The following is a 57,671-nucleotide window of genomic DNA, read 5'->3' on the forward strand; positions in this document are numbered from 1 at the left end:
GTTTTTATTGATTTTGACTTTGTGATAACAATCGAACTCAGGTTTATAAGAAGTGGTATGGAAATGTTTCTGACGAATACGTTTGCGATCACGTCGAAATTAATATTCCTGATTCCGAGTCAATTTATGGAGCTATCCTTAGACGTAAAGATTTTTCCCATGTCAATCTTCTGAAAACAGAATTAATCGATCGTGTAGAAGGCATAATGATGGAAAAATTTGGACATTAAACCTGCTATTTCCCTTCCACTATTTTCCATTACATTTAAATTATTATCCGCTACTTTGCCAGTAAGGAAATAAGTAAGGCATAATGTTGCGGATAATCGTCAACCGTCAACAGACTACGGTCAACAAGTTGGGTATAACAGTTGTTGCGGATATTTTATAGACCTACTGGCAAGAAAGCGTATATACATATAAATTATTAACTATTTATAGGAAAGTTTGAGCGTTTGAAAGAAGGACACGAATGTAATTACCCTACACCGAACCTCTGTCAATAAAATTGAACACATTTCTGACAACATCTGACTTTTTCCTTTTGATCATGTAGGCAGCCGTTTCGCCCATAGCTTGGAAGTTGGTGGACATCACCGTGATTCTCAATAGCTTTTTCAATGGGGATTCATTGTAGGAAATGATTCCGATATCTTTTCCCAGTTCGAGGTTATGTTCCCTAACCTGTTCTATCAGGCTCACCAAATCATTTTCTTCAATGGTGATGTATGCATCAGAGCATCCAAATTCCATTTCCGGGTAGATGGTGGAGATTACCTCAAACTCAAAATCATTGGATCTACAAAATTGCACAAATCCTTGCTTTAACTCCTGGGGATATGGGTATACCGCATTTTCGGGATAGACAAGGATGATTTTCTCATATTTTCTCAGCTTTTCTATTCCCTCTTCCAACGAATCATAGATGTCGGATTTGAAATCCTGGTAGATTGCAGCCACTTCCTCTCCCAAAGCAGGGATGAGGTTGTCCATTAGGATCAATTTATCCTTCGGTATTTCATTCAATGCGGAGATCACCCGTTCATTCCCATTCTGATGTTGGTTGTTTTCATCTTTGAAGTGTGGCATTACTATATAATAATCGTAGGCTGCCTTATTCTCCTGCAATAGATTGTACAATATATTGGCATCGCAGTGATAGAGCTTCAGTTCTATACTCGCATCACTTCCCAAACTTGCGATAAATGAATTGTAGATTTGGAGCTTGTAATTGCTCAATTTATTGATCAAAAAAAGTACTTTCAATTGTTTGTGCGAAACGTTCTGAGCTACATAATAACCTTTGCCTTTTACCGAAACGATGATCTTTTTCTTTTTGAGCAGGTTGTATGCTTTTTCTACGGTATCACGCGACAGGTACAAGTCTTCGCTGATTTCATTGATTGAGGGAATTTTTTCTCCTATAATATAATAGTCCTTCTCAATATTTTCTGTTATTGAGTTCACGATTTGCTGGTATTTTGGTACCCGTGAATCTGGATCGATTCTGATTATATTTGAGGTCAATATCATTTTGGGTTCTTGTTAGATTGTGCAATCGATTACAATTTATGGTATTTCTATTTCTTATAAAAAGATTAATATTTTTTTTATGTGAACGGAATCTGTTTTATAGCGTATATTGGTTTATAAAGCAAATTAATGTTTGTTTCTGTTTATTTATTGAAAATATTGGTGTTTGTTTTGATATAAAACTCGGTACAGTTTTATTTTTACCCTCAATTGTTGTGGTTTTTTAAATTTGCTTTAAATCTACTTCTATATTTTTTTGAACCAACAATTTGTGCAATCGATTGTACATGTTTTTACCAACAAAAATCCAAGAATCTGCATTCACGGGGAGGTACAGGATAGCATCAAAACATGTACTTTATAACTTGAAATCCCTTAGAATAATATTTTAGATGAATTTAAGATTAAAATACATTATGTCAAAGTCTTTCAATGTAGCAATTTTGTTTTTGGGCATCATGGTCTTGTTTGGATGTCAAGATGATTCAGAGGTAGATTGGAGGTCTGGCATCTTGGCAGATGAGTTTATATATGATGAAGCTCCTTTTCCTTCCTGTCATTCAGCTACCATTATAGAAACACCCAATGGCCTTGTCTCTGCATGGTTTGGAGGTACACATGAAAGGCATCCAGATGTAGGGATTTGGGTAAGCCGTCATGAAAACGAAAGCTGGACTACTCCTGTGGAAGTTGCCAATGGTATGATCAATGATACTTTACGCTATCCAACTTGGAATCCTGTACTTTTTCAAGTCCCAAATGGTGAACTATTGCTTTTTTATAAAATAGGTCCCAAACCTTCCGAATGGTGGGGCATGTTGATGTCATCCTCAGACCATGGAAAGACTTGGTCTAATCCGGAAAAACTACCCGATGGTTACATTGGACCAGTCAAAAACAAGCCTGTTTTGTTGGAAAACGGGAATTTGGTAAATGCCAGTAGTACTGAAGGGAATGGTTGGAAAATACATTTTGAAGTGACTGATGACTTTGGCAAAACATGGAGGAAGATAGGGCCGCTTAATAAAGGAGCTGAAGATATCAATGCTATCCAACCAAGTGTACTCAACCATGGAAATGGAAAATTACAAATCCTTTGCAGGACAAAAAGTAGAAGAATCGCTACTGCCTGGTCGGAAGATTACGGGGAAACTTGGACAGCGCTTGAATTGACCTCCCTGCCAAACAACAACTCGGGAACTGATGCTGTGACTTTGAAGGATGGAAGACATCTGTTGATATACAATCATGTATTGCCTCCGGGAGAGGAAGCCAAAGGACCAAGAACCCCTCTGAATATCTCCCAATCTTCGGATGGTGTACATTGGGAAGCATCCCTGATATTGGAAGACTCGGACATCAGCCAATATTCCTATCCATCCATTATCCAAAGTTCCGATGGACTGGTCCATGCAGTATATACATGGAGAAGGGAAAAAATAAAATATGTGAAAATTGATCCTAGCAAGTTGAACAAGGAGAAAATAGAATCCCTTGATTGGCCTGGTATCGAAAAGAAAGAATCAGACAAACCACTTATCCATGAAGAAGATTAAAGCATTGAACCCAGAAGAACTGATCAGTAACCTGTCACCAAAAAATCCAAGAAGGGATTTTTTGAGACGTTTTTTTCTCATCGGGATGGCAGGTTACTTTTCTCCCATTTTGATTACAAAAGCTCGTTCTGTTGTTGCTATTGATCATCGGTACAAGATAGCAGTATGTGATTGGATGATCCTCAAGAGGCAAAAGCTTGGCGCATTTGCTTTGGCAAAAGAAATCGGGGCAGATGGAATCCAGTTGGATATGGGTGGATTGGGGGCTAGGGATACATTTGATTCCAAATTGAATGACCCTGAAAATGTCAGACAGTTTTTGGAGGAATCCAAATCCCAAAACATAGCAATCTCCTCCATTGCTATGTCAGGATTTTATGGGCAGTCATTTGCCAATAGACCGACCGTTCCCCTGATGGTTGATGATACTTTGACGACCATGGAACGAATGGATATTGAGATTGCCTATCTGCCACTTGGTGTGGATTCGGATTTTTCGAAAGAACCCGGATTACGGGAAAGGGTCATCCAAAGACTCAAAGAAGCGGGTGAAAAAGCCAAAAAAATAAACAAAGTGATCGCTGTGGAAACATCCCTTGATGCAAAGGAAGAGCGAGCTTTTCTCAAAGAAATTGGCAGTCCAGCTATAAAAAGCAGTTTCAATTTTGCCAATGCCATCAAAAATGAAAGGGATATCATTAAGGAACTGAGAATATTGGGTAAAGAAAACATCGCTCAGATCCATTGCTCTGACACAGATGGGGTTTGGATAGAAAATAATCCCAAGCTGGACATGCCAAAAATCAAGCGTGCTTTGGATAAAATGGGCTGGTCAGGCTGGTTGATCATTGAGCGCTCCCGTGATGTCAATGATGTCAGAAATGTAAAAGGAAATTACGGTGCCAATGCCCGATACATGAAGTCGGTATTCCAACAAGAATCTGTTTAGAATCTTCTCCCCCTTGGTCTGTGTCCTCACAGACCAAGGGGTCTGAAAATTTCATAATTAAACCAATTTACTAAAGACCTCTACCCAAAATAACCAAATCATGAAAAACTATTGTACTTTCTTGGTCCTTATCCTGTTGCTTTTATCCTGTGGAGGCAAGAAGGATATCGTTTTGGTATATTCAAAAGATGCCGATGTGAAAGTGTTGTACGGTATCGAAAGGTTGACGAGCGCACTTTCAGAAGGTGGATTTCATGTCAGTCAAGCAAACGAATTTGATCCATCATTGAACAGGCCACAGGTTGTGGTAGGTAACCATAATGATCCTTTGGTTATCGATTTTTTGAATACGACAGCCAGTACCATAAATGACCAAGCTGAAGAAATTGGCAAGGAGGGTTTTATGCTTTCTGGGAATGGAAAACAGCTACTTGTCAGTGGAAAAGATGGTTCGGGGATTTTGTATGGAATGATGGAGCTTGTCGATCAATTGCATGAACAAGGTGAAATTGATTTTTCCTCCGATTACACCGACCAACCGGAGATGGTACTTCGCGGAAGTGTGATTGGTGTTCAGAAAATGGAGTATTTGCCGGGAAGGAAGGTTTATGAATATCCTTATACAGAGGAGAATTTCCCATGGTTTTATGACAAGCAGCATTGGATTGACTACTTGGACATGTTGGTTGAAAACAGGATGAACTCCCTTTATCTGTGGAACGGACATCCTTTTGCCTCTTTGGTCAAATTGGAAGATTACCCTTATGCAATGGAAGTGGATGAGGAAACTTTCAAAAAGAATGAGGAAATATTCAAATTTATCACCGAAGAAGCTGAAAAAAGAGGGGTTTGGGTAATCCAGATGTTCTACAACATCATTGTTTCCAAACCTTTTGCGGAGCACCATGATATTGTTACGCAAGATAGAAACAGACCGATTACCCCATTGGTGTCAGATTATACGAGAAAGTCAATAGCAGCATTTATCGAGAAGTACCCAAATGTCGGGCTTTTGGTTGCTTTGGGCGAAGCCATGCAAGGGGAGGAGAATGATATCAAATGGTTTACGGAAACAGTTATCCCCGGTGTTCAGGATGGTTTGGAAGCATTAGGCATGACTGAGGAGCCTCCGATTATTTTGCGGGCGCATGATACAAATGCACCTTTGGTGATGCAACATGCCTTGCCAATCTACAAAAACCTCTACACCATGCATAAGTACAATGGAGAATCCCTCACTACTTATGAACCACGAGGACCATGGTCACAGATCCATAAAGATCTCAGTGAATCGGGATCTATCCATATTTCCAACGTCCACATTTTGGCAAACCTAGAGCCTTTTAGATATGGATCTCCTGATTTTATCCAAAAAAGCGTCAAAGCCATGCATGAAGTCCATGGAGCCAATGCCTTACATCTCTATCCTCAGGCATCTTATTGGGATTGGCCCTATACCGCTGATAAGGTAGATGGAAGGCTCAAGCAAATAGACAGGGATTGGATTTGGTACAAGGCCTGGGCAAGATATGCTTGGAAGCATCAGCGGGAAAGAACGGATGAAATTGACTATTGGTCTATACAATTGGGTGAGAAATATGGCAGCAAGGAAGCAGGTAGGTTTATCCTTGAAGCTTATGAACAAACTGGTGAGATTTCCCCAAAATTGCTTCGAAGGTTTGGTATCACCGAGGGAAATCGGCAAACGCTTTTGTTAGGTATGTTTGCAAGCCAACTGGTGAATCCCTATAAATGGAGGGTATATCCGGGCTTTTACGAATCATGCGGTCCGGAAGGAGAAATTTTGATAGAATATGCCAGAAAGGAGTGGGAGAATGAAGCGCATGTAGGCGAAACCCCAACCCAGATCATCGAAGAAGTAAAATCCCATGGGCAAAAAGCCTTCGATGCGATCAATGAAGCAGCACCTTTGGTTTCCAAGGACAATGCAGAATTCGAGAGGTTGAAGAACGATATTTATTCTTACAAGGCATTTGCAGACTTTTTCCATGATAAAGTCCAGGCTTCATTGCAAGTCTTAAAATACAGTTATTCCCAGGATTTGAGAGATTTAAAAGAAGCTGTTCCTTATTTGGAGAGCAGTGTAGATCATTTTTCAGATTTGGTGGAAATGACCAAGGGTACTTACCTCTACGCCAACAGCATGCAAACAGCCCAGCGAAGAATTCCCATAGGTGGTGATGAAGGTAAACATATTACTTGGGAAGAAATGTTGCCGCACTACCAATCAGAGTTGGGGAATTTGAAAAGAAACATAGAATTACTGGAGAGAACTGGTTCTGTGGAAGTGGATGAAAAGGATATTACACCATGGGTAAAAGTTGCAGTGGAATGGGAAGAAGAATTGGGAAAAACAGTCCGAATAAATTCTGGTCAAAATCTATCCAGAAATGAAAAGATGGTTGTTTCCAGAGTGGCTGATGAATTAAAGGATTTTGAAGCATTTGTATTGGATCCTGCGCAACAAAAAGAACATGGAACCAGCTTGAAATTCCAAACAGAAAAACCTGTGAAATTGGTAGTGGGCTATTTCAATACCGATAGCAAAGGGTTTTTATCACCACCGAAATTGGAAACAGATGCAGCAGGAAATGACCGGGGCCAAGCCGAACCTGTGGTGATGAATGCCATTGAATTGGAAAATCTACCCAGGGTAAATCTCCATACTTACAATTTCGAAGCAGGAAAGCATGAATTGAATTTGGGAAAAGGAATGGTGCTAGTATTCGGGTTTATAGATGCAGCAACTGTCATTGAACCAAGAGATGCAGGACTTATCGATGCTTCTGAAAAAGTATCCATTGATTGGGTTTTCTATTGAAAGGGGAAAAGTGATTGGATAATTGGGAGAAAGTGATTAGGTGATTAAGTTGATTGGTTGATTCGAGATTAAATAAGTTGGGAGAAATTCAGGGGCGTAGCCCATATATCTTCGTAGAAAAATGTAGGTATGCTGATTTTAAGGGGCGTAGCCCTGACATCTTGAAATATTGGGTTAGGTGTATCGATCTTGGCGAATATCTTAAATACAAACAAAATGTAAACCACCAAGGCACAAAGGTTTTCACAAGAGGCACAAGAAATAAAAAAATAAACAAAAACACCTCGTGTCCTCCGTGTAACCTTGGTGTCCTCCGTGGTTATTACAATGCTGAATTAACAAATAACTCAGTAACCGATAACTTAACCACAAGGGACACAAAGGTTTTCACAAGGGGCACAAGAAACAAAAAAAATAAACAAAAACACCTTGTGTCCACCATGTAACCTTGGTGCCCTCTGTGGTAAAATCAGCTAAGTGCCTTTTGGACATCGAAATAAGAGATCAGAGTTGACGCCCCTAAGGGAAGAGTTCGAATGTAGGGTTAATTGGATATTGGTCATCAGTTATATTGGTTGTTTGGGGGCGTAGCCCACCTTTCTTCGTATGATGAAGCGGGATTCGCAGGGTTTAAGGGGCGTAGCCCTGACATCTTGAATTATTGGGAGTTGAATAGGTTGTTGATTTAGGAATGGTTAATTAGGAGAAAGTGATTAGGTGATTAAGTTATTGGTCGAATAGGAAAAAGTAGGTTGGTATTTGGGATGTAGCTTTACAATTTGAAAAACTAGAAAATTAACCACAAGGAACACAAAGGTTTTCACAAGGGACACAAAGAATTTAAACTATAGCACCTCTTTTCCTCCGTGCTGCCTTGGTGCCCTCCGAGGAATTTACAATGCTGAATTCCTCAATTAACAAATAACTCAGTAACTGATAACTTAACCACAAGTGGCACAAAGAATACAAGGAACTAAATATATTAAACTAGCCCCCTCGTGTCCTCCGTGCCTCCTTTGTGATCGTAGTGGTTAAATCGATTTTAAAAAGCATACAATCATGCAAAATCTAAAATTTTAGATTAATTCAACATAAAAATATCATGTTAAAATTCTCTGGTAAAACTTTTCTTCAAACCCTCCTTTTAGCTTTTGCCTTGCTAAGTCCAACCTATGGTCAGCAAGTAAGAAAAATGGTGGACTTCAATCAAGATTGGAAAACTAGCTCTACAGGGCTTGTCGATCTAAAAGATGATGGTTTCGAGAATGTTGATTTTGAAGATGGAGAATGGAAGCAAGTAAACGTACCCCATAATTGGGATCAATACGAAGGCTACCGCCGGATGAAGCATGGCAACAAGCATGGCTTTGCTTGGTATCGCAAAACATTCACGCTTGAAAACAAAGACAAAGGGAAGCGGTATTTTTTGTTTTTTGAAGGTGTTGGTTCTTACGCCACAGTGTGGGTGAATGACATCAAAGTCGGTGAACATGCAGGAGGCAGAACAACTTTTACAGTAGATATAACCGAAGCAGCTACGTTTGGAAAGGAAAATACACTGGCGGTGAAAGCTGACCATCCAGCCATGATTGCCGATCTTCCGTGGGTTTGTGGTGGTTGCTCGGGAGAATGGGGATTTTCTGAAGGTTCACAACCATTAGGGATTTTCAGACCTGTGACCTTGGTCATTACTGACCCGGTTAGGATTGAGCCTTTTGGTGTTCACATTTGGAATGATACCGAAACCAATAGAGAAAAGGCAAAACTCCATGTCACCACGGAACTAAAAAACTATGGCGAAAAACCGGTGAGTTACACGGTAATGAATAGTTTTTTAGATACGAATGGAAAGTTAGTGAAAAGGGTGGAATCTAAAGTGAGTTTGCAGCAAGGCGAGTTGGTTACAATCAAACAAGAATTGCCTGAATTTCAAAATCCAGAGTTATGGTCTCCAGAAAACCCATACTTATACAAAATGGTCACTGAGATCAAGGATAAAAACAAAATCATTGATTTGTTGGAAACACCTTATGGTATCAGGTGGATAAGTTGGCCAATCGGCAGGGAAGGGGATGACAATAGATTTTACCTGAACGATGAACCTGTTTTTATCAATGGAACTTGTGAGTATGAGCATTTGATTGGCAACAGCCATGCTTTTTCGGAGAAGCAGGTGATTTCGAGGGTTGAGCAAATTGTTGCAGCAGGATTCAATGCTTTCAGGGATGCGCATCAGCCACATCACATGCAATACCATGAAGAATGGGACAAGCGGGGGATTCTTTTTTGGACACAGTTTTCAGCACATATTTGGTATGACACGCCCGCTTTCAGGGAGAATTTCAAGAAGCTTCTCCGGGAATGGGTCAAAGAAAGAAGGAACAGTCCTTCCGTAGTGCTTTGGGGATTGCAGAATGAAAGTACCATACCCAAATCATTTGCAGAAGAATGCACAGCGATCATCAGGGAAATGGATCCGACGACTTCCTCCCAAAGACTTGTAACCACGTGCAATGGTGGCGAAGGAACTGATTGGAATGTGGTGCAAAACTGGTCTGGAACTTATGGGGGAGACCCAGAAAAGTATGGCGAGGAGCTCAGTAGGCAAATTCTCAATGGTGAATATGGAGCTTGGAGAACTTTGGATTTACATACAAGTGGACCATTTGACCAAAACGGTATTTACAGCGAAGATCGCTTTTACCAATTGATGCAATCCAAGATCCGCTTGGCAGAATCACACCAAGAGAATTTGGCAGGACAATTCCAATGGTTGTATAATTCACATGAAAACCCTGGAAGGATCCAAAATGGAGAAGGATTCAGGGATATAGATCGGGTTGGACCGATCAATTACAAAGGGTTGGTGACTCCTTGGGAAGAGCCTTTGGATGCCTATTTTATGTACAGGGCATCCTATGCTCCGAAAGACACAGAACCGATGGTTTACATCGTATCCCATACTTGGCCTGACAGATGGGACTCTCCAGGAATGAAGGACAGCTTGGTCGTTTTCTCCAACTGCGATCAAGTGGAGCTATTCAATGATATAGATGGAGCAAGCCTTGGCAAACTAGAACATCCTGGATTGGGGAAAAACTTCCAATGGAATCAGGTCAATATTGAGTACAATGTATTACTAGCCAAAGGTTATGTAGATGGAAAAGTCGTGGCAGAGGATGTGATTGTACTTCATCATTTACCCAAATCGCCGAATTTTGATAAGCTATTTCCGGAAAATGGAGACTTGTTAAAAGGAGATTCCAACCAAAATTATCTGTACAGGGTCAATAGTGGCGGACCAGAGTACACAGATGTTTTTGGGCAAGTTTGGCAAGCAGACGTAGCATTGAATGGAGATAATACTTGGGGTTCAATATCTTGGACGGATGATTTTGAAGGTTTGCCTTCATTTTACGCAAGTCAAAGAAGGACTTTTGACCCTATCCAAGGAACAAAAGATTGGGATTTGTTTCAGAGCTTTAGGTTTGGGAGAGATAAGTTGAAATACCAGTTTCCTGTCGAAAATGGCACTTATTGGATTGAATTGTATTTTGTAGAACCTTGGTATGGAACTGGGGGTAGTACGGAAGCTAGAGATTGGAGGGTTTTTGATGTGGCGGTCAATGGAGAAACAGTTTTGGATGATTTGGACATTTGGTCAGAAGTAGGCCATGACCATGCATTGAAAAAAACTGTCAAGGTAGAAGTCAATTCTGGAGAAATAGTGATTGATTTTCCCGAAGTTCTGGCTGGTCAGGCCGTAATCTCAGGCATTGCCATCGCAACTGATGACCCCAATCAAAAGCCAGCTAAGGCTTCAACCCGCACCATGCATTCATTGCAAGTAAGTTCCAATGCAGAGAATTTGTTGAAAATCAATTCATGGCTAGACACTGGACAGCCACAATTCTTGGATCAAGAATTTACATTTTCAGGCTTGCCTTATGAACTCTATGGAGCGGATTGGCTCCAAACTTCCCAAAGCTTGCTCAATGAAAAGTTTGAAGGGAGTTTTGAAACTCTGAAAGATAGTAAGGTATATGTGTTGATTGATTCAATGTGTACAAATCTACCGGTATGGTTGCAAGGCTATGAAAAGGAGGAAAGCTCAGCCACGAATGGAAAAGGCGGTGTTTTCAAAGTTTTGGTGAAAAAATTCAAAGCAGGAGAAGCAGTGCCGTTTGGCTCTCTGATAGGGTCAGGTGCGGGATATATGTACAATATGGTGACTGTTCCGGAATATCAGATGGGAGAGGGGGAAGAGTCCCGACCGATTATTTTAGTCGAAGCCCAAGAAGCAATCCTTGATGGAGATGGCTATTCAAAAGGCAATTTTAGAAAGGAAGACCATATTGAAATCATTGATGATTCGGAATTCAGCATTGCGGTAAATGTTTATCCCGGACTTGCTGGCACTTATTTGATCCGCTACCGCTACATGAATGTGACGGATAAGCCGATTTCGGTCAATTTCAGGATAGAGGCTGCAAATGGCACCATCATGCGTGATGACACCCTGACTTTTCCTGTTGCAGACGAGAAATGGCGGATTCTGAATACCACATCAGGGACAAGTATCAATGCCGGAGATTATAAAATAATCCTGTCGGGAGAAGGTCTCAAAGGTCTAAAATTATCTACAATTGAGTTTCAATAAGAAATATAATTAAATGAAGTTTTGCCTCTTATTACAGTTAGATAAATAAAATATGGATACTGATATTGATTGATATTAAGATATTTATCGATATACATCTATTAGCATATCATTATTTGAAATGTAATTAATGTTAAGGTTTCAACTATCAAAATAAAATGTATTCAAAAAAGCGATTTCTATGAAAAAGTTTGCCTATCAATTTTTATTCGCCCTTGTGGTATTCAATTATATTTTACTGACAGCATGCAGTTCAGAAGAGAATCCAAGGGAAGTCACTGATTTCAACTTGGATTGGAAATTCAGTTTGGGAGATTTTCCTGAGGCTTCGGAAATTGGGTTTGATGATGCTGGCTGGAGGGGGTTGGAATTGCCGCATGATTGGAGTATTGAAGGTTCATTCAGTGAGGATCATCCCACTACACCTCAGGGGGGGGCATTGCCAGCTGGAAAAGGCTGGTACAGAAAAGCTTTTTCAGTTCCTGAAAACTATGAACAAAAAGAAGTTTGGATAGAATTTGATGGGGTCTATAGAAACAGTGAAGTTTGGATCAACGGCCACTATTTGGGAAAAAGACCCAATGGCTATATTGGATTCAAATACGATTTGTCACCTTATTTGGTCTATGGAGATAGCCAGAATCTGATTGCTGTGAAAGTTGACAATGAAGCTCAGCCAAATTCAAGATGGTACACTGGTTCGGGGATTTACAGAAATGTAAGGTTGGTGGCTACCGGCAAGTTGCATGTAGATCATTGGGGGACTTTCGTGACTACACCGGAGATAGATGATCGGCAGGCGATGGTTTCCTTGGCTGTACAGTTGAAGAATTCCTCCAAGGAAGAAGGTGAATTTTCACTTGTTTCGAGGATTTTGGATAAAGATCACAAAGAAGTTGCAAAACACGAATCTACAGGGAATCTCAAAGCTGGACAAAATGAAAAAATTGAACATAGTTTTCAGATTGAAAACATAAAACTATGGAAGGTAGAAGATCCTTATCTGTACGAAGTGATTTCCGAGGTATATCAAAATGGCCAGAAAGTGGATGTTTACAGCACACCATTGGGAATCAGGTATTTTGAGTTTGATGCACAAAAAGGGTTTTCCTTGAATGGGGTTTCGATGAAAATCCAGGGGGTCTGCATGCATCATGATTTAGGTGCATTGGGTGCAGCGGTAAATACCCGCGCAATTCAAAGGCAGTTGGAGATTTTGAAAGAAATGGGTGTAAATGCCATCAGAACTGCCCATAATCCTCCGGCACCAGAAGTGCTGAGGCTATGTGACCAGATGGGGTTCATTGTCCAAGATGAGGCATTTGATGCCTGGAAGAAGAGAAAAGCAAAAGAAGACTACCACAAAGATTGGGATGAATGGTATCAAAGGGATTTGGAGGATTTGATCAAAAGAGATAGGAATCATCCGTCCATTATGATGTGGAGTATAGGAAATGAAATCAGGGAACAGTTTGACAGTACAGGTTTGGTGATTACCAAAGAATTGGCTGACATTGTCAAAGCCTTGGATACAACCAGGCCAGTGACAGCTGCACTGACTGAAAATGAACCAGAGAAAAATTTCATCTATCAATCCGGAGCATTGGATCTTTTGGGGTTCAATTACAAGCATGAGGCGTACGCTGATTTTTCTAAAACCTTTCCCGGAGAGGCTATTATTGCAAGTGAAAACATGTCCGCATTGGCAACAAGGGGATTTTATCAGATGCCTTCAGACTCAACCATGAGGTGGCCCGAAGCACATGATATTCCCTTGGAAACTGGGAATGATGCATATGCCGTCTCAGCCTACGATCATGTTTCTGCCTATTGGGGAAGTACGCATGAGGAGACATGGAAGACGATCAAGGCATTGGACTACATGGCAGGCTTGTTTGTTTGGACAGGATTTGACTATTTGGGCGAACCTATTCCATACCCTTATCCAGCCAGAAGTTCTTATTTTGGGATTGTCGATCTGGCGGGATTTCCGAAGGATGCCTATTACATGTACCAAAGTGAATGGACAAAAGATCCTGTTTTGCACATTTTTCCACATTGGAACTGGAAGGAAGGAGAGTTGGTGGATGTTTGGGCGTATTACAACCAAGCCGATGAAGTGGAGTTGTTTTTGAATGGCAAATCAGTTGGTGTGCAGAAAAAACAGGGAGATGATCTCCATGTGATGTGGAGGATCCCTTTTGAAAAAGGAACATTTAAAGCTGTCAGTAAAAAAGATGGTGAAGTTGTCTTGGAAAAAGAAATCCATACAGCTGGTGCAGCACATCAAATCGAAGCGATTGCAGACCGAACAGAGATTGATGCAGATGGCAAGGATTTGTCATTTATCAAGATCAAGGTTTTGGATGAACAGGGAAATCTCGTTCCTGATGCAGCCAATCTGATCAACTTTGAAATTTCCGGTCCGGGAAAAATCGTAGGGGTGGACAATGGTTACCAAGCCAGCCTCGAATCTTTCAAATCACCTTTTAGAAAAGCATTCAATGGAATGTGCTTGGTGATCGTCCAATCTGAAAGGGCCAAAGGCACTGTTACCCTTTTGGCAAGAAGCGAAGGACTTGAAGAAGATAAAGTGTCGATACGAGTAAAGTGAAAATTTGAGATGTGCAATATAGGATTTGAGACAAGATACAAGAAGCGAGAGGCAAGAAGCGAGAGAGACAACATGCCTGAAATGCCTCTCGGAAATATAGAGAAATCAATACAAAAAGTGTCAACTATTTTCAGGACATGACAGATAAAAACCACGAAGTGCCTGCCTGCTGCAGGCAGGGTTAAACTTCCTTAATTTATAAAGAAAAAGTGTCAAATAAAATCAGGACGTGACAGTGTGGCAATTTCTGTAATTAACAACGTTAGAATAAGATTAAACTTCCTTTATTTGAAATCTATGAGAAAAACGATAAATTTTGTATCACTGATATTCTTTTTGACATATGGAATTTACTTAATGCTGTTTTCCAATGGTACATTTGAGGATATGAAATGGTATGGATTGATTATTATCGTCTTAGTTCCAATTCTTTATGTTATTAATAAAGGGAAAAAATCTTCCTTTTAAAATTGGTCATTTTAAAAGGAATTGTTACTGACAAAAAAAAATAGAAATTTTCATTACTCTTAATAAATCTTTAAGATTAGCCTATCATCTTTTTAGAGGCTGTTTCTACTTATGAGACAGCCTATTTTTTTCAGGATATTTGATTTTTAGCACTTTCCAAAAATACCCCCATAAAAGAATCATAGAAGAAGTAGATGTTCCAAATTGACCAAGACCATTGGTGTTTCCAAAAGAATGGTCTATATGATAATTGATGATTTGCGGTTGACAATTGGTAAGGATATATGTTATTGTAAGGATGAAAAAAGTTGTGTTTTTTTTTTTCGAAAAAAGTTGATTCGGTGAAAGATTATTTCATCAGTCCTAAATTATACTTGTATTATTAAATAAATTATCAACCAAATAAATTTGTTATGAGAGAGTTAAGTATTGAAAGGATGGAAATGGTGATAGGTTCTGGTCCCAATTGGAATTGCGTTGGTGCTGTTGGTGGGGCACTACTTTTATTTTCATGGTCGTTGTCTGTACCATTAACAGGAGGTGTAACTTTAGGTTTAGCAGCTCAGGGAGCAGGAATTACAGCAGGTACAATAGCCCTTGCAGGGAAATGTATGGGATAATTATGGGAAAAATTCTGGTTATAATATCTTTGATTGGCTTGTTAGGTTCAATAATCACGGTTGGATTTAATATATGGCAATTATTCTATATTCCACTTTTAGGATACACCATTTATTCAATCAGTGCAAAAAGAGAAGAGTAGATTCCCTGTAATAACGTAGGTATAGGTTTATGCTACGCACCTACTGGAGGTCAAGTATGGATGGACTAGAACTTAGTGGTATTAAATGAAAAAATATGTATAAAAACAGCACAATTAAATTGATACCAAGATTAATCGTGGGCTTTATAACCTTAGTCCTTTTTTTCTATGACAAAACTTTAGCCAGATATTTTATTTTCCCAACACTCATAATTATGGGATTAATTGAGCTAGCCATGAAAAAAAGACAAAAAAATCAAGGCTGAATTTCATTGAGAAATTCTTTTTAGGATAGTTTCTTGGATTTCAAACCTGGGAAGGGAAATCTTCGAATGATTTTAATCCGATTATTCCTGAATTAACATCCGTGGTTACTGACCAACAGGTGTTAGACTCCTAACAATATAGGGTATTTTAAAAAAAAACAATTACGAAAACCTTAGCCAACTTTAAGTCACAAATGCTTTCCTATTCGATGATTATTACTTAAAAATCGGACCAAGTAGAACATTTCTTGATCTTGTCTATAACTATTGACGAACACGTACCAAGTTGTATTCTTATTTCTCTTGAAAGAAGTATAATGCATTCCTTTTCCATACTTTTCGAAATACTCTGGCGCAAGTTTTTTGGATTTATTCGGTAAATCTTTTTCGATTTCGGCAAAAAGATCATCAGCATAACGGTATGCATCTTCGAAAAAGCCGAAGTACTCCTTTTCATAAAGAATTAATGACAACTCTTCAAAGTATGCCCTGATTTCAGGAAGGAAGAGCACTGTCATTTATGATAGATTTTTTTCAAATCCTCCTCTATACCTTTCATTAGTTCACTTTTTGTGATCCCTTTATGAAAATCTTCAGGTAATTCATGCTCCTCACCCGACTCCCTCAATCCAAGTACTTGCGCAAGCAAGGTGTCTACTAGATTGTTCAAGCTTCGATTTTCTTTTTTTGCAAGGTACTCAAGCTTTTCTCTGACTGAGTCACTAAGCCTTAGTGATGTTGTTTTTCTTTTAGATGTGTTCATTTGTGTTTATTTGTATTCATTCGTGTTACAAATATACATTTTTTACTTTAATGGATTAAATCTAAGCTTTATGACCTTAGCCCTTTTTTTCTATGACAAAACTTTGGCTAGATATTTTATTTTCCCAGCACTTATAATTATGGGGTTAGTTGAACTGGTTATGAAAAAAAGACAAAAAAATCAAAGGTGAAATTTCTTTGAGAATTTCACTTTTTAGATCACTCATATCATACCTTTGTATTGGCTATTTTACAAATCGTAATTAACAAATAGGGGGATTTCTAATCACTACAGACTGATTTACCCACTCCAAAGGGGCGTAGCCCTGATATCTTAAATTCCTTAGAAACAATATTCGGCTAAAGCCAATAGGCATGAATCAATATCTATAGGGATGGGCTGAAGCACCATCCCAATTGAGGGAATATTTTTGTTTAATTACTGGTCTTTAAAAGTTCACTTACGTCAGCTAAAAAGTGTTTTTTTTAGAGTCATTTAGAGATTTGAAATTTCCAGTATTTTCATATTAAGTTTTATAACACAGTTGAATTATGAAAAATAACAGGTTGTTTGCCATTGTTTGTGCTCTTTTAATCATTGCCACATTAGTTAGTCTTCAATATGATATTTTGGACCATGATGGGCATTATTTGTTTTTAATACCTGCATTGTTGTCACTTTGGCCACTTATCTTTCCCAAGAGGAATAAATAATGAAATTATTTTTCAAAGGTATTGGCACGAACTGTTTTTGATAAGTATAAGTAGAAAGGGGCGATAGCCCTGTAATCTTCGTAGATAATGAATATGTAGCCAATCCTATCGGGGCGTAGCCCTGATATCTTAAATTCCATTAGAAACAATATTCGGCTAAAGCCAATAGGCATGAATCAATATCTATAGGGATGGGCTGAAGCACCATCCCAATTCAAAGAACATGTCCCCTATATCAATACATAGAAAAGAAATTCGGCTAAGACCAATAAAAAGGAACAAAAATTCATCAGTATAGGCTAAAGTACCATCCCAATTCAAAGGAATTCCTTCAGTAGGGTTCCCTCCTGCTGAATTCCCTCCTGCTTCAGCTGGAGGATTAGGATAATGACAAAGATTGAAAAAAAATCATACCAACTCTGCAAACCAAAATTTCTTCTCAACCTCCTTGCCATCTTCTGTCTTGAAATGATAAGATTTGCTGATAGTCTGTTTTTTGCTGATAGCTATAGGTTGCTGAAAAATTGGGCCATCATAACAAAAAGTATGGAACTCACCGTTTTCTCCACAAGGGTCTATTTTGTCAGGTAAGCTTTTAAGAAAGTCCAAATTAAACACTTCGCCTACCCATTTTTCTTCTATCAAATTGGCATCTGCCGCACAGATCAATGTTTGAAAACCAGTTGCAATAAAATCCCTTGCAGTTTGGGCAGTATCTTTCTTCCAAAGTGGAAAAATAGCGTTGAAGCCTCTTTTGGAAAGTTGTTGTTCTCGATAAGCTTTCAGGTCTTCCAGATAAATGTCCCCATAGGCAATGGTTTCTATTCCCTCTGTTTTGAGGGTGTCGAGATAGGAATTGATGGCTGTTTCATATTCCTTGTTGTCACCACTTGCAGGGTAGTAGATCTTATCAAGCGTCATTCCGATAGATTCTGCTTGTTTTTCTACGAGGGATTCATGGATGCCATGCATGCCCACCCTTCGGCTTTCTTCGCCGAAGGTGGTATGCAACCTACTTACTTCAAATCGGGGATCATTCATCAGTTCCCAGAGGGCAAAAGCACTGTCTTTGCCCCCTGACCAACTCATGGAAATCTTGATTTTTTTCATTTATCTTCTAAATATAAAACCTGATGGAGCTGCTCCTGAGGTTATTTTCTTTACTTCTTCACCATTTTGGTTGATGACCATGACAGTACCAGATCCTTGGAATCCGTTGTTGTCTGCAACATAGACGTATTTGTCAACTTTGTCATATCCTATACCATAAAATCTACTTCCTTCAAAGAAATTGGCATTGATGACTTGACCTGAAGAAATGGAGATTTTACTTACCAAGTTATTGCTGCCATCTCTTGTGATAATATATGCTTCACCATTCTCACCAAGGGCAATATTTGAAGTTGGGTTAGCAATGCTTATTTCTGTTGTATTGCTGATACTGTAGTCACTTTTGTTGATTTCGTGGAAAAACACCGTGTTTGAATTTCTGGAAAAAAGGAGCAATTTTCCGTCAAACTCCAAGAATTCGGCAGGGGTACCTGGGATTTCAATGCTTTTACTTATAGCATCGTCTCCGATTCCCAACACATCGATTTTTCTGGCGGCAGTACATGCGATAAGGATGTCATTGTTGATCCTATATAATTTTTCAGGACGACTGGAGGTTTCTATTTTTTCCACAACATCACCGCCCATTTTATCATTGACGATTGCTATATATGATTCTGGATTTGCCCAGCTATCATCATAAGGACCATGGTCAGCGATGTATATTTTGTTGTCTGCTACTATGGCAGATCTTGGCTGGATCAATTCAGGGTTTTCATTGTCTTCTGTATTTCCACCTACAGAACCCAAGCTCTTAAAGGTAATCTTATCGACAATTTCAACTTTCCCAGTATTGGCAACAAGGTAAAAGTAATCTTCGAATTCAACAATGTCCTGTATTATTCCTGCAAAAGGTCTACTGTTTACTTTTTCAAAAATATTCTGTTGGACGTCTCCTGTGTTGAAGTTGTAATGGCTGATATCTCCGTCACGGGAACTGAAGTTTCCTTCATTGATGATCAATAATCCCTTCTCATATTCGCCCAAAGGACGCTCGTCTCTACTGCTGTCACAAGAGTAGATGAACAATGAAAGGGCGAACAAATAGCCTAATAGTCTAAAATTTTTCATAGTGTTAAATTAATATTGATTAGATAATTTCTTCCAGGCATGGCTCTTAGTCTGAGAACCTGGTAGTCGTTGTTTGTAATATTGTTTACTTGAAAGCCTATGGCTGCTTTTATTTTTGGGATGAATTCAAGTTTTTTGCTAAATCCTACATCCAAAATCCCATAAGGCAGTACAGATGAAATATTGTCCGTATTGACATACCTTTCACCGATCCAGTGCGAATTGATAAATGCGGAGTTGGTTTTGTAGGCAAGCCGAAGATTCCCCTGTGCTTTATGCTTGGGAGTATAGGGAAGTTGGTTTCCTTTTGACCTGTCATTCTCAGATATGGTTTTGAGGATCGTGGCAAGGGTGTAATTGTAACTGCCATTGAATTCAACTTGGAATTGATCAAAGGACTTCGTCACAGTGGCGAAGTATTCCAAGCCTTGGTTTCTCACTTCCCTGATATTTTCTGGACTCCAAAAACCTCCTCTTGGTAGCCAAACAATCCAATTGTCCACCCACATGCTGTATAGGTTGATTTGGTTGCTTAGTCTGAATCCATTGCTTGTATATTCTTGTTTGAATCCGAGCTCGGCACTGATACTCTCCTCTGATTCTATGTCTGGATTCCCTCCCGGTACCCAAAATCTATCATTCAGGGTTGGGATTTTGAAACTCCTCGATACAGAAGCATGGGTGCTCAAGTTGTTTTTGTCATTTTTGAAAAATGTCCATTCCGAACCAATACTTGGGGTGAATGGGGCAAGATCACCATCGTAGATCAATTGTCTTAGATTGAAAGAAAACGCAAGATCCGATTGGGGAATGTAATTGACTGATTGGTAAAGTTCAATTCTATTGTCGGTGGCTTCGTAGCTGCTCAGATTCCCTCTTACATGATTGAATCTGACTCCTGATTTTGATTTGACTTTGGAAGAAATATTCCAATCCACATCAGTTGATAGCAGGTATTGGGAGGTTTTGTTGCTGCCACCATTGAAATTCAATTCATCTAGTATGACTCCTGTTTTGATGTTCCAGACAGTAGTAGAGGAGAATCTGTTATAGTCAACTACAGCCCGGAAATTTCTGTCTATCTGATGATCTCTGTCATTGGAACCCATGACCGGTTGGATTTGCCTGTCAGTATGATTCCACCAAATAGATGTACTGAGTTGCTGATGCTCGCTGAGATTCCAAGCCAAATCCTGCATAGCACCGATTTGCTCAATTTCAGCATTTTTTTGTCTCTCCTCCGGACTTCCTGCTCTTGCCAGGTTGTTGAATTTGAAGTTGTTTTTTGAGAAATTCCTATAAACCCGAGATCTGGTTGAGAAATTTTTGTTCGAATATGCATATTCAACTTGCTGATTCCATCTGCCAAAACTTCCCAGCGTACTGAGGATTTTGGTTTGGTGTCCTTTGTTGAAGTTGTTTTTGTTGTTGAGGTGAATGGCTCCGCCGATGGCGTCTGACCCGTACAGTGCCCCGCTGCTGCCATAATGTACGGTAGCTTCATCAAATCCACCTACTGGCAATATCGAAAAATCTGCCTGCCCAAGCGATGGACTGTTGATAGGGAGGCCATTCCAAAAGACAGCATTGTGGCCCGCAGAAGTGCCTCTCATCGTCAGCGATGCTAGCATCCCCGGACCATATTGTCTGAGGAACAATCCGGTTCTTTGTTGCAGCAACTCTGCCAAGGCTTGCCCATTGAAATCTTCCAAATCCCTTGAATTCAAGGTTTGTAGTGTTTGCCCAAAGCTGTATTTCTCAAGTGGGGCAGAGTAAACTTCCACCAGTTTCAGCTCCACCGTATCTTGGGGAGCCAATAAAGAAGTTTCTACTCCAATCGAAAATGAAGTAGCACATAAGAGGCTTAGAAATAGCAATGCCTTTGAAATTAAATAATGAAAACCGATTATTTAATTCAAGTCATTCGTGGAATAAAATTGAGAGAATGGATCATGTCACAAAAACGGAAGATTCTTCAAGTAGAACAGGAGAATTGTGGAATACCAGCTTCTGAAACATTTTCTTTTCATCTCAGCCTTTCACCCGAAAGCTTTGAATTTGATTAGAAGAGGCAGGTCTCCTGGCTTCCTTGAACTTACCGGCCTTCTCGTCCTCTCCCGATAGTGACCGGGACGAACAATGGCAATGGAGGAGGTAAGTTGCTTTCCCGAAAGCGATCGGGAAGAGGTTACAGTTGCGGGGACAGCATCGGTGTTTCACCGAATTCCCATTTAATCCCGAGAGCCTGAAAAAGGATCGAGAACCAATTCTGGGTGCAAACATACGCAATCGCGCTTAATGTATTCAAATATTCTTTGGAATTGTTGGCAGATTTTTGGGTTTAGGCTGGGAATGATTTGGTATGTTTAATTTTTCAGCTTTTTATTTCAAATTGACTAAAAACCATTCCCGTTTGTATCTTTGGAGCGAAATACTTTCAAAACGCGAAAAAAATGCGATATATCACACTTCTGAAATCAGAATTTATTACTCTTGTTTTCTTGTTGGTTTTTGTTTCCTGTGGACAAAAAAAGAATGTTAAAATAGAGAGTAAAGATTTTTTTAAAAACTCCTACGCTACAGGTTTTCAGGTTTTTAATGGGGAAGGTTTTTGGATTTTGGAAGTGACGCAGGCGTTCCCAGGGGAGCATGAGCCATTTAGGTATTTGGTGATGGAGAATGGGAAAGTTGCTCGCCCAGAAGGGGTTTTTGATGCAGTAGTTACTTTGCCTATTGACAAGGTCGTTTTGACATCGACTACCCAAATTCCGCATTTGGATTTGTTGGATTGCACAGAAAAACTGGCTGGATTTCCCAACTTAAACTTAATTTCTTCAAAAAAAGCAAGGGAGCGAATCAGCGCTGGATTGGTAGAAGATCTTGGTTCGGGGGCACAATCCAATGTGGAAATGATGATCGATTTGGAGCCTGATTGGGTGATGATTTCTACTATGGGTGAAGATCTGAAAAATTTGGAGCTTCTGAAAACAGCGGGTGTACCGGCAGTGATCAATGGGGAGTATGTAGAACAGCACCCGTTGGGAAGGGCAGAGTGGATAAAATTCACAGGGGTTTTGCTGGGCAAATACGAGGAGTCCAAAGTTGTGTTTGAAGAGATAGAGCATGAATATTTGGAGGCTTTGGCTTTGGTTTCTGTGATATCAGATGATACCAAGCCTTCAGTGATGGCAGGAGTGATGTACAAAGATATCTGGTATGTTCCTGGCAATGATTCCTGGGGAGCACAGCTTCTGACGGCCGCTGGAGGAAAGTATATCTTCGAAGAGCAATCAGGAATTGGCAGTGCCCAGCTCAATTATGAATATGTCTTGGATAAAGCGCAAGAAGCAGATTACTGGCTTGGGGCTTCTGATTTTGTTACATTGGAAGCAATGAAAGGTGCGGATAGGAGGTATGCGGATTTTGGGGCGTTCAAGAATGGGAATGTTTACTCTTATACCTCCAAAAAAGGGGAGACAGGAGGGATAGAATATTTTGAATTGGGGTATATGAGACCTGATTTGATCCTGAAGGACTTGATCAAAATCCTTCATCCTAGTGTTCTGCCTGAGTATTCTTTATATTTTTACTCAAAACTGAATGAAAAATAAGCCGAATTATTTCCTTCTGTTTGTACTTGGGACCATAAGCTGTGTGCTGGTTTTTTTGGTGAATTTAAGCATAGGATCTGTAAGCATTCCTGTGTCTGAAATCGGCATGAGTTTTTTCGGAAATGAGTTTAGCAGAAAATCTTGGGAAATAATCGTGTTTGGCTACAGGATTCCAAAAGCATTTACGGCAGTTTTGGCGGGGATCACCTTATCCGTGAGTGGGCTACAGATGCAGACTTTTTTCAGAAACCCATTGGCTGGACCATTTGTGCTGGGAATTAGTTCTGGGGCAGGGTTGGGAGTTGCCTTGTTGGTAATGGCAGGGTCTGCTTTTGGGCTAAGCTTTTTCTCCGGGGGATTTGGATTGTGGGCAGTGGTATTTGCAGCTTCGATCGGGGCTATTTTGGTACTTCTGCTGATGAGTTTGACAGCCTGGAGGGTGAAGGATAGCATGACATTGCTGATTGTTGGCTTGATGTTCGGTAGCTTGGCTGGTGCGATAGTATCAGTATTGTCATATTTCAGCGATGCCAATCAGCTGAAAGTATACACTGTCTGGTCGATGGGGAGCTTGGGAAGTACCCATTCAGGGCAATTGGAATTGTTTTTCTTTGCAAGCGTGTTGGGGATCATCCCCGTCCTTATTTTTATAAAATCATACAACGCCATGCTGCTCGGCGAAGCTTATGCAAAAAGTATGGGTGTCAATATCCATCGTTTAAGATGGGCGATGATCATCAGCACTGGGATATTGGCGGGATCGGCAACAGCCTTTTGTGGACCGATTGCGTTTATTGGGATAGCGGTACCGCATATGGCTAGGTTGGTTTTCAAAACTGGAGACCACCGCATTCTTTTCCCTGCATCTGCCTTGATGGGAGCAATCGTATTGTTGATCTGTGATGCCATCAGCCAGATCCCAGGGTCTGCACAGACACTTCCAATCAATGCGGTGACATCTTTGGTAGGTGCGCCGATGGTGATTTGGTTGATTTTGAAAAGGAATTTCAGCAAAGAGTTTTAAGAATATGGGATTGGAAGCGAGGAGAATCATATTGAAATCAAAAGGCTTGAAACTTGGGTACAAAAAACAAGGTGAAGAGACTGTAGTTGCAGAAGATATAGCATTTGAGCTGAAAAAAGGTGCATTGACCTGTTTGCTGGGACCAAATGGGGTAGGTAAATCGACTTTGATAAAAACAATAATGGGTCAGTTGCCGGTACTCCAAGGGACGGTATTTTTGGAAGGGAAACCTCTTGAAAATTTTCCCCAAAAAGAATTGTCAAAAAAAATCGCGGTCGTCCTTACGGACAAAGTGAGTTTGGGGAATGTGACGGTATATCAACTCGTGTCACTTGGGAGAATTCCACATACTACTTGGCTGGGGAGTATGTCTGGTTTGGACCATGCGAAGGTGGAAAAGGCAATTGAAGTAACACAAATCGCATATTTGAAAGATAAAGTTTTGAGCGAGTTGAGTGATGGGCAGCTTCAAAAAGTCATGATCGCACGTGCTTTGGCGCAGGATGGGGAGATATTGATTTTGGATGAACCTACAGCCCATTTGGATCTGATCAATCGCTTTGAGATTATGCATTTACTCAGGGAGATTGCCCAGAAAGAGCAGAAAGCTGTTTTGGTTGTTACCCATGATTTGGATATTGCGATTGAGACAGCAGATGAATTTTGGTTGATGCAGTGTGGTTTACCACTGGTATGCGGTAGTCCTGAGGACCTGATTGTGAGCAATAAGATCAATTTGCTCCTTCCAAATGACAGTTTGAAGTTTGATCTCTTGACTGGAAAAGTTCAGGAATCGAAAGCATATGATTATCCAAAAATCCTTGGTGAGGAGAAGTTGGTACGTTGGCTTAAGCTGGTCATCAGGAAAAACAAGTTGGTTTTTCCCAAAGACTTGGTTCATATTTCAATAGCCGAAAGTCCATTTTTGATATCCTTGATGTTAGAAAAAGAACCCCTTGAATTCACCACTTTTGAATCATTTTTGAGATATTTTTTATCTAATTGATTTCAGAATAATATTTCATAATTTTCCTCTTATTCATATAAATCGTTAGATTCAAGTAAGTTTTGCTTGTTGATTCATCTGTTGTTTTTGTGAATATGGATTTTCATTTAAAAAATAGCAGGATTTAGATTTGCTTGTTGTTTATATGGATTCTTATCGTGTACATATTGTCCCTTTTCGGTATTTGATGATTAGGCTAAACATAAGTTGTTTTTTATGTTGTCTGGTCGCGTTTACGTTATTTTTCGGGAGTTTATCGGCAAACCAAAATAAAATTGATAGTCTTTTACAGGAATTGGAAAAGGTGAAATTTGACACGAACAAAGTATGGGTTTATAGGGATTTGGCGTATTATCATTTAGAGGAACATTTGGATTCTTCTATCTATTACAGTCAACATGGATTCCTTTTGGCAAGTAGTATCAATTTTCACCAGGGAAAAATATGGAATTTATATCAAAAGGCACTGGCTCTTGAGTTTAGTGATCGGTTTTCGGATGCGATCGATACTTTTCAATTTGCATTGAGTCTTGCTGATCAGATTGGGGATAAAAAAAGTGTGGCTAAAATCAAGAATTCTATTGGTGCGGCATATTATTACCAGTCTGATTACACCAAATCAATTCAATTCTACCAAGAGGCGTTTTTACTCAGTGAGGAGATCAATTATTTTGAAGGAAAAGCCTATGCATTGAACAATTTGGGGATAATATACAGGCACAGGAGGGATTTTAGCAAAGCCTTAGAAACGTATCAAAAATCAAAAGATTTAAAATTATTGCTTCAGGATTCGGTGGGTGTTTTGAATTCCGAATACAATATGGGGATCTTGTATTCATTTTTAAATGATTATGAAAGGAGTCTTCAGGCATTCAACCGTGCTGAAAACTTAGCAATCCTTACTAAGGATAACAGAAATAAGGCAACGATCAAAATAGGTAAAGGTGCCGCTTTATACAATTTGGAAATGCTTGATGAGGCTTATATAAATTTGGAGGAGGGTCTTAAGGAGCTGAAACCCGGCAGTCCGCATGAGAAAATCGGAGCTTTGGCTTACTTCGGAATCCTTAAGATCAAAAAGGGCCTGGAAGATGCTGGACTTAAGGATTTGCTGTTGGCAGATGAAATGGTTCGTCAGACTGATCGCCTGGAATTGAAAAAGCAGGTTTCGAAAGAACTTGCCACAGCCTATGAGTTGATAGGCTCCCCTGATCTGGCAGTCAAATACTGGAGGCGGTACAATGAGGTAAATGATAGTATCAATACTGAACAAAAGCAATGGGCATTTGAAGAGATGCAGGCGAAGTTTGGTCTGATAGAAAAAGACAAGCAGATACAGATGCAAGAGGCTGCACTTAGAGCCGAAATCAACAGAAGGTATTTTGGTTTGGCTTTATTGACATTGTTGTTTTTTTCATTGGTGTTTGTGGGATATAAAAAAATGATAGGATTAAGGAAAGTCCAACTTTTGGAGATAGAATCGATTAAGAGTAAAGCTCCAGCCCAACTTAGAAAGCAGATGGACTTTTCTATGATCAATATAAATCTTCCAACTCCCCTGACAGAGAGGGAGATTGATGTTATAGGACAATTGGAATTGGGATTGTCTAATCAGGAAATCGCAAGAAAATTATATGTCAGTGAAAATACCATTAAGACACATCTCAAAAATATTTTCATAAAAACAGAAGCTCAAAGTAGAACAGACCTAATTCATCGCTTGAAATTATTCTCGGAAAATGTGATTTCTGACTGAAATACAAAAAATCACCCATTTGGGTGAAAGCTTTTCAATCTAAAAAAGTGACTTTTAGCCATAAGAATCTAGACATTTCAACCGGACAGCTATGAAAAAAGGATTGATGATTTTGGCATATTTAGCTACAGGGCTAATAATTTTGATCTTGGTGGCAGTGGCTTACATCAGGATTGCTTTACCAAGCGTGGGGGATGCCCCCACTGATTTCAAGGTAGCGATTACCCAAGAAAAAGTAGCCTATGGAAAATATCTTGCGAATCATGTGATGGTCTGTGTGGATTGTCATTCCGTAAGGGATTTTAGTCTTTTTTCAGGGCCAATCATCCCGGGAACCGAGAGTTCTGGAGGTGAAGTTTTTGATCAGACAATGGGTTTTCCAGGAGTGTTTATTTCTGCCAATATCACTCCTGCGGGAATAGGGGATTGGACAGATGGTGAACTTTTGAGATTGATTACAACTGGAGTGCGCAAGGATGGTTCTGCCATATTTCCAATTATGCCCTACAAAAACTATGGACAGCTCGACATGGAGGATTTGGAAGCCCTGATTGCATATGTCAGGACATTGGATCCGGTAAAAACGAATCACCCCAAGTCAAAGGCTGATTTTCCCTTTAGTTTGATTCTGAGAACGATACCTGAAAAAGCCAAACTCACTAAAAAACCCGATCCAATTGATCAGATTGCTTATGGAGGATATTTAGTCAATGCTGCGGCCTGTGCAGATTGCCATACCAAGTTTGAAAATGGCAGTTTTACAGGGGAAAGACTGGCAGGGGGTAGGGAAATGGAAATGCCGGGAGGGATGCTGGTTACTTCAAACCTTACTCCACATGAAAGTGGGTTGAAAAATTGGACAGAAGAGATGTTTGTTCAGCGTTTCAAGATGTACAGTACGGACAGTTATGTTCCTGAAAAAGTAGCTTTAGGGGATTTTCAGACGATTATGCCCTGGATTATGTATTCGGGTATGGAAGAGTCAGATCTAAAGGCCATTTACAGTTATTTGCAATCACTCGATCCTGTTGAGAATTATGTCGAGAAATTTAAGCCGAATAGGTAGAAGAAAAAGGTTGGGACACAAACCTAACCCTTAGTCCTAAATCCAGTTGTTGTGTTTTGAAAACCAATGGTTTATCTTGGCCTCCTTTTGGGTATTGAAAATGTGTGGCGTTGGCACTGGAACATAGAGGGCTAAAGAAACACAATGTATGTTGTATTGCCTGTGCAGGTCGCCGTGTATTCACAGAGGTTGTACTTGATCTCCACAAGATTTTTCTTGATTAAACGATGTACAATGCACGAAGTATCATGTACAAAGAATGCTATCTACCCACTTTCGTGCGTCAGCCAACCTTCCAACCTTCCAATTTTCCAATCTTCCAACCTTCCAACCTTCCAATCCACTCACGGCAGACAAGTTTATGAAACCTCTAACCATTCCCCGATAACCAATCAACTAAACTTCAGTAAAAAGCATCCTCAAATTGCCTAAAATTGATATTCCCATTTTTATCCTGATATACTCCTACGATATCAAATCGGATGTCATTTTGCCAATCTTTCTCGTGGATGTAGTGGTCGGCAGCCTTGATGATTAACCGCCTCTTGGTGTAATCAACAAATTCTTCCGCATAGCCAAAGCCTGTACCGCTTCTGAATTTCACTTCTACAAAGACCAAGATGCCTTTGTGCTCAAAAATCAGGTCGATTTCTGCGTGGCTGTGTCTATAATTCGCTTCTCTAAAAGCATAGCCTTTTCCTGCCAGCCAATCTTTTACCAGATATTCAGCACGCTTTCCTTTTTCATTATGCTCTGCCATAGCAATATTTGTTTAATTTTGAAAAATCATTTTAAAAATCCCTTAAACTACCAATTGCTTGTCAGAACTGAAAACAGGTAATTGGCGTTTGTCAAAGAAACAAAGGTAAACTGTGAATCAAATTATAAATAAAAAAGTAAAATATCTAGACCTTGGACTCAAGGATTACAAAGAAACTTGGGATTTTCAGGAAGAGATTTTTGCCAAAACCGTCGCTTTGAAAATTGAGAACAGGAAACTGGGTGATAGCGGACAGCAAATGACGGATAACCATCTTTTGTTTGTAGAGCATCCCCATGTCTATACTTTGGGTAAAAGTGGCGAGCTGTCACATCTTTTGTTGGATGAAAAAGGATTGGCAGAAAAAGGGGCGACATTCTATAAAATCAATCGCGGTGGTGATATCACCTATCATGGTCCTGGACAATTGGTCGGATATCCAATTTTGGATTTGGATAATTTTTTCACGGATATCCATAAATATTTGAGATTTCTTGAAGAGGCTGTTATCCTTACTTTGGCAGAATATGGAATAGAGGCAGGTAGGGTCGAAGGCTTGACTGGAGTTTGGCTGGATCATATAGAGCAGAAAAACCCAAGAAAAATCTGTGCACTTGGAGTAAAGTCCAGTCGTTGGGTGACCATGCACGGTTTTGCTTTCAATGTAAATGCTGATTTGGATTATTTTAGAAATATTGTCCCATGTGGCATTACCGATAAGGCAGTTACTTCCATGCATTTGGAGCTTGGAAGGGCAGTAGATGAATTGGAAGTGAAGGAAAAATTAAAAGGCCATATCGCTTCATTGTTTGAGATGGAGCTTATTGATTAGATTGGTTATTTATTTTACAAAAAATGAAAAAAGATATTGATTTTCATCCGGTGACTGGAGTGAAATTAGCTATAGCTAAAGAAGAGGTAAATGGTCAAATAGAATGGTCAGTTTATATCATCAATTTGAATCTGATAGAGCTGAATACCGTCTTGATCACATCCAAAGGTTATGGGCTGATAGATGGGGAAGAGAAAAAAACATCCATTCTTCGCCATATGATCGAGCAGCTGGGTGCAGAGTCTGTAGCCAAGGTTGAGCCGATCGATCCGGCAGTATTCGCCTTGAACAATGAATTTTGGGTGAGCTATTATATTTTGGATCAAGTTTTCGACAAAAAGTTTATATTTACAGAAGGTAGCATGGATCCTTCGAATGTTCGTATGATTCCCGAGCTGGGACTCGAAGGTGTATTGCATAGATGATACAGACATGAATAATTTTTTGAGTGAATTGAGTGATGTTCTGTTTTTGGATATAGAGACAGCTTCTTGCGAGCCTGGTTTCGATGCACTTCCCGGGAGGCTTCAAGAAGAGTGGGTCAAGAAAGAAAAGCTCATCAAAAAACCAGAAGAAGATATCGCTGAGGGAAGTCTTTTTTTTGAGAAAGCAGGGATTTATGCTGAATTTGGCAAAGTGATATGTGTGGGGGTAGGATATTTTAAGTTTGATAAAGAAAAGGGAGAATTGATTTTTAGAACCAAAAGCTTTGCGTCCGACTCCGAATATGATGCACTATTTGAATTTTCTGAGTTGTTGCGAAAAAAGCAATGGGTTCTTTGTGCCCATAATGGAAAGGAGTTTGATTTTCCCTACCTCTCCAGAAGGATTCTGATCAATAGAATCCCTTTGCCTGAGCCGCTTCAGATGGCTGGTAAGAAGCCTTGGGAAATACGCCATTTGGATACCTTGGAGTTATGGAAATTTGGCGACTACAAGCATTACACAAGATTGGAATTGTTGGCAGCTGTTTTTGATATACCTACTTCTAAGGAGGGGATTGATGGCTCGCAAGTGAATGATGCCTATTACAATCAAAATGACCTTCAGGCTATCAGGGAATACTGTTTGAGGGATGTTTTGGTGACTGCCCAGATTTATTTGGCTTTTCAGGGTTTGCCACCAGAAATTGAGTTTGAAGTTATTAATTTGGATCTTGATCAGGAGTGAGTTGACGTTCATTTTTTTGCCATTCTGTCCACAAATAAGACCCATGTTATTTCAAAATTGTATTCATGTTATTTCAAAATTCATTCTGTGTTATTTCAAAATTTAATCTGTGAAATCTCAAAGTTTGGAGTCTATTACTGTGATAATGCTCCTTAGGACTTTTTAAGATTGAGAATAGCGGTGGGAATGCCAACCAAAATCGTTCTTCTGGCAATTTGGTCTCCTGGAGGGATTTTCCAAAATGGTAAATCCCTTTGGGGAGTATATTATTAAAAATTTAAATAATACTAAGTGAACCATTTTTACGCATATTTTTTTATTAACTTTATAGAATTGAAAGAAGAAGAGATGTTTTGAGAATCAAGCAGGAAATTAAGATTTGTAATCACCATTTTTCAGTAAGCAGTTTCAACAATTGCTTCGAATGCAATAATCACCACCATTTTCACATCAATCAATTAAACAAGTCTGAAAATCCTAAATTTCAGGCCTCATTATTTAACGAATTAAAGAAATTAAAAAAAACTCATTTTTATGGGAAGAAAATCAAATAACAGAGCCGGAAAAGGCAAAGCTAAGGGTGGAAAAGTAATGGACTCCGCCCAGTTGGCTAGAAAAGTATTAAACTTTTTGGATAATCATTATGGGGAAGAATTCAACTCCAAGCAGATCGTAAAGAAATTGGAAATCAGAGATTCTGTGATCAAAGGAGGCGTCGAACCAATTTTGCACAAGCTCGCTGCAGGTGGTTCCATTTCCAAATCACCTAGGAACTATTTCTCTTCCAACAAAGAGCCTGAGTTTATTGAAGGAGTTGTGGATTTTGTAAATCCCCGCTTTGCTTTCATAGTAGCAGATGCCAAGTATAAGATTGAGGAAGACATCCTCATCAAGGAGGCAGACTTAAAAAATGCGCTTGACGGAGACAGGGTGAGGATCATGGTATATCCTTTGAAAGGAAACACCGGTAGGATGGAAGGAAGAGTCCTAGAACTTTTGGAAAGAAGCCGGGATGAATTTGTTGGCAGGGTCGAGATTTCTCCAAGGTTTGCATTTGTAGTGCCTGATTTCAAGAAAATGCACCATGATATATTTATACACAAAGGTGAATTGGGTGGAGCAGAGCACAACCAGAAAGTAGTAGTCAAATTGACTGAGTGGAGGGAAGGTGATAAAAACCCTACAGGGAAAGTTACCCGGGTATTGGGTAAAGCTGGGGAGCATGAAGTTGAGATCCATTCTATCATGGCAGAGTTTGGACTGCCATTCGAGTACCCTGAAGAGGTCACCGCCGAAGCTGAAGCTATTTCAGATCAAATTTCCGAAAAAGAGATCAAAAACAGGAAGGATTTTAGGGGGATTACCACTTTTACCATTGATCCGGCAGATGCGAAGGATTTTGATGATGCCATTTCTTACAGGAAGCTAGATAATGGCAACTTCGAGATAGGTGTTCATATCGCCGATGTGACCCACTATGTGAAACCCAAAACAGGTTTGGAAAAAGAAGCCTATGACAGGGCAACTTCTGTCTACTTGGTAGATAGGACTATTCCGATGCTTCCAGAGCGCTTGAGCAATGGACTATGTTCCCTTCGTCCAAATGAAGATAAGCTTACGTTTTCATGTGTTTTCGAAATGGATGAAAATGCCGATGTCGTCAAACATTGGATAGGCAGGACAGTCATACATTCAGACAGAAGGTTTGCCTATGAGCAGGCTCAGGAAAATATCGATAATCAAGAAGGGGATTTCTTTACTGAATTGACTTTTTTGAATGAAATGGCCAAGAAACTCCGAAAGAGAAGATTTGACAAAGGGGCTGTGAATTTTGAGACTGTGGAAGTAAAGTTCAAATTGGATGAAAAAGGGACGCCTTTGGGACTCTTCGTCAAAGAACGGAAAGACATCCACAAGATGATTGAGGAATTCATGCTTTTGGCGAATAGGACAGTGGCTGAATTTATCCATGATAAAAACAAAGGAGCCGATACTTTTGTATATAGAGTTCATGATTACCCGGATTTGGAGCGTTTGGAAACATTTTCCAATTTTGCGAAAAAATTCGGTCATGAAATCAAGGTAGGTGAGGGGAGTAGAATCTCCAAAGCTTTGAACCAACTCATGGACGAAATCCAAGGGAAGCCAGAGCAAAATGTCTTGGAGCAGCTTGCAATCAGAAGTATGGCGAAAGCAATCTACACAGTGGAACCGAAAGGTCATTTTGGGCTGGCTTTCAAGCATTATACCCATTTCACTTCGCCAATCAGGAGGTATCCCGATATGATGGTGCATAGACTGTTGCAGCATTACCTTGATGGAGGGAAGTCACCGGAAGCAGAAACTTGGGAAGATAAATGTCTTCACTCTTCGGATAGGGAGAAAAGGGCTTCCAATGCAGAACGTGCCTCTATCAAATACAAGCAGGTTGAATTTATGGCACTTGCGGAGGACAAAGATTATGAAGGTATTGTAGTTGGAGTTACTGAGTGGGGAGTTTTTGTCGAGATTACAGAGACCAAGTGTGAGGGGATGATCAGGGTCCAGGATATGGATGACGATTATTATGAATTTGATGAAAAGAACATGCGCCTGATAGGCTCTAACAATAAAAAAATGATCACTTTGGGTGACAAAGTGGATGTCAGGGTAGTCGCTACTGATATAGATAGAAGAACAATAGATTTGGAATTTGCAGGTAATGAATCAAACAACAAACCCCGTAAGCGTAGATAAGCTTTTACAAGATTTAGAAAATCATATCCAAGGATTCCAGTATGGGGATTCGCCATTTGAGTTATACGAGCCTATCAGCTATATCATGAGTCTTGGGGGAAAGAGAATTCGCCCGCTGTTGACCTTGATGGCTTATGCTCTATACAAAGATGATTATGAATCGATTTTGACTCCAGCAGCTGCTGTAGAGGTGTTTCACAATTTCACACTGATGCATGATGACATCATGGATGATGCCCCCCTGAGAAGAGGAAAGGTGACAGTTCATGAAAAGTGGAATGCAAATACCGCAATTTTATCCGGTGATGTGATGTTGGTCAAGGCTTATGGCATGTTGGTGGATATATCTCCTGAAAAGCTCCCCGAGATTCTCCGTTTGTTCAATCAGACTGCCGCTGAAGTTTGCGAAGGACAGCAGCATGATATGAATTTCGAGCAGGTCGAAAATGTGACCGAGGAAGATTACATTGATATGATTAGGCAAAAAACTGCCGTTTTGTTGGGCTTTGCATTGCAGTTTGGTGCCTTATTGGCTGATGCTCCCAAAGAAGAAGCGCAAAAGCTGTATGACTTTGGGGTGAATATCGGTATCGGTTTTCAGCTGAAGGATGATCTTTTGGACGTATATGCAGACCAAGCCAAATTCGGTAAGCAAGTAGGAGGGGATATCATAGCCAATAAAAAAACCTTTTTGCTGATCAAAGCCAAAGAGTTGGCTCAGGGAGAATTGAAAACCCAGTTGGAAGAGTGGATTGCAAAAGATGGTTTTGATAAGCAGGAGAAAGTAAAAGCTGTGACCACTATTTATGACCAAATTGGAATCAAGGAACTGGCCGAAGCCAAAATGCAGGAATATTTCAAAAAAAGTTTTGATCAGTATCATTCATTGCATGTACCCAATTTGTCGGGTTTCAAGCTTCTGTTGGAGTTGACTCAAGACCTTGTACACAGAGAAAAGTAAAAGAGGCTTTTAAAAACCAAAATAAATGATAGAATTATCAACGACGGTGATCATAATTGTGGTCACCGTTTTGACATCTTATTGGGGGCTCACGAACCCAGCGATTCTGGAAAGGTGGATGTTCACACCCTATCTTATCAAAAACAGGAAACAGTATGATCGCTTTGTACTTTCTGGGTTTATCCATAAAGACAGCATGCATTTGCTTTTCAATATGTTCACCTTCTATTTCTTTGGGGGTGCCATAGAGCAGTTTTTGCTGTATCGGTTTGGGTTTATTCCAGGCACATTGTTGTTCGTGCTTTTTTATGTGGTGGCTATAGTCGTCGCAGATATACCGACGTACCTTAAGCACCAAAACCATAGCTATTACAGGGCTTTGGGGGCAAGTGGAGGGGTGGCAGCAACTGTCTTCTCCAGTATTATATTGATGCCGCTATCTGATATATGTTTGTTCGGGATTATTTGCTTGCCGGGATTTGCGCTAGGGGTCTTGTTTTTGATCTATTCTGTTGTGCAAGCTAAGAAAGGAAATGATGGGGTCAATCATGATGCACATCTATATGGGGCATTGTTTGGCATAGCATTCATTTTGATAATCAACCCGACTAGCGCAGTTAATTTCCTCAATGAAATCAAAAATTACAGGTTGTTTTAAGTAAAAATTATATTTGCATACATTACCAATTGGTTTTGTGTTTTTAAGCAGACCCGAACTACTGGTGTCTCTGTGGATAATCATATATATCTAACCCATTTTTCCTAAATTAGTATTCTATCAAAAACTATAGCTATGAAAATCCAATCACTTTTGATTTTATCAGCGATCCTTTTTATTGTTTCCTGTTCAAAAGCGCCAGTTCGTGAAAATATTGATTTTGAGCAATGGGGGAAATATTGGTTTCAGGGAAAAGCTGAGATCAGTAGTTTTGACTTGAAGCAATATCGGTATGGTGAAGAGCGTCAGGGGGAAGCTGTCCTGATCTTTGTCACGGAGGATTTTTCAAGAAAAAAGCAGGTGAAGCTGGATAATCCGGATGATGCCGGAAAAGACAAAATTGGGGTTTTGAAAATGAACCAAACCCGAGATTTCGTGACAGGAATCTACCCATATCACATGATGCTTTCTGCATTTACACCGACTAAAGAAAAGTCTCAGGGGCTTAAATTCACTTCAAGTGTTCAGGAGTGGTGTGGTCAGAGTTTTTCCCAAATCAACTTGTCCGGTACAAACTCTTATTCTGGGAAATTGAATTCGTACTTTGAAAAAGAAGGTGATGCATCTATTTCTGTGACAGGTTTGGCAGAGGATGATTTGTGGAATTTGATACGGATTTCCCCTTCTGAGATTCCTTTAGGGGGAGTGAGCATATTTCCGTCTTTGTTTTATCAACGCTTTAGCCATCAGGAATTGGCGGCAGAGGAGGCATTTATCAGAATTCAGGATATAAGCACCGATAGAAAGCAACTTGAATTGACATACAGCTCTGGAGTTAGGGTTTTGAAGATTGATTTTGAGAAGAATTTTCCATTTGAAATTTTGGCTTGGGAAGAAATCCAAACCAAATCTGATGGCTCAAAAGAAATTACCCTAGCAAAAAGAAAAGCTGTCAAAGTGCTAGACTATTGGAAAAGAAACAAAGTGGAGGATGAGTTCTTGAGGGATGAATTGAAATTGAAGTATTGAGAGACGAGAGCCAAGAGACGAGAAGCGAGAAGCGAGAGGCGAGAGGCAAGAGGCAAGAGGCGAGACACGAGAAAAAAGAGGGCAAGTAAAGGGTGCAAGAAACAAAGAAGCGAGAAGACTCTTCAAGAAGCAAAGACACGATATTAGACGGGGAAACTCGATATGCGCTTCTTTGCCAGTAGCCCTGTATATCATTCTCAAGAAAGGGTCTATCCAGTCTGTTGGCTGTTAACTGTTAACGATTATCTGCAACTTTATACCTTTGTTATTTAGTTACTGAAAAAGTAGCGGATAATCATAAAAATTAATTCAGCACCCTTTAATAGCTTCCTATTGAAAAATAAAATACAATTTTATTTGATCACTTTGATCTACGCAATAGCTCTATTTATAATGGGGTATTGCTTTGATCGAAGTGATTTTTTGGTTCATTTGGGGTTGTATGCCGTCTGTTTTGGGATTTGTTTGATTATCTACCGATTTGCTGATCAATGGAAGGTTTCTTTAAAGTTGGGATTGACGATTGCGTTTTTGTTGAGGATTATTTTATTGGTATCGGAGCCTGTACTGTCCGACGATTTTTACAGGTTTGTTTTTGATGGACAACTGATCCGAAATGGGATAAATCCCTATTTATATCTCCCACAAGATTCGATTTCCTTTCTTTCAATTGAAGGAAATCCATATTGGAGTACTTTGCTTCAAGGAATGAATTCAGAAGGGTATTATTCTGTCTATCCTCCATTTCATCAATTGTTTTTCTATATAGCAGCCTTGGGAGGGGAGGATTTGCTTGCCAATATTGTGATTCTTCGCTTACTGATTTTGGTGTTTGAAGGATTGGTCTTTTACCTACTTTATAGCTTGTTGGGCTTATTGGGAATACAGCTTTCAAACCTTTGGCTTTATGCATTCAATCCTTTGATAATATTGGAGTTGACGGGGAATTTACATTTTGAAGGAATTGTATTGTCAGGACTACTTGCTTCGATTTATTTTTATCATCAAAAACTTGCTAAAAGTACGGGGATCTCTTGGGCATGGGCTGTGGGAGTGAAATTAAGCCCAATGATGATGTTGCCGATTTGGTTGATGGCATGGAAAAGGAAGCATTTGTATAGATTCCTAGTGTATTCAAGTGTCTTTATTTTCTTCAGTTTGATCCCTTTGGGCTTTGAAAATGGCTATTTGAACTTTTGGAAAAGCTTTAGGCTATACCAAAGTTCTTTTGAATTCAATGCTTCGATTTATTACATTCTTCGTTGGGTCTCGGGGTTTTGGCTGGATTATAATCCTATCCAAACGCTAGGGCCAATTTTGAACTTGCTGGCGTTTTCATTGATTCTATGGCTTGTTTTCTTAAGAAAGATCCAAAAAACAACTGAATTGGTTGAAACAATGGTTGGGGTATTTTTGGTTTATTTACTGTTTCAAACTACAGTTCACCCTTGGTATTTGATTCCTGCTTTTGGTTTGAGTCTTTTGACCAAAGACAAAGTCTTTCTGGCTTGGAGTGGAGCTGTGTTCCTGTCTTATGCAGCTTATAGGAATGAGTTGGTAGAAGAAGATGCTTTTTTACTGTTAATTCAATATGGAATTGTTTTTGGTATGATAATTTGGAGTTTTTTGAAGAGATTTACAGTAAATAAAATTCAATGAAAGTAATTCATAAGTATATACCCTTTATTGTCATGTTGGCTATGTTAGCCTGCGAAACATCACCAAGCAAAAAAGCGGAAAAGATCATAGAAGAATCACTGGATTTTCATGACCCTGAAAGTGCTTGGGATGACTTGGAAAAGTTCTCGGTATTGAGAACAGTTGAAGAGTTTGATGAATCGGGAAAGGTGAGCAAGTCCAGTGAATTTCAGATGGAGTTCAGGTTAAAACCTTTTTTTGAAGCCAAAAACTCTTGGGAAAAAGACAGCATTAAGCACATCGTTACTTTCGATGGGTTGAAGACCAAATATCTGATGGGAGAAAATGATATTCAGAACGAAGGGTTTTTGGCTGGTAAAGAAGCTGAAATCAAGAATGCTTTTCTGGCATTTACTATGCCTTTTGGGATAACCGGAAATGCTTCCAAGATTACTTACGGAAGTAAAATCAAGTTGATGGATGAGAAAGAAGTAGAGACAGTAGAGGTCATTTTTGCGGAAGAAAAAATTGTAAAGCCAGATGTTTATTCGTGCTATTTCTTGCCTGGAACTAATGAGTTTATAGGGTATAAGCTTAAAAATAAAAATGGGTTTGCTGTGAGTAATACTGTCGAAACGATCAAGTATCGTGGGATTGATTTCCCATCCAAAAGAGAGGTTTATGAAGCCGATAGCTTAGGGAATCATGTTCGCCTTAGAGAAATTGTTTCCTACAGCTTTATCGATTGATTATGAGGAATATATTGATTTTACTCATTGCATTTTCTGTTTTGCTCAGTTGCAAGCAGCGCACAGAAGTAGAGAAAATCATCGATCAGGCGATCCTTGCCCATGGTGGAGAAATATTCGAAAAAGCAAAGATCAGCTTTGACTTTAGAAATAGACATTACACCATTTTCAAATCCCAAGGTTCATTTGAGTACACTCGGGAATTTTCGGATAGCAGCGGACAAGTAAAGGATGTCTTGAACAATGGAGGTTTCACCCGTAAGGTCAATGGAGAAATAGTACGGCTTGAAGAAGAGCGGGAAAAGGCATTTTCAAATTCAGTCAATTCAGTCGCATATTTTGCTTTTTTGCCTTATGGGCTGAACGACCCTGCTGTTTTCAAGACATATATAGGAGAAACTGAAATTGAAGGGAATAATTATCACTTGGTCAAAGTGACTTTTTCGGAAGAAGGTGGTGGAGAGGATTTCGAGGATGAATTTCTATATTGGATCAATCAAGATACTTTTTTGATGGATTACTTGGCATATTCTTACCATACGGATGGAGGTGGAGTTCGCTTCCGGAAAGCCATCCGTCACCATAAAATAAATGGCTTGATCCTTCAAGATTATGAAAATTACAAACCTCGCGATGGGGCCAAGTCTGTAGAAGAAATGGGAACTCTGTATAAAGCAGGGGAATTGGAATTGCTTTCTGAGATTTTGTTGGAGAGAGTGGAGGTGGAGTAGGGTTTTCTTTAAATAGATTTGCTCTATCAATTTGAATTGAAGGAGATTGTCTACTTCAGTTTTTCTGCCAGGCATTCTTGATATTTCAGCATAGACTTTATCCAGAATTTTGATTGGATAGGGAAAAATACTGGGGAGTAAAGTAATCTGTCCACCTGTAATAAAATGTGAAATCACATCAGCGTCAATAATTTTCCAATATTTCAATCCCGAGAAATCGGGACAAATTCTTTCAATTTTCCAATCCTATATCTTCAAAGCTCCTCAAATGCAGGCTTCATATTTGCCCAGAATGCATCCAAGGCGATGATTCGTGGTTTGAGGAAGGAAATGATTTTTGGCCAGTCGTTTTGATCCATTACATTGACCCGGGAGATTGTTTTCTGGATTCTGGATACGATTTTTCCTGATTCATCGATATGGTGTAATTCCCAATCCCATTCTTCATTGAGTTCAGTGTGGAGGATTTTTTTGAATTCGAGAAATTGCTCGAAAAACAGCTGTTGCAGTTCTTCATCAGCATGGTTGATCTCAATGCCAATAGAAGCAAAATCCAACTCGGCTTTCATTCTGAAAAAAATATGTTTGACGCCAGTCTTGTAGTTGGACCAATTGACACGAACTCCAGTTTCTGAAGGTACAGGTTTCATGTATTGTCCAAATGCCGTCCAAAAGTCTTTTCTGATTTTCGATTTTTCTGCTCTGCTATACATTCTTTGTCAATAACTTTTCGGACTATCCGTTGGTAGGACAATAATGAAATCTGCAATTCCCTTTGATTTTTCTTCCAGTGAATAGGTGTCATTTTGTTCTACAGTTGCAATGGTAAGAATTGAAGCGTCTTCATATTCCTTTTTCAAGTACCAGACGATTCCTTCATAGTTGTTAGAATGGTATGATCCATTTATATGGAAAATCTGATTCCCTTTCCCGATGTATTCAAAAAGTGAATAAGCCATGGTTGCATCCTTGATGGCTTGGGCTTCCACCATAAAGTCGACATTCATACTAGATCCATGCATCATTTCCTTCATGCCTGCATATCCAGGAAGTTCCATATCCACGGCTACAGGCAAGGGAGCTATATAGGATTTTGCTTCCGGGGAGAGTTGTTCAAGGCTTCCCAGTCCTTCACGGCTCACCAAAGAGGCGTATTTTCTTGGGATATTTGATGCGACTACGGGGATTTGGTTTTCTTTTGCAAAAAGCATCAATGGCTTGTAATCTGTCCCGTAATTGTTCCAAAGCTTTGCTTCAGCCTCAAAGTTTTTGTCAGTGATTTTTCCTTCCAGCCATTCATTGATGTTCAATTGATCATCCCTTTCGAAAAATTCACCCGCCAAAACGACATTTGATTGATTTTGCTTTAGGTTTTTGAGCATCTGGAGCTGTAGCCAATGTGCAACACTGTTGTTGTGCAATTCCCCAAAAAAGATGATCTCGTTTTCATTTACAGCTTTGTAGAGTAGTTCCTCCTCAACCAAATCACCTTCTTTTGTATAGATTTGATAAATTTTGTTTTGGGAGTAAGCTGAGATGCTCAATAAAGTAAAACAGAAATAGAAAAGTGTTTTCTTAAGCATAATCTTCAGGATATGAAACGGTTACTACTGAGAAGTTGACCACACCTCCGATTGCAGGGTTGTGTTTTTTGATGGTGACGGAGACTTGCTTTGAAGAGGGGTAGATTTTGAGGATATCTGTGATGATCAAGTGTGCCAGGTGTTCCAATAACTTCACTGGTTCCAGCATATGGGATTTGGCTATTTGATAGATTTTGGCATAATCCACGGTGTCTTTCAACTGGTCATGAAGCATGGCGTTTTTGAAGTCTGTGTCAACATGGATATCGACTGTGAAGCGATTCCCCAATTTGGTTTCTTCTGAAAATACACCATGGTATGCATGAAACTCTATCCCTTCTAGTGATACTTTTCCCATCAATCTATATCGTCAAAGAATGAACTGCTTTTATTCCCTTTGTTTTTGTCTTCTTCAGGTTCTTGATCTGGTTGGTTGTCTTTTGCTTCTACTTCAAGTTCAGGCAAGTCAGTTGACTCCTCTTCATTTTTTTTCAAGTCATCAGCCAATTCAACTTGCTCGGTTTGCTCTTCAACAACTTGGTCATCCACTTCTTCCAATACTGGATTCTCTTCGATTTCAGGCGCGGCATCTTCCAATGTGTGCTTGACCATCTCTTCTTCTTTCAGGTCATTGATGTTGGCGATGGTGAATGCATTGTTCTTGTTGAGTGTTTCCACCATTTCCTGGTGGATTTTCACATTGACTTTCTTGATGTCATTAGTGGAAACACTGATATTGTCCTCAATGTCTTCTGCCAATTTCTTCAGGTTCTTCAAAATCAACTCCCTCTGGTGGATCAATGTCTCATAACCATTCACCAAATCAGTGACGTCAGCTTTCAGTTCTGCCATGATCTGTTTTCCCTTCCCTTCTGCCGCTTCGATGAGATTTTGGGATTGTGTTTTGGCATCGTTGAGCATAGCTTCGGCATTCTGATGGGCTTCCTGTACGATATGTTCGGCGGCATCATTGGCTTCTTCGATGATGCTCGCACCGGTATCTTCCGCAGTTTTCAAAGTTCTGAATAGGGAAGCTTCTACCTCCTTGAGTTTGTTGGCTTCTTGGTTACTCTGATCGAGTTTTTTTCGGAGCTCTTCATTTTCAGTGCTGATTTTTTCCCATTCTGCTGATAGGTCACTCAAAAAAGCGTCTACTTCTTCCTTGTCGTATCCCCTGAAATTTTTCTCAAAAGTCTTTTTGCGGATTTCTAATGCTGTCATCTTCATAGTTTTCAAATTTCTACTTTCCAAATCGAAATACTTCTATCATCACTGATCGATATGATAGATTGGTTATATGTACTCCAAAGCACTTTGTTGATGGATGTACCATGGCCTGCGTGCCTTGCTTTGTCTATCACTTTGAGCAGTTTGTGGCTCTCGGCATCCCAGATTTTTATGGACTTGTCCATGCTACAAGTTATAAAAAACATGCCATCTTCTCTAAACGAAAGAAAATTGATGGCAAACATGTGTGCTATCACTTTGTTTGTCTCCTGATAGGTATTGGTGTCCCAGAATTTCAATGAAGCATCCCTGCCTCCACTGATAAGTGTGTCTTGGGTAGGGGAGTATGCCAAAGCAAATACAGAATTGCTGTGGCCGTTTAGGAGTTGGGTGGGAGCATGGTCATCCGTGTTGATGACTTTGATGGAGTGGTCACTAAAACCTATGGCCAGGTTTTTCTTTTCCTGATCGACTGCCATTACCCTGGCACTTTTCGAACTGAGTTTTAGGTGTTTTTTGATGGATCTTTCTGTGATGTCAATGACTGTGATTACACCATCTCCAGTTGCTACAAATAGCTCGTTGCCAACGGACTTGATATCGAATATGGATTGGTCGGTGATTTTCAAAGACCAGATTTCCTTGTTGTCCTGAAGGTCAATGACATGGATACCCTCGAAATTGTGACCAATGAAAAGCAGCTTTTTTTCTTTATCCACCTCCAAAGCGTATACAGAATGTGGTAATTTGGCAATTAATTTACCATCTTTAGGATTGATTAAGTCCCATTCTACCACCATTCCATCACCAGAACCAGTGTAGAAAAATCGTGGATCAAATCCTTCTGCCAATGCATAGATGCAGTCATTGTGTCCTGTAAGCGTATGAAGTTTATTGACTTGTATTTTCGACATATATTGCAGTGTAAGCAATCCAAAACCCAAATAGGGCAATGCAAACAAAAATAGAAAAAATTAGTGCTTTATCGGCCTTGGCGATCAATAATATTCAAGAAGTTTCAGAAAATGAAGTGGCTTTTTTGAGTTTTCGTGAAAAATTATCCCTTTCCAATATCTCCCATGTCGAGAAAATGAAAGAGTGGAAAGCTGCCCGGCTGGCGATCAAGTATGCTCTAGACAGCATATCTCTTCCATATCCGGGCTTTTACAAGGATGAACACGGGAAGTCACATACGATGGATGGCTATGGTTATGTTTCCTTGACCCACACCAAAGGGTTGGCTGCTGCGATTTTCCATAAAGATATGCCTGTGGGAATTGATTTGGACTATGTTAGAGAGAAGATTGTCAGACTCGGGCCAAAGTTTTTGACGGCTTCTGAGTTGGAGTTTTTGCAAGAAGACCCTTTGCTATACACGATAGCTTGGTCAGCCAAAGAATCCATATACAAATGCCAAGGGAGAAAAGGGATTAGTCTGAAAGATAATATTCTGCTGAAGCCATTTGCTTTGGGAGACAAAGTGATTCAGGGAAAAGTCTATCACACAGATTTTTCTGACCATTTTTACCAAGTTGAAGTGCAGGTAGAAGGAGAAATGGTGCTCACTTATACTATTTGGTAAAGAGTTTGTTGGTATATTTATAGATGAATCAAAATAAAATCATCATGAAAGCGACTTCTGTTTTGCCTGTTCTGTTTTTCCTGTTTTCAATCCAATCATTTGCACAGAGGGTAGAAGGGTTTAGCCTGGAAAATATCCATACCGGTGAGTCTTTCGAATTGGATTCCTACAGTGATTCAAAGGCCGTTGTGTTGGTGTTTACAACTTTGTCTTGCCCATTTTCAAAGTTATATGAAAATAGGGTGATAGCGTTGCATGATAATTTTTCCAAGGATGGTTTTGTCTTTGTGATGGTGAATCCACACTTTGGCAATGATGAGGAAGAAAATAAACCAGCAGTGCTAGAGAGGTTTAAGGGGAAAGTTTCTGGTTTGGCGGTGTTGGATGATGGAGCCCAGCTTTTGACCAAGCAGCTCGGGGTTACGAAACTCCCTGAGGTGGTTGTGATTACCCCTAGCCAAACGGGGTTTGCAGTAGCTTATCGTGGCGCAATAGACAATAACCCACAGGTTCCGGAAAGTGCCAACATGAGATATTTGGAAAATGCACTCGAAAGTATCCAAAACAAGAAAAATCCAAGCCCAAGTTCTAGCAGGCCTGTAGGTTGTAATGTAAGGGTTAAATGATGTATGTCCTTCAGTAAAGCTATCATTCAAAATATTGCGGATAGTCGCATTGGATGTTTTGAAAAAACTGCTCTATTCATTTACAATATTCAGTAATTCTTTGATTTCATCTACTTTTTCAGACTCTCCCAGCTTTTCAAATGCGACTATCAGGTTTCTGATCGTCCTCACTACGATATCTTTGTTGGAGCAAGGTTCGAAGAACACATCCCTCGGCTCTATTTTCAGATGGTTGAGGTAATTGTGGATGTCTTGTCTGTTGAATACCAGTCCTTTGTTGAATGCATTGATGTAAAAATTCGCATCGACAGATTTATAGGTAAGAACAAACAAGTTTGGAAGATTCACGCCATAAATCGGTAAGCCCAGTTTTTTTGCCACCAGTAGATAAATGGCACAAAGGCTTATTGGGTTTCCTTTTTTGGTGTCCAAGACGTTGCTTAGCATGCTGTTTCCCGGAGAGTGGAAGTTTTTGGTATTGGCAGAAAATCTCAAAGTATTGAACAATACATTGTTGATGATCCGTATTTGCTCATGAGGAGACAAATTGTTTTTGAAGGCTGTCCAGACATCAAAATATATTTGGTGCATATCGGTATTCAATTTGTCAAACTCCAAGTCTGGATACTGGTAGGTGTTGATGATCCAGAGTCCTGTCAGCAAATCTTGGTCTGGGGTATTTACCCAGTCATATAGCCGCTCTTTGAGTTGGGAAAATTGAAGGGAGTGGACAAGGTCTTCAATTTCTTTTTGGAGTTGGGGGTTGAAACTGTCCTCCCATTTTTTTTCCAAAAAAGGAATGATGCTATGACCGAGGGAAATTATTTTGTCTTGAACATGGGTTTTCACTTCTGGATCATCATCATCAAGAAGGGAAATCAACGCATTTAATTCTTGGTCAGTAAGTTCTTTCATCAATATAAATTTCCATATTCAATTTACAGAATTCTGTTTTTTTAACAGCATAAATGTGGATGATTTTTTACAAAGCCATCATTTTTCGAACTCAAACAGGGGTTGTTATTATAAAAGCTTTCTTCCCGTTAGCCGTTTCAAACATCACTCACAACGGATTTTATGCTTGTCTCCTTTCTATATCATCTAAAAAACCTTATGGTTTACTTTCTACAGGCAAAGGAATGGAGAATCGTAAACAATCATTTTATATAAGGAGTATTTGTGGACAAATGATCTTATTCCAAAACAGAAAAAACCTTCAAACCTGAGTTCGACTATTCTCACTTTGTCAAAACGGTTTCAAATATGCCTTGGCACACTCAAAGGTTGATGTTTTTTTTCAAATTTAAGATCTAAAATCACAAATCTAATGTCAATTATCAAGTCTGAATCACTCCCACATTGAACCTTTCGGTAATGGGTGCGTGGTTTGCAGCTTCTATGCCCATGCTGATGACTTTTCTAGTGTCAAGCGGGTCTATCACGCCATCCACCCAAAGCCTTGCAGCAGCATAATATGGGCTCAATTCTTCGTTGTATTTGGCAGTGATTTCGTCCAACAAGGTTTTTTCATCCTCTGGGGTAATCTCTTTGCCGGATTTTTTTAGGGAAGCCACTTTTATCTGTAGGAGGGTTTTTGCAGCTGAAGCGCCTGACATGACAGCCATTTGGGCAGTGGGCCAGGAATAAATCAACCTTGGGTCATAGGCTTTGCCACACATGGCATAATTTCCAGCCCCATAAGAATTACCCACGACTATTGTGAATTTCGGTACTACGGAATTTGCCATGGCGTTGACCATTTTTGCGCCATCTTTGATGATGCCCCCATGCTCCGCTTTGCTTCCGACCATAAAGCCGGATACATCTTGGATAAAAACCAATGGGATTTTACGCTGGTTGCAGTTCATGATAAAGCGGGCTGCTTTGTCTGCAGAATCCGAATAGATCACACCTCCCATTTGCATTTCTCCCTTTTTGTTTTTGACGATTTTTCGCTGGTTGGCAACGATTCCTACAGCCCAGCCATCAATCCTGGCAGTGCCACAGAGCAAGGTTTTTCCATAGTCCTTTTTGTACTCTTCAAATTCCGAGGCATCGACCAATCTCTTGATGATTTCTCCCATATCGTAGGGTTTTACCCTGTCTGATGGAAATGTTCCGTATAGTTCGTTTTCGTCTTTTGCTGGCTTTGTTGGTTCAGCTCTATCAAATCCGGCTTTTTCAGAAGCACCGATCTTGTCAAAAATGTTTCTGATGGCATCCAAACACTCTTGGTCAGAGTCATATTTATTGTCCGTCACGCCGGATATTTCGCAATGTGTAGTGGCACCCCCTAGGGTCTCGTTGTCCACGGTTTCTCCGATGGCAGCTTTGACAAGGTAAGAGCCAGCAAGGAATATCGACCCGGTTTTGTCTACGATCATAGCTTCATCAGACATGATGGGTAGGTAAGCTCCCCCCGCAACACAGCTTCCCATGATGGCTGCAACTTGGATGATGCCCATAGATGACATTTTAGCATTGTTTCGGAATTGTCTCCCAAAGTGTTCCTTGTCTGGAAAAATCTCGTTTTGCATCGGTAGGAAAACACCGGCACTGTCTACAAGGTAAATGATAGGGATTCTATTCTCCATGGCGATTTCCTGTGCCCGCAGGTTTTTCTTTGCAGTCATTGGAAACCAGGCGCCTGCTTTGACAGTGGCATCATTTGCCACGATCATACACATTCTGCCCTTGACATGGCCTATTCCTGTGACCACACCGGCAGAAGGACATCCTCCCTCTTCCTCATACATGCCATCAGCTGCCAATGCTCCAATTTCAAGGAAATCCGATGCTGGATCTACCAAGTAATCTATCCTCTCGCGTGCAGTCAGTTTGCCCTTTTCGTGTTCTTTGGCAATCCGCTTTTCACCACCACCAAGTTTTACTTGTTGTAGTTTTTTGTTGAGTTGAAAAAGTAGGTTTTTGTTGAGGTCTTCGTTTTTGTTGAATTCGATGTCCATAAAGTTAATTGGGTTTTGTTTCCAATGATAAATTAACTCATTAAGATCATAAGAATCAAATTGTTTTCGCTTTTCAGTCCTTTGGATTTAATTAATAAAAAAACACCCATTCTCGTTTTGAAGAAAATGGGTGGTGTATAGTTTCAATGGGATTGTTGGATGCTCAACGCTTTTGTTGGCAAAACCGACTTACCTACGGCATGTCTTCCTAACCAAGGCTTACATCGATTCAATTTCTTCTTTATAAGCCTTGACAGATCTGTAGATTGCTGAGGCTAGGTAAGTTTGCCCATCTTTACTGTTGAGGTATCTCTCTTCGTTTGCATTGGAAATGAAGCCCAGTTCAATGAGGACAGAAGGCATGCTTGAATTCCAAAGTACATAAAATGGTGCTTGTTTTACACCCCTGCTATGGCGGTTGACCCTTGATGTAAAGTCGCTTTCAACTTTGGACGCCAATGAAAGGCTGTTGGAAAGGAAAGCTTTGTGGGTAAGGTTGAACATCATATAGGACTCTGGGGATTTGGGGTCAAAACCTTCGTAAGTTTCCTCATAGTTTTGCTCGAAGGTAATTACAGAGTTTTCCCTTTTGACAATGTCAAAGTTGGCTTCGAAATGTTTGGTTCCCATCACGAATGTTTCAGTGCCATAGGCCGATCTATTGCCAGCGGAATTGCAATGGATGGAGATAAACAAATCAGCTTTGTTTCTGTTGGCGATATTTGGCCTTTCTTTGAGGTCAATGGCCACGTCTGTTTTCCGGGTGTAAATCACTTCTACATCAGGTAGGTTTTCCTCTATATACCGGCCTACCAAAAGCGCTACTTTGAGCGTGAGGTCTTTTTCTTTTGAAAAAGAACCTATGGCGCCAGGGTCTCTTCCACCATGTCCAGCATCGATTACTACTTTTTTTAATTTAAACTCAGGAGCCTTAGAACCAGTCGGCAAAAATCCCGTAAGTAGGAAGGAAAATGTTAATATAGAAATTATAAGAATATTTTTAACTCGGATGCGTTTCATAAGCATTAAATACCATTAACTTTGCTCGTTCGAAATTTATAAATTTTTAAACAAATTTGAATCAATCAGTGCAGAATAACAGGCCTTATTTATTTATCTTCCTTTTATTCTGGGTGTTGCCCCAATTCGCCTTTTCCCAAGAAAGAAGACAAAGAAGGGTGGAAAAACCCATCGTGGCCCCTGACTCAATATTGAGGACTCCAGCGCAGATAGATCCTGAAATCGAAATCCCAGAATTGATCCTTCCAGATACCGTTTCAAAAAAGGACAGCACAAATGTAGTGCCTAAAGGCGATATTGAAACAATAATCAATTATTATGGTGAAGATAGTATCATAACTGATTTTTCCCAAAACAAAATTTACCTGCACAAAGATGCCTGGTTTGAATATGGAAACATTCGATTGGATGCAGATTTGATTATTATCGATTGGGATAAAAGTGAATTGTTTGCTTCCGGGGTCACGGATTCTCTGGGGAATATTACAGGAAACCCCATGTTTAAAGAGGGGAATACTTCTTATGAGATCCGAAAGGAAATGAGGTATAATTTCAAATCCCAAAGAGCCATTATCAAGGATGTAGTTACGGAGCAGCAGGATGGATTGTTGCGGGGCGAGACGATCAAGAAGACCCAAGATGGAAGTGTCTATATGGATCATGGGTATTACACCACCTGTAATCTCGCAGAACCACATTGGCATATCAGTGCCGCCAAGATCAAATCCATTAGGGGAAAACAGGTAGTGACAGGTCCCTTTAACTTGTATTTCAATGATATTCCTACCCCATTTGGGTTGCCTTTTGGGATTATTCCAGACACGCCAGAAGAAAAGGCCTCTGGAATAGTATTTCCATCTTATGGACAAGAGCAGAGAAGGGGGCTGTTTTTGAGGGATTTTGGATATTACTTTGCCTTCAATGACTATATACATTCCAGGTTGACTGGGGATGTCTATTCCAATGGTGGCTGGGGTGCCAAAGCGGCTACGATCTACAAAAAACGATATAGATTCAATGGGAGTTTTAATGTGGACTACCAAAAATTCAAAAGCCCCGAGACACAGGAAAATCCTTTGGATTTCACTTCAGTCTGGGTAAGTTGGCAACATACCCCAGAGTCAAGAGGGAATTCAAGATTTTCGGCATCGGTAAATGCAGGGACCCAGAATTACAATAACCTGGTGATCAATCCCAATAATTTTGCAAACAATGTCAGGTCTGATTTTTCATCGAATATTGCCTACAGTAAAACTTTTGCCGGGACTCCATTTAGTATGTCGGCTAACCTGAGGCATTCCCAGAATATCCAAACAGATGAAGTGAACCTGACCCTGCCTGATATAGCTGTGAACATGAATAGACAGAACCCATTTCAGAATTTAAAGTTTGAGCCATTGAAAACTTTGAATGTGGCGTGGAATTTCAGTCTTCAGAACTCAATCACCAATAGGATAACTCCTGCGTTGGGAGTCCCAAATCTTTCTTTTCAACAGGATTTCGGGGAGTTTGACCAGCAGCAACAGGCTCCGGATGTATTGCCTTTCAATTTGGCAAATCTCCCCCAGCTGCTCAGGGATGCAAATAATGGCGCCAGAAGTACTATCCCTCTTTCGTCCAATTTCACACTTTTCAAGTATTTTACGGGAACTGCCTCTGCCAATTACACCGAACTATGGTATTTGGAAAAGATCAACTACTACTACAATGACGTAGAAAATAGGGTAGATAGAATCGTGGAAAATGGATTCAACAGGGTAGGGTTCTATACTACTTCATTCAATTTGAATACCAATGTGTATGGTTTTTATACCTTCAAGAATAATAAAAAAATAGAGGCGATAAGGCATCATATCCAGCCTTCATTTGGGTTCAATTATACACCGGATTTCTCGAATCCAGCTTTCGGGTATTATCAGAATGTACAAGTGGATAGTACGGGAAGAAGGCAGTTGTATTCGAGGCATCAAGGGTTTATTTTCCAAGGTGCACCATTGGGCGAGTCTAGGTCTTTGAGTATTTCGATCAGGAATGTATTGGAAGCAAAAATAAAAACACAGAGTGATACAGCAGAGGTACAAACTAAGAAAATACCTTTGTTGCAAACTCTTAATGTGACCACCAATTATAACTTTGCCGCCGATTCATTCCAATTGGCTCCGATCAACTTCAACACAAGGACTTCATTCTTTGAAAACAAGCTATCTGTGAACTTCTCTGCCACGATGGATCCCTATGCAGAAGGTACAAGCAGAAATGCACAAGGCGCTCAGGTGACAAGGAGAATCAATGAGTATGCTTGGAAGAGGGGGCAGGGAATAGGAAGAATCAGGAATGCCACAATCAACCTGAATGGTAGTCTCAATCCAAGCAAAACCGAAAAATCCCCAGGTGAGGTACGGGATGAGATTACAAATAATTTCTTGGAACAAGGTGGTCAGATGAATGAATTTGTGGAGAATGAGATTACCAGGATTGTCAACGACCCGAGCCAATACATTGATTGGAGCATTCCATGGAATATCGGGTTTGGATATAATGTGAGTTACAATAGACAAACCAGTGGCAATACCAATATCACCCAGGCATTGAATGTCAATGGGGACTTAAGTTTGACGGAAAAATGGAAAGTCAATTTTAATACGGGGTATGATTTTTCCACTGCCAAAATCACCCAGACGATGATTTCCATCGCCAGGGATTTACATTGTTGGCAGATGAACGTATCTTGGATTCCGTTTGGGTCTTTTACATCCTACAGTGTAGATATCCGTGTGAAGTCAGCCATTCTCCAAGATCTGAAAGTCAGTAGAAGAAGATCTTTCTTTGATAGATAGATGTGAGAGGTAAGATGCGAGAAGCGAGAGACGAGAAGCGAGAAGCGGGAAAAGTCTCGCGGAGATCGCAAAGTTGCAGAGATGCGCTGAGGGTAGTAGATGCTGGATTACAATCAAGTACCTAGAGAATTATGATTATCCGCAATGACACCAGTAGGTGAACATATTACTTATAATTATGCGAATAATCGTCAACAGTCTACAGTCTTCCGACCACTGCCGATTGAAATGAACTTCAAACAATATTATAAATGGCTACTGGTGTAAAAGCGGATATACATATATGATTATCCGCTTGTGTACAAGTACGTATATTAAAACACATAAATCATGCTGATAATCGTCAACAGACAACAGTTTACGGTCAACTGCTGATGGATTTGAACTGAATACGTTATTTTAAGTGGCTACTTGTATGTAGGCGGATATACATATATACATATATCGAATTATGAAGTCCTAATAAGAAAAAGCAAGTCTCAAAAAACAATAAAAAAAATGTCAACTAATTTCAGGACGTGACAGAGAAGCGGAGCCCTGAAAGGGCTTTTGACATTAGCATAGGGTGTAAACCCTATGCTTGGATAAAAAGAGATGTTCATTTCTGCCCTGAAAGGGCAATTGAAAACAATTCGGCATTCAAGAAGAAGGCAATTAAAAAAGCATCAACTAATTTCAGGACGTGACAAGTGTGCTTTCTACGACTACGTCACCTCGACGGCAGGAGAGGTCTCGTCCCGATTATGGTCAAAAAAGTGAGAAAATGAAAAGTATTTATAAATTTCAGTTCGAGATTTCTCTCTTTGTCTCCCTAAAGTAAGACAGGTTCGAAATGACCACCAGATCACCTTGATCCCGAAAGCATTTGGGAGAAGCCTGTCCCGAATTGCGGGAAGGTCTCGCCCCGTCTATGGACAAGGAATTTGGGAAATGAAATAAGGATGTGGTTGTTTGTACCAAGTAAAAAGCACCAAGTACCAAGCGGGGAATCAGAGAGCTTATAATGTGTAAGCCAACATTTCAACTTTCTAACATTACAACCTAATCTTTTCTCTTTTGTACCAAGAATCAAGTACCAAGTACAAAGCTGTCAATCAGAAAATTTGTAATGCATAAGCCAATTTTACAGCCCGCAGTAGCAGTTAAACTCTCCCAACTTTTTAACTTTCCAACATTAAAACCTTCCAACCCAATCTTATTATTCTGTACCAAGTACCAAGTGCCAAGCGGGGAATCAGAGAGCTTATAATGCGTAAACCAACATTTCAACTTTCTAACATTACAACCTAATCTTCCAATTTTTTAATCTTAAAATTTTCCAATCCCTACCTAAATCTTCGCCCTACTGAGTGGCATGGTCATGCATCTTGGTCCACCCAGGCCTCTAGAAAGTTCGGATGATGGGATTTCCAACACTTCAACGCCTGAATTTCTCAAAGCCCTATTGGTGTGTTTGTTTCTGTTGTAGGAGATTACTCTTCTAGGTCCTATGGCAAAGACATTGGCGCCGTCAAACCATTGCTCCCTCAATGCATAATCTGGATTTCCATCTGCTGTGTGCAGGATTTCAAGGTAAGGGATTTCCTTTTCCAACACAGTCAGCAAGGATTCATTCAAAACCTCCCTCTTAATATTAACCTTATCTTCTTTTATTTCTTTGAGCGTGTAAAGTGAGGTTTGCAGCACAGCATTCAAAGCATCTGGATAGGTTAGGACCAAGTTTTCATCCAAAACAGTGAAAACAGTATCCAAGTGCATGTAATTCCTTTTTTTGGGAAGATGGACTTCATAGACCCTTTCTACTGTACCTTCAGCCAAAAGAGCTTTTGCGACATGGTAGATGGCTTTTTCGTCGGTTCTCTCTGAGTTTCCGATGGCAACTGCTTTCTTTGACAAAACAATGACGTCTCCCCCTTCTATGCTGGGAGGGCTGTCATGTCCATTCACAGGATATAGGTGGTGGACGTTTTCTTTGAAATCGGGATGGTTTTCAAATATACTTCTCAGCAAATCTGCTTCTCTTTGTCTCCCGTCCATTTTCATGCTGGAAAAGATAATCCCTCCGGGAGTGACCGCCATTGGGTCCCTTTGGAAATAGAGGTTGGGGCTTGGTGGGATCACAAATGCATAATCCATCAATTCCCCAGATGCCAAGTTTGGTATTTTTCTTTTCAATTCATGGACTTTTACCCCGGCAGTCAATGCGGTCGCGCATTCGGCTGTGGATAGTCTCCCCATGATATGTTCCGTCAGATGTGTCATCCCTGATTTTGTCAATGCTTGCCGCATGAGTTGGTAGAGAAGTTTTTCGTCAGATAAGACTTGGATCAATAATTCATGGAGCCGAAATACCTGCGCTCCGGTTGTTTGCTTGATCAGGTCTGTGAAAAAGTCATGCTCCTTTTGCATGGCATCTAAATAGGGGACATCTTCAAACAAGAGAAATTCCTTATTGTAAGGGGTAAGTCTGTCTATTTCCTTCCCAGGCCTGTGCATCAACACAGCCTTCAATGTCCCAAATTCAGAGTTGAGTCGTAGGTTCATGGTTTCATTTTTAACTATATTTCTTAAAAATAATGTAAATTTTTCAAAAAAAGGATTAAAATGTTATTGATTTAGAAAATAATTTGATTGTTGTTGGTTTTGCTGATAGGTTGATACGATGAATGTAAATGGGGTAATATCGGAGGTCAATATGTCACATCCACATCTTTTAACCCTAAGCCCTCCCAATAATCCAGCAACTCACCAATTCCCCATGACGGCATTATTTTACAGGGAATTATTTGCAAAAGTGGAAGGAGTAGGTAAATTTGTTAAACATGAGTAAATTTATTACTCAACCTCTCCGATAAGCACTTCCCGTGACTGACAGGGCGAAGCTGGGGGATTAGTAGAATGGGGTACCAGTTGACTAAGGGAAAAGTTGATTGGTGGAGTAGGTTATCAGTTGATTGGGGGAATAGGTTGATTAGTAGAGTAAGTTATCAGTGGATTGAGGGGAAAGGTTGATTGGTAGAGTAAGTTTATCAGTTAATTGAGGGGGGAAGCAGTAAAGGATGTAATAGATAGTAAGAGAAACAGGAGGGAAGAAACGAGAAGCGAGATGTGAGATATGAGACACAAGATTAAAGATACGAGTGCTTTCTACGACTACGTCACCTCGACCGTAGGAGAGGTCTCGTGGTGAATTAAAGAGGTGAAGTAAAAATATGACTCAGTTGTGTAAAATCAGTTCGAGATTTCTCCTTTCAGTCGAAATGACTACTAAGTCACCTCGATCGTAGGAGAGGTCTCGTAGTGAATTAAAGAGGTGAAGTAAAAATATGACTCAGTTGTGTAAAATCAGTTCGAGATTTCTCCCTTTCAGTCAAAATGACTACTAAGTCACCTCGACCGTAGGAGAGGTCTCGTAGCGTATAGAAAAAGTGAAGTATAAATATTACTGAGTTGTGTGAGTTCAGTTCGAGATTTCTCCCTTTCAGTCGAAATGACTACTAAGTCACCTCGACCGTAGGAGAGGTCTTGTTGTGAATTAAAGAGGGAAGTATAAATATTACTGAGTTGTGTGAGTTCAGTTCGAGATTTCTCCCTTTCAGTCGAAATGACTACTAAGTCACCTCGACCGTAGGAGAGGTTTCGTAGTGAATTAAAGAGGTGAAGTATAAATATGACTCGGTTGTGCGAACTCAGTTCGAGATTTCTCCCTTTCCTCCCCAAAGTGAGGTAAAGTCGAAATGACTACTAAGTCACCTCGACCTTAGGAGAGGTCTCGTAGTGTATAGAAAAAGTGAAGTAAAAATATTACTGAGTTGTGTAAGTTCAGTTCGAGATTTCTCCCTTTCCTCCCTAAAGTGAGGTAAAGTCGAAATGACCAATCAACATTCCAATCTTTCAATCTTTCAATCTACAATCTACAATTCCCTAACCCAATCAACCAATAACTCAATAACCCAGTCAACCAATCCCCAATCAACCAATCCCCAATTAAGTGCTCTCCTCCATCGTTACTTCCAAAACCCGCATCAAGCTGCTCCTGAAGTTTTTCTCGCATAACAACTCGGGATACCTACGCTCTCTGGCCAAGGAATTTGATGAGTCGACCAACTCCGTCCGGGTAGAGCTGAATAGGTTGACAGAGGCAGGGCTGCTGAATACCGAAGACGAAGGCAAAACCAAGGTCTACCGCGCCAACAAGTCCCATCCTTTCTTCGACGAAATCAGCAACATGGTATCCAAATTCTTGGGGTTGGACGAATTGATGGAGAAAATCGTCCGGCGCATGGGAGCAGTGGAAAAAGCCTATATCGTCGGTGACTATGCCCATGGCAAAGATACCGGGGAAATCGAAGTCCTTCTGGTCGGCAAAGACCTGGATCTCCAGTACCTGGATTTCCTCAAAGACAAAACCTACGAAAAACTCCAGAGAAAAGTCATTGTGCACCTGCAGGAAGAAGAAAAGGAAGAGGTGAAGGGGATCATGATATTCGGAGGCTAGGATGTAGTCTCACGCCAAGATCGCTAAGGGGCAGAGTGACACAGAAGGTTTTGAGGAGGAAAAGAGAAGCTAAGCCTGTTCCGATGACTATTGGGAAGACGAGAAGCGAGAAACTAGAGACGAGAAGCTAGTGTCTACGACTACGTCACCTCTCTCCCGAAAGCATCGGGAGAGAGGTCTCGTCCCTTTTTGAAACTGGAAAGTTAAATTGAAGTTGGGGTGTGAAATTCAGTATGAGATTTCTCCCTTTGCCTCCCTAAAGTGAGACAGGTTCGAAATGACTTGCCTATAAAACGAAAGGATAAGTATAAAAAAAGTGTCAAGTAATTTCAGGACGTGACACGGCTGTATTTTCTACGACTAAGTCACCTCGACGGCAGGAGAGGTCTCGTCTCGTCTTAGGACAAGTGAATGGGGAGATAAAAAGGTATGCGAACGCCAACAACGATTAACAGTTAACGCTTTACCCTCAACATTAAACATTCTTCGCAATTAATTAACCCCTCTCTTCTGTCCTTAGCCTAATCATTGATTGGGCTTTTTTTTTTACCTATTAGATAGAAAAGCACCAAATCATGTTTTTTCTAAGAACTAACTAAAGCAAATAGACCAATCGGTTACTCTAATAAATCAATTTCCCTCTACAGAAAGAATCTCTTTACTAGGTAGTAACAAATTGAAGTTTAAAAGAGTGAATAGTCCACCAGCAGATATCTTAGAATTTTCAAAATCTTTCCCAGCCGAGAGCGAAACATTTATTAAATCCGTTAATCGATACTGGTAAGCAAAGGCAAACCTCCAAGTGTTTTTGGATTCAGAAACTCTGAAAACCTGCCCTTCTGTAGAAGTAACGTCAAAATAGCTTGTAAATCTTCTATGAATTCCTTCGAAACTTAAACTATGATCGTCTGCAAATGATGCCCAGCTTATTCCAATATCTGTATTTATTGTATTTGATTGAGTGAAATTTCCACCAATACGAGTTAACAAACTGAAATCATGCATATTATTTTGTTCATTTTTTGACTCATGCCTGTAAGTTAATGTAGTCCAATTAGCCCAGTCCTGCTCTACTGTATGCCATAAGTTATTGGTAGGGGATAGGAGAACTATTGCACCCGAGTATTCTAAAAGAAGCCCGACCCGACTGATTTGCCTCATTTCTACAATTTTCTCATTAACCTTTTCATCGATCTGTTTAATTTCTTTTGAAAAATTATTCTTCACGCTTAATTTGTCAAATACTTCTAGATCTTCTTCAATTGTATTCAAATAATTTTCAATATTTTCTTTGACTTTTTCTTTTAATATTATCTTGTCGTGTTCAGATAATCTATTGTATTGATCAATATATTCTGAAATTGAAAGAGTGGCAAATTCATATAGTTCGACCCAATTTGTGATCTCCAGATCCGTAGATGTATCTTCCAATTCTCTTTTTATTGATTCAAATATTGCTCGTGTTAATGATTCGACATTTATTGTTAAATAAAACTCTTTGAATTTTTTTGATGGTTTGCCATTTAGAAACTGAAATCTAATTCCAGAAGCAATGTACCTAGATTTTAAGCTATCTATTTCTGGACTTGCGTCACTGGTAGCAAATGAAATTGCAAAAGACCTAGCAATTTCATTTGCTATTTTATTAGTAGATGAAAAATCTTTATCAAGTCCGTAATACTTTTCATAAGTTAAATTAGAGTGTGATTTCCACCAAAACGGCGTTGTTTCAATTGCTATGTCTGACGCAATTGCACTCCCATTTAATCCATTTGCTACGCTAACAAAAAAAGGCTTTGATGAAGTTGGTCTATTGATAAATGATGGACTTAGCCCTAAAATAGTAAAGGCTGGGGTAGCTGGAGTAGTTAGCTCTTTCATCTCAATTTGTTGACAAAAAGCATTCCCTGTCAAGATAAGAGAAAACAGAAGTGATAGGAGTTGTTTCATCGTGACTTCAGTTAAGTATTATAGTTATATCAAATTTAACAGTATCGTATTGAGGTAAATTTTCAGGATAATCATAAATAATAGAATTAGATTTTGTATTTAATTCTACTGTAAGCCTAACTTTATCACTTAAACCGATAGGTTTATATACCGTCGCAAAAATCCTAATTTTTTGTCCAATCTCAACTTTGCTATTTCCTTCAATTTTCCCATTTCCATAACTCAATAAACTTCTGTCTAACCTGAACTCCAATGTTGAATATTGGATATCTCCCGAGAACACCTTGTAAATTAAATCATTGCCCCCTAATTTAAATGTCTCTACTATTTTGATATATTTTGTACCT

44 protein-coding genes and 1 riboswitch (1 of these 45 only partly in view) are annotated in these 57,671 nt (G+C 39.8%); of the genes, 25 read left to right on the forward strand and 19 right to left on the reverse strand.

Features of this window, described 5'->3' with window-relative positions:
• Positions 1-483: 483 nt before the first annotated feature.
• The gene (locus tag ACFSKL_RS19375; RefSeq protein WP_376888503.1) at positions 484-1,533 is read right to left on the reverse strand and encodes a GntR family transcriptional regulator; all 1,050 of its coding nucleotides are present in this window, start codon (positions 1,531-1,533) and stop codon (positions 484-486) included.
• Positions 1,534-1,925: 392 nt separating this feature from the next.
• On the opposite strand from ACFSKL_RS19375, the gene ACFSKL_RS19380 reads away from it, so the two are divergent.
• The 6 genes from ACFSKL_RS19380 to ACFSKL_RS19405 all read left to right on the forward strand — a co-directional run bounded on the left by ACFSKL_RS19380 (position 1,926) and on the right by ACFSKL_RS19405 (position 15,242).
• Positions 1,926-3,089: a sialidase family protein gene (locus tag ACFSKL_RS19380; protein WP_376888505.1), complete on the forward strand. Its 1,164-nt coding sequence runs from the start codon at positions 1,926-1,928 to the stop codon at positions 3,087-3,089.
• A complete protein-coding gene (locus tag ACFSKL_RS19385; protein ID WP_376888507.1) occupies positions 3,076-4,038 on the forward strand; it encodes a sugar phosphate isomerase/epimerase family protein in 963 nt (320 codons plus the stop codon). Before ACFSKL_RS19380 ends, ACFSKL_RS19385 begins: the two co-directional genes overlap by 14 nt.
• A gap of 100 nt (positions 4,039-4,138) precedes the next feature.
• Positions 4,139-6,880: an alpha-d-galacturonidase gene (locus ACFSKL_RS19390; RefSeq protein WP_376888508.1), complete on the forward strand. Its 2,742-nt coding sequence runs from the start codon at positions 4,139-4,141 to the stop codon at positions 6,878-6,880.
• Positions 6,881-7,982: 1,102 nt separating this feature from the next.
• The gene (locus ACFSKL_RS19395; protein ID WP_376888510.1) at positions 7,983-11,540 is read left to right on the forward strand and encodes a malectin domain-containing carbohydrate-binding protein; all 3,558 of its coding nucleotides are present in this window, start codon (positions 7,983-7,985) and stop codon (positions 11,538-11,540) included.
• Positions 11,541-11,721: 181 nt separating this feature from the next.
• Complete coding sequence (gene galB / locus ACFSKL_RS19400) at positions 11,722-14,154, forward strand: beta-galactosidase GalB (RefSeq protein WP_376888512.1); 2,433 nt, start codon at positions 11,722-11,724, stop codon at positions 14,152-14,154.
• A gap of 881 nt (positions 14,155-15,035) precedes the next feature.
• Entirely contained in the window at positions 15,036-15,242 is a 207-nt protein-coding gene (locus ACFSKL_RS19405; protein WP_376888513.1) for a hypothetical protein, read from the forward strand.
• A 597-nt stretch (positions 15,243-15,839) separates the two neighbouring features.
• Here the strand turns inward: ACFSKL_RS19405 and ACFSKL_RS19410 are convergent.
• The 6 genes from ACFSKL_RS19410 to ACFSKL_RS19435 all read right to left on the reverse strand — a co-directional run bounded on the left by ACFSKL_RS19410 (position 15,840) and on the right by ACFSKL_RS19435 (position 21,185).
• Positions 15,840-16,169, reverse strand: coding sequence for a hypothetical protein (locus tag ACFSKL_RS19410; RefSeq protein WP_376888515.1), 330 nt, complete (start codon positions 16,167-16,169; stop codon positions 15,840-15,842).
• Positions 16,166-16,414: a hypothetical protein gene (locus ACFSKL_RS19415; protein WP_376888517.1), complete on the reverse strand. Its 249-nt coding sequence runs from the start codon at positions 16,412-16,414 to the stop codon at positions 16,166-16,168. The genes ACFSKL_RS19410 and ACFSKL_RS19415 overlap by 4 nt, the downstream gene beginning before the upstream one ends.
• 718 nt (positions 16,415-17,132) lie before the next feature.
• Positions 17,133-17,267 carry a hypothetical protein gene (locus ACFSKL_RS19420; protein ID WP_376888519.1) on the reverse strand — a complete coding sequence of 45 codons (135 nt, stop codon included), beginning with the start codon at positions 17,265-17,267 and terminating at the stop codon, positions 17,133-17,135.
• A gap of 268 nt (positions 17,268-17,535) precedes the next feature.
• Positions 17,536-18,237: a Dph6-related ATP pyrophosphatase gene (locus ACFSKL_RS19425; RefSeq protein WP_376888520.1), complete on the reverse strand. Its 702-nt coding sequence runs from the start codon at positions 18,235-18,237 to the stop codon at positions 17,536-17,538.
• Positions 18,238-19,308: a YncE family protein gene (locus ACFSKL_RS19430; protein ID WP_376888522.1), complete on the reverse strand. Its 1,071-nt coding sequence runs from the start codon at positions 19,306-19,308 to the stop codon at positions 18,238-18,240.
• Complete coding sequence (locus ACFSKL_RS19435; RefSeq protein ID WP_376888523.1) at positions 19,305-21,185, reverse strand: TonB-dependent receptor; 1,881 nt, start codon at positions 21,183-21,185, stop codon at positions 19,305-19,307. The genes ACFSKL_RS19430 and ACFSKL_RS19435 overlap by 4 nt, the downstream gene beginning before the upstream one ends.
• A 176-nt stretch (positions 21,186-21,361) precedes the next feature.
• A riboswitch (cobalamin riboswitch) is annotated at positions 21,362-21,591 on the reverse strand.
• Between the two features lie 170 nt (positions 21,592-21,761).
• Here ACFSKL_RS19435 and ACFSKL_RS19440 point away from each other — a divergent pair.
• From ACFSKL_RS19440 to ACFSKL_RS19460, 5 genes are all read left to right on the forward strand, one after another.
• Entirely contained in the window at positions 21,762-22,919 is a 1,158-nt protein-coding gene (locus tag ACFSKL_RS19440; RefSeq protein WP_376888525.1) for an ABC transporter substrate-binding protein, read from the forward strand.
• On the forward strand, positions 22,909-23,943 hold the full coding sequence (locus ACFSKL_RS19445) for an iron chelate uptake ABC transporter family permease subunit (RefSeq protein ID WP_376888526.1): 1,035 nt from the start codon (positions 22,909-22,911) through the stop codon (positions 23,941-23,943). Before ACFSKL_RS19440 ends, ACFSKL_RS19445 begins: the two co-directional genes overlap by 11 nt.
• Positions 23,944-23,947: 4 nt before the next feature.
• Positions 23,948-24,949 (forward strand): ABC transporter ATP-binding protein, encoded by a 1,002-nt coding sequence (locus ACFSKL_RS19450; protein WP_376888528.1) that lies wholly within the window; start codon positions 23,948-23,950, stop codon positions 24,947-24,949.
• Positions 24,950-25,253: 304 nt separating this feature from the next.
• Entirely contained in the window at positions 25,254-26,705 is a 1,452-nt protein-coding gene (locus ACFSKL_RS19455) for a tetratricopeptide repeat protein (protein ID WP_376888530.1), read from the forward strand.
• 91 nt (positions 26,706-26,796) lie between these two features.
• A complete protein-coding gene (locus tag ACFSKL_RS19460; RefSeq protein WP_376888532.1) occupies positions 26,797-27,771 on the forward strand; it encodes a c-type cytochrome in 975 nt (324 codons plus the stop codon).
• Between the two features lie 403 nt (positions 27,772-28,174).
• On the opposite strand, the gene ACFSKL_RS19465 is transcribed toward ACFSKL_RS19460, so the two are convergent.
• Entirely contained in the window at positions 28,175-28,531 is a 357-nt protein-coding gene (locus ACFSKL_RS19465) for a YraN family protein (protein ID WP_376888534.1), read from the reverse strand.
• Positions 28,532-28,643: 112 nt separating this feature from the next.
• On the opposite strand from ACFSKL_RS19465, the gene lipB reads away from it, so the two are divergent.
• The 10 genes from lipB (at position 28,644) to ACFSKL_RS19515 (ending at position 39,035) form a co-directional block, all read left to right on the forward strand.
• Positions 28,644-29,363 (forward strand): lipoyl(octanoyl) transferase LipB, encoded by a 720-nt coding sequence (lipB, locus tag ACFSKL_RS19470; RefSeq protein ID WP_376888536.1) that lies wholly within the window; start codon positions 28,644-28,646, stop codon positions 29,361-29,363.
• 23 nt (positions 29,364-29,386) lie between these two features.
• Positions 29,387-29,788 carry a hypothetical protein gene (locus ACFSKL_RS19475; protein WP_376888538.1) on the forward strand — a complete coding sequence of 134 codons (402 nt, stop codon included), beginning with the start codon at positions 29,387-29,389 and terminating at the stop codon, positions 29,786-29,788.
• A 7-nt stretch (positions 29,789-29,795) separates the two neighbouring features.
• Entirely contained in the window at positions 29,796-30,533 is a 738-nt protein-coding gene (locus tag ACFSKL_RS19480) for a 3'-5' exonuclease (RefSeq protein ID WP_376888539.1), read from the forward strand.
• Positions 30,534-31,067: 534 nt separating this feature from the next.
• Complete coding sequence (gene rnr, locus ACFSKL_RS19485) at positions 31,068-33,269, forward strand: ribonuclease R (protein ID WP_376888541.1); 2,202 nt, start codon at positions 31,068-31,070, stop codon at positions 33,267-33,269.
• Positions 33,235-34,230, forward strand: coding sequence for a polyprenyl synthetase family protein (locus ACFSKL_RS19490; RefSeq protein ID WP_376888542.1), 996 nt, complete (start codon positions 33,235-33,237; stop codon positions 34,228-34,230). Before rnr ends, ACFSKL_RS19490 begins: the two co-directional genes overlap by 35 nt.
• 28 nt (positions 34,231-34,258) lie before the next feature.
• Positions 34,259-34,888 (forward strand): rhomboid family intramembrane serine protease, encoded by a 630-nt coding sequence (locus ACFSKL_RS19495; protein WP_376889129.1) that lies wholly within the window; start codon positions 34,259-34,261, stop codon positions 34,886-34,888.
• Positions 34,889-35,023: 135 nt separating this feature from the next.
• Positions 35,024-35,917, forward strand: a complete 894-nt coding sequence (locus ACFSKL_RS19500) for a hypothetical protein (RefSeq protein ID WP_376888543.1) — start codon at positions 35,024-35,026, stop codon at positions 35,915-35,917.
• A gap of 333 nt (positions 35,918-36,250) precedes the next feature.
• On the forward strand, positions 36,251-37,576 hold the full coding sequence (locus tag ACFSKL_RS19505) for an MptA/MptB family glycosyltransferase (RefSeq protein ID WP_376888545.1): 1,326 nt from the start codon (positions 36,251-36,253) through the stop codon (positions 37,574-37,576).
• Positions 37,573-38,304 carry a DUF6503 family protein gene (locus tag ACFSKL_RS19510; protein WP_376888546.1) on the forward strand — a complete coding sequence of 244 codons (732 nt, stop codon included), beginning with the start codon at positions 37,573-37,575 and terminating at the stop codon, positions 38,302-38,304. The genes ACFSKL_RS19505 and ACFSKL_RS19510 overlap by 4 nt, the downstream gene beginning before the upstream one ends.
• A gap of 2 nt (positions 38,305-38,306) precedes the next feature.
• Positions 38,307-39,035, forward strand: a complete 729-nt coding sequence (locus ACFSKL_RS19515) for a DUF6503 family protein (protein WP_376888548.1) — start codon at positions 38,307-38,309, stop codon at positions 39,033-39,035.
• Between the two features lie 254 nt (positions 39,036-39,289).
• Here the strand turns inward: ACFSKL_RS19515 and ACFSKL_RS19520 are convergent, their stop codons facing one another.
• From ACFSKL_RS19520 to ACFSKL_RS19540, 5 genes are read right to left on the reverse strand one after another with little or no spacing between them, the layout of a single operon-like run.
• Positions 39,290-39,748 carry a DUF4268 domain-containing protein gene (locus ACFSKL_RS19520; protein WP_376888549.1) on the reverse strand — a complete coding sequence of 153 codons (459 nt, stop codon included), beginning with the start codon at positions 39,746-39,748 and terminating at the stop codon, positions 39,290-39,292.
• A 6-nt stretch (positions 39,749-39,754) separates the two neighbouring features.
• On the reverse strand, positions 39,755-40,618 hold the full coding sequence (locus ACFSKL_RS19525) for a ChaN family lipoprotein (protein ID WP_376888551.1): 864 nt from the start codon (positions 40,616-40,618) through the stop codon (positions 39,755-39,757).
• Positions 40,611-40,976, reverse strand: coding sequence for a dihydroneopterin aldolase (folB, locus tag ACFSKL_RS19530; protein WP_376888552.1), 366 nt, complete (start codon positions 40,974-40,976; stop codon positions 40,611-40,613). Before folB ends, ACFSKL_RS19525 begins: the two co-directional genes overlap by 8 nt.
• Entirely contained in the window at positions 40,976-41,839 is an 864-nt protein-coding gene (locus ACFSKL_RS19535) for a DivIVA domain-containing protein (protein ID WP_376888554.1), read from the reverse strand. The genes folB and ACFSKL_RS19535 overlap by 1 nt, the downstream gene beginning before the upstream one ends.
• An 11-nt stretch (positions 41,840-41,850) precedes the next feature.
• Entirely contained in the window at positions 41,851-42,759 is a 909-nt protein-coding gene (locus tag ACFSKL_RS19540) for a WD40 repeat domain-containing protein (protein ID WP_376888555.1), read from the reverse strand.
• A 38-nt stretch (positions 42,760-42,797) separates the two neighbouring features.
• Between ACFSKL_RS19540 and ACFSKL_RS19545 the strand changes: the two genes are divergently transcribed.
• Together ACFSKL_RS19545 and ACFSKL_RS19550 are read left to right on the forward strand one after the other, a co-directional pair.
• The gene (locus ACFSKL_RS19545) at positions 42,798-43,427 is read left to right on the forward strand and encodes a 4'-phosphopantetheinyl transferase family protein (RefSeq protein WP_376888556.1); all 630 of its coding nucleotides are present in this window, start codon (positions 42,798-42,800) and stop codon (positions 43,425-43,427) included.
• 44 nt (positions 43,428-43,471) lie between these two features.
• Positions 43,472-44,053: a thioredoxin-like domain-containing protein gene (locus tag ACFSKL_RS19550; protein WP_376888558.1), complete on the forward strand. Its 582-nt coding sequence runs from the start codon at positions 43,472-43,474 to the stop codon at positions 44,051-44,053.
• 72 nt (positions 44,054-44,125) lie between these two features.
• Here ACFSKL_RS19550 and ACFSKL_RS19555 read toward each other — a convergent pair whose 3' ends face one another.
• From ACFSKL_RS19555 to ACFSKL_RS19565, 3 genes are all read right to left on the reverse strand, one after another.
• Positions 44,126-44,968: a transglutaminase-like domain-containing protein gene (locus ACFSKL_RS19555; RefSeq protein ID WP_376888560.1), complete on the reverse strand. Its 843-nt coding sequence runs from the start codon at positions 44,966-44,968 to the stop codon at positions 44,126-44,128.
• Positions 44,969-45,390: 422 nt separating this feature from the next.
• Positions 45,391-47,019, reverse strand: a complete 1,629-nt coding sequence (locus ACFSKL_RS19560) for an acyl-CoA carboxylase subunit beta (RefSeq protein ID WP_376888562.1) — start codon at positions 47,017-47,019, stop codon at positions 45,391-45,393.
• A gap of 219 nt (positions 47,020-47,238) precedes the next feature.
• Positions 47,239-48,045, reverse strand: coding sequence for an N-acetylmuramoyl-L-alanine amidase family protein (locus tag ACFSKL_RS19565; protein ID WP_376888563.1), 807 nt, complete (start codon positions 48,043-48,045; stop codon positions 47,239-47,241).
• A gap of 50 nt (positions 48,046-48,095) precedes the next feature.
• Here ACFSKL_RS19565 and ACFSKL_RS19570 point away from each other — a divergent pair, with 50 nt between their 5' ends.
• Positions 48,096-50,876, forward strand: a complete 2,781-nt coding sequence (locus ACFSKL_RS19570; RefSeq protein WP_376888565.1) for a putative LPS assembly protein LptD — start codon at positions 48,096-48,098, stop codon at positions 50,874-50,876.
• A 1,329-nt stretch (positions 50,877-52,205) separates the two neighbouring features.
• Here the strand turns inward: ACFSKL_RS19570 and ACFSKL_RS19575 are convergent.
• The gene (locus tag ACFSKL_RS19575) at positions 52,206-53,420 is read right to left on the reverse strand and encodes an arginine deiminase (RefSeq protein ID WP_376888567.1); all 1,215 of its coding nucleotides are present in this window, start codon (positions 53,418-53,420) and stop codon (positions 52,206-52,208) included.
• A 1,447-nt stretch (positions 53,421-54,867) separates the two neighbouring features.
• On the opposite strand from ACFSKL_RS19575, the gene ACFSKL_RS19580 reads away from it, so the two are divergent.
• Positions 54,868-55,374, forward strand: coding sequence for a winged helix-turn-helix domain-containing protein (locus tag ACFSKL_RS19580; RefSeq protein WP_376888569.1), 507 nt, complete (start codon positions 54,868-54,870; stop codon positions 55,372-55,374).
• Positions 55,375-56,004: 630 nt separating this feature from the next.
• Here ACFSKL_RS19580 and ACFSKL_RS19585 read toward each other — a convergent pair.
• Positions 56,005-57,324, reverse strand: a complete 1,320-nt coding sequence (locus ACFSKL_RS19585; RefSeq protein WP_376888570.1) for a hypothetical protein — start codon at positions 57,322-57,324, stop codon at positions 56,005-56,007.
• 7 nt (positions 57,325-57,331) lie between these two features.
• Positions 57,332-57,671: the 3' portion of a hypothetical protein gene (locus ACFSKL_RS19590; RefSeq protein WP_376888571.1), read on the reverse strand. It continues 5 nt past the right edge of the window; only the last 340 of its 345 coding nucleotides appear in the window; its start codon lies beyond the right edge, outside the window; the stop codon is at positions 57,332-57,334.

Source organism: Belliella marina (assembly GCF_042682445.1).
Taxonomy (GTDB): Bacteria; Bacteroidota; Bacteroidia; order Cytophagales; family Cyclobacteriaceae; genus Belliella; species Belliella marina.

What these genes read in the sequence shown, in the direction of transcription:
- ACFSKL_RS19375 (WP_376888503.1), bottom strand. Translation starts at nt 1,533, where the DNA reads ATGATATTGACCTCAAATATAATCAGAATCGATCCAGATTCACGGGTA.
- ACFSKL_RS19380 (WP_376888505.1), top strand. Translation starts at nt 1,926, where the DNA reads ATGAATTTAAGATTAAAATACATTATGTCAAAGTCTTTCAATGTAGCA.
- ACFSKL_RS19385 (WP_376888507.1), top strand. Translation starts at nt 3,076, where the DNA reads ATGAAGAAGATTAAAGCATTGAACCCAGAAGAACTGATCAGTAACCTG.
- ACFSKL_RS19390 (WP_376888508.1), top strand. Translation starts at nt 4,139, where the DNA reads ATGAAAAACTATTGTACTTTCTTGGTCCTTATCCTGTTGCTTTTATCC.
- ACFSKL_RS19395 (WP_376888510.1), top strand. Translation starts at nt 7,983, where the DNA reads ATGTTAAAATTCTCTGGTAAAACTTTTCTTCAAACCCTCCTTTTAGCT.
- galB (WP_376888512.1), top strand. Translation starts at nt 11,722, where the DNA reads ATGAAAAAGTTTGCCTATCAATTTTTATTCGCCCTTGTGGTATTCAAT.
- ACFSKL_RS19405 (WP_376888513.1), top strand. Translation starts at nt 15,036, where the DNA reads ATGAGAGAGTTAAGTATTGAAAGGATGGAAATGGTGATAGGTTCTGGT.
- ACFSKL_RS19410 (WP_376888515.1), bottom strand. Translation starts at nt 16,169, where the DNA reads ATGACAGTGCTCTTCCTTCCTGAAATCAGGGCATACTTTGAAGAGTTG.
- ACFSKL_RS19415 (WP_376888517.1), bottom strand. Translation starts at nt 16,414, where the DNA reads ATGAACACATCTAAAAGAAAAACAACATCACTAAGGCTTAGTGACTCA.
- ACFSKL_RS19420 (WP_376888519.1), bottom strand. Translation starts at nt 17,267, where the DNA reads ATGGAATTTAAGATATCAGGGCTACGCCCCGATAGGATTGGCTACATA.
- ACFSKL_RS19425 (WP_376888520.1), bottom strand. Translation starts at nt 18,237, where the DNA reads ATGAAAAAAATCAAGATTTCCATGAGTTGGTCAGGGGGCAAAGACAGT.
- ACFSKL_RS19430 (WP_376888522.1), bottom strand. Translation starts at nt 19,308, where the DNA reads ATGAAAAATTTTAGACTATTAGGCTATTTGTTCGCCCTTTCATTGTTC.
- ACFSKL_RS19440 (WP_376888525.1), top strand. Translation starts at nt 21,762, where the DNA reads ATGCGATATATCACACTTCTGAAATCAGAATTTATTACTCTTGTTTTC.
- ACFSKL_RS19445 (WP_376888526.1), top strand. Translation starts at nt 22,909, where the DNA reads ATGAAAAATAAGCCGAATTATTTCCTTCTGTTTGTACTTGGGACCATA.
- ACFSKL_RS19450 (WP_376888528.1), top strand. Translation starts at nt 23,948, where the DNA reads ATGGGATTGGAAGCGAGGAGAATCATATTGAAATCAAAAGGCTTGAAA.
- ACFSKL_RS19460 (WP_376888532.1), top strand. Translation starts at nt 26,797, where the DNA reads ATGAAAAAAGGATTGATGATTTTGGCATATTTAGCTACAGGGCTAATA.
- ACFSKL_RS19465 (WP_376888534.1), bottom strand. Translation starts at nt 28,531, where the DNA reads ATGGCAGAGCATAATGAAAAAGGAAAGCGTGCTGAATATCTGGTAAAA.
- ACFSKL_RS19475 (WP_376888538.1), top strand. Translation starts at nt 29,387, where the DNA reads ATGAAAAAAGATATTGATTTTCATCCGGTGACTGGAGTGAAATTAGCT.
- ACFSKL_RS19480 (WP_376888539.1), top strand. Translation starts at nt 29,796, where the DNA reads ATGAATAATTTTTTGAGTGAATTGAGTGATGTTCTGTTTTTGGATATA.
- rnr (WP_376888541.1), top strand. Translation starts at nt 31,068, where the DNA reads ATGGGAAGAAAATCAAATAACAGAGCCGGAAAAGGCAAAGCTAAGGGT.
- ACFSKL_RS19490 (WP_376888542.1), top strand. Translation starts at nt 33,235, where the DNA reads ATGAATCAAACAACAAACCCCGTAAGCGTAGATAAGCTTTTACAAGAT.
- ACFSKL_RS19500 (WP_376888543.1), top strand. Translation starts at nt 35,024, where the DNA reads ATGAAAATCCAATCACTTTTGATTTTATCAGCGATCCTTTTTATTGTT.
- ACFSKL_RS19510 (WP_376888546.1), top strand. Translation starts at nt 37,573, where the DNA reads ATGAAAGTAATTCATAAGTATATACCCTTTATTGTCATGTTGGCTATG.
- ACFSKL_RS19515 (WP_376888548.1), top strand. Translation starts at nt 38,307, where the DNA reads ATGAGGAATATATTGATTTTACTCATTGCATTTTCTGTTTTGCTCAGT.
- ACFSKL_RS19520 (WP_376888549.1), bottom strand. Translation starts at nt 39,748, where the DNA reads ATGTATAGCAGAGCAGAAAAATCGAAAATCAGAAAAGACTTTTGGACG.
- ACFSKL_RS19525 (WP_376888551.1), bottom strand. Translation starts at nt 40,618, where the DNA reads ATGCTTAAGAAAACACTTTTCTATTTCTGTTTTACTTTATTGAGCATC.
- folB (WP_376888552.1), bottom strand. Translation starts at nt 40,976, where the DNA reads ATGGGAAAAGTATCACTAGAAGGGATAGAGTTTCATGCATACCATGGT.
- ACFSKL_RS19535 (WP_376888554.1), bottom strand. Translation starts at nt 41,839, where the DNA reads ATGACAGCATTAGAAATCCGCAAAAAGACTTTTGAGAAAAATTTCAGG.
- ACFSKL_RS19540 (WP_376888555.1), bottom strand. Translation starts at nt 42,759, where the DNA reads ATGTCGAAAATACAAGTCAATAAACTTCATACGCTTACAGGACACAAT.
- ACFSKL_RS19545 (WP_376888556.1), top strand. Translation starts at nt 42,798, where the DNA reads ATGCAAACAAAAATAGAAAAAATTAGTGCTTTATCGGCCTTGGCGATC.
- ACFSKL_RS19550 (WP_376888558.1), top strand. Translation starts at nt 43,472, where the DNA reads ATGAAAGCGACTTCTGTTTTGCCTGTTCTGTTTTTCCTGTTTTCAATC.
- ACFSKL_RS19555 (WP_376888560.1), bottom strand. Translation starts at nt 44,968, where the DNA reads ATGAAAGAACTTACTGACCAAGAATTAAATGCGTTGATTTCCCTTCTT.
- ACFSKL_RS19560 (WP_376888562.1), bottom strand. Translation starts at nt 47,019, where the DNA reads ATGGACATCGAATTCAACAAAAACGAAGACCTCAACAAAAACCTACTT.
- ACFSKL_RS19565 (WP_376888563.1), bottom strand. Translation starts at nt 48,045, where the DNA reads ATGCTTATGAAACGCATCCGAGTTAAAAATATTCTTATAATTTCTATA.
- ACFSKL_RS19575 (WP_376888567.1), bottom strand. Translation starts at nt 53,420, where the DNA reads ATGAACCTACGACTCAACTCTGAATTTGGGACATTGAAGGCTGTGTTG.
- ACFSKL_RS19585 (WP_376888570.1), bottom strand. Translation starts at nt 57,324, where the DNA reads ATGAAACAACTCCTATCACTTCTGTTTTCTCTTATCTTGACAGGGAAT.